Source organism: Micromonospora psammae, from assembly GCF_036902725.1.
GTDB lineage: Bacteria > Actinomycetota > Actinomycetes > Mycobacteriales > Micromonosporaceae > Micromonospora.
The window spans coordinates 1-43,409 of sequence record NZ_JBAKHM010000033.1 but is presented as its reverse complement, the minus strand read 5'-3'; the positions used below and the strand labels follow the sequence as shown (position 1 = coordinate 43,409).

Annotated in this window: 41 protein-coding genes and 1 pseudogene; 26 read left to right on the top strand and 16 right to left on the bottom strand. The window is 72.7% G+C overall.

What is annotated here, in order from left to right; all coding sequences use genetic code 11:
- The 12 genes from V6U79_RS27350 to V6U79_RS27295 form a co-directional block, all read left to right on the top strand.
- Positions 1-564, top strand: a 564-nt coding sequence (locus V6U79_RS27350) for an LLM class flavin-dependent oxidoreductase (RefSeq protein ID WP_334616387.1), incomplete at its 5' end; no start/stop codon positions are given.
- Positions 561-1,175, top strand: a complete 615-nt coding sequence (locus V6U79_RS27345; RefSeq protein ID WP_334616386.1) for an FMN reductase — start codon at positions 561-563, stop codon at positions 1,173-1,175. The genes V6U79_RS27350 and V6U79_RS27345, both read left to right, overlap by 4 nt.
- Before the next feature lie 75 nt (positions 1,176-1,250).
- Positions 1,251-2,240, top strand: a complete 990-nt coding sequence (locus V6U79_RS27340) for a D-cysteine desulfhydrase family protein (protein ID WP_334616385.1) — start codon at positions 1,251-1,253, stop codon at positions 2,238-2,240.
- Between the two features lie 160 nt (positions 2,241-2,400).
- Positions 2,401-3,405, top strand: a complete 1,005-nt coding sequence (locus V6U79_RS27335; protein WP_334525012.1) for a LacI family DNA-binding transcriptional regulator — start codon at positions 2,401-2,403, stop codon at positions 3,403-3,405.
- A gap of 210 nt (positions 3,406-3,615) precedes the next feature.
- Positions 3,616-4,995 carry an ABC transporter substrate-binding protein gene (locus V6U79_RS27330; protein ID WP_334616384.1) on the top strand — a complete coding sequence of 460 codons (1,380 nt, stop codon included), beginning with the start codon at positions 3,616-3,618 and terminating at the stop codon, positions 4,993-4,995.
- Positions 4,996-5,075: 80 nt separating this feature from the next.
- On the top strand, positions 5,076-6,032 hold the full coding sequence (locus V6U79_RS27325) for a carbohydrate ABC transporter permease (protein ID WP_334525008.1): 957 nt from the start codon (positions 5,076-5,078) through the stop codon (positions 6,030-6,032).
- 11 nt (positions 6,033-6,043) lie between these two features.
- On the top strand, positions 6,044-6,931 hold the full coding sequence (locus V6U79_RS27320; RefSeq protein ID WP_334525007.1) for a carbohydrate ABC transporter permease: 888 nt from the start codon (positions 6,044-6,046) through the stop codon (positions 6,929-6,931).
- Between the two features lie 29 nt (positions 6,932-6,960).
- The gene (locus tag V6U79_RS27315; protein WP_334616383.1) at positions 6,961-8,613 is read left to right on the top strand and encodes a glycoside hydrolase family 13 protein; all 1,653 of its coding nucleotides are present in this window, start codon (positions 6,961-6,963) and stop codon (positions 8,611-8,613) included.
- A gap of 155 nt (positions 8,614-8,768) precedes the next feature.
- Positions 8,769-11,624 carry a discoidin domain-containing protein gene (locus V6U79_RS27310; RefSeq protein WP_334616382.1) on the top strand — a complete coding sequence of 952 codons (2,856 nt, stop codon included), beginning with the start codon at positions 8,769-8,771 and terminating at the stop codon, positions 11,622-11,624.
- A 100-nt stretch (positions 11,625-11,724) separates the two neighbouring features.
- Positions 11,725-16,011, top strand: a complete 4,287-nt coding sequence (locus V6U79_RS27305; RefSeq protein WP_334616381.1) for a galactose-binding domain-containing protein — start codon at positions 11,725-11,727, stop codon at positions 16,009-16,011.
- Positions 16,012-16,230: 219 nt separating this feature from the next.
- Positions 16,231-16,617, top strand: a complete 387-nt coding sequence (locus V6U79_RS27300; protein ID WP_334525000.1) for a DUF2267 domain-containing protein — start codon at positions 16,231-16,233, stop codon at positions 16,615-16,617.
- 302 nt (positions 16,618-16,919) lie between these two features.
- Entirely contained in the window at positions 16,920-18,452 is a 1,533-nt protein-coding gene (locus V6U79_RS27295; protein ID WP_334616380.1) for a multicopper oxidase family protein, read from the top strand.
- 75 nt (positions 18,453-18,527) lie between these two features.
- Here V6U79_RS27295 and V6U79_RS27290 read toward each other — a convergent pair whose 3' ends face one another.
- Positions 18,528-19,082, bottom strand: coding sequence for a dihydrofolate reductase family protein (locus tag V6U79_RS27290; RefSeq protein WP_334616379.1), 555 nt, complete (start codon positions 19,080-19,082; stop codon positions 18,528-18,530).
- A gap of 107 nt (positions 19,083-19,189) precedes the next feature.
- Entirely contained in the window at positions 19,190-19,588 is a 399-nt protein-coding gene (locus tag V6U79_RS27285; protein ID WP_334616377.1) for a hypothetical protein, read from the bottom strand.
- Between the two features lie 297 nt (positions 19,589-19,885).
- Here V6U79_RS27285 and V6U79_RS27280 point away from each other — a divergent pair, with 297 nt between their 5' ends.
- The gene (locus tag V6U79_RS27280) at positions 19,886-20,275 is read left to right on the top strand and encodes a nuclear transport factor 2 family protein (protein WP_334524992.1); all 390 of its coding nucleotides are present in this window, start codon (positions 19,886-19,888) and stop codon (positions 20,273-20,275) included.
- A 48-nt stretch (positions 20,276-20,323) separates the two neighbouring features.
- Here V6U79_RS27280 and V6U79_RS27275 read toward each other — a convergent pair whose 3' ends face one another.
- Positions 20,324-20,953: a TetR/AcrR family transcriptional regulator gene (locus V6U79_RS27275; RefSeq protein ID WP_334616376.1), complete on the bottom strand. Its 630-nt coding sequence runs from the start codon at positions 20,951-20,953 to the stop codon at positions 20,324-20,326.
- A gap of 200 nt (positions 20,954-21,153) precedes the next feature.
- Here V6U79_RS27275 and V6U79_RS27270 point away from each other — a divergent pair, with 200 nt between their 5' ends.
- On the top strand, positions 21,154-21,840 hold the full coding sequence (locus V6U79_RS27270) for a hemerythrin domain-containing protein (RefSeq protein WP_334616375.1): 687 nt from the start codon (positions 21,154-21,156) through the stop codon (positions 21,838-21,840).
- 279 nt (positions 21,841-22,119) lie between these two features.
- Positions 22,120-22,560 (top strand): hypothetical protein, encoded by a 441-nt coding sequence (locus V6U79_RS27265; RefSeq protein ID WP_334616374.1) that lies wholly within the window; start codon positions 22,120-22,122, stop codon positions 22,558-22,560.
- Between the two features lie 40 nt (positions 22,561-22,600).
- Here the strand turns inward: V6U79_RS27265 and V6U79_RS27260 are convergent, their stop codons facing one another.
- The gene (locus V6U79_RS27260; protein WP_334524983.1) at positions 22,601-23,578 is read right to left on the bottom strand and encodes a GGDEF domain-containing protein; all 978 of its coding nucleotides are present in this window, start codon (positions 23,576-23,578) and stop codon (positions 22,601-22,603) included.
- Between the two features lie 392 nt (positions 23,579-23,970).
- Between V6U79_RS27260 and V6U79_RS27255 the strand changes: the two genes are divergently transcribed.
- On the top strand, positions 23,971-24,477 hold the full coding sequence (locus V6U79_RS27255; protein ID WP_334524980.1) for a hypothetical protein: 507 nt from the start codon (positions 23,971-23,973) through the stop codon (positions 24,475-24,477).
- Positions 24,456-25,025: a cytochrome d ubiquinol oxidase subunit II gene (locus tag V6U79_RS27250; protein ID WP_334616372.1), complete on the top strand. Its 570-nt coding sequence runs from the start codon at positions 24,456-24,458 to the stop codon at positions 25,023-25,025. Before V6U79_RS27255 ends, V6U79_RS27250 begins: the two co-directional genes overlap by 22 nt.
- 50 nt (positions 25,026-25,075) lie before the next feature.
- Here V6U79_RS27250 and V6U79_RS27245 read toward each other — a convergent pair whose 3' ends face one another.
- Positions 25,076-25,501, bottom strand: a complete 426-nt coding sequence (locus tag V6U79_RS27245) for a nuclear transport factor 2 family protein (protein WP_334524977.1) — start codon at positions 25,499-25,501, stop codon at positions 25,076-25,078.
- Positions 25,502-25,670: 169 nt separating this feature from the next.
- Between V6U79_RS27245 and V6U79_RS27240 the strand changes: the two genes are divergently transcribed.
- From V6U79_RS27240 to V6U79_RS27230, 3 genes and pseudogenes are all read left to right on the top strand, one after another.
- On the top strand, positions 25,671-25,793 hold the full coding sequence (locus V6U79_RS27240) for a ribosomal protein bL36 (protein WP_334524974.1): 123 nt from the start codon (positions 25,671-25,673) through the stop codon (positions 25,791-25,793).
- Positions 25,794-26,077: 284 nt separating this feature from the next.
- On the top strand, positions 26,078-27,643 hold the full coding sequence (locus tag V6U79_RS27235; RefSeq protein WP_334616371.1) for a right-handed parallel beta-helix repeat-containing protein: 1,566 nt from the start codon (positions 26,078-26,080) through the stop codon (positions 27,641-27,643).
- A gap of 162 nt (positions 27,644-27,805) precedes the next feature.
- A pseudogene (locus tag V6U79_RS27230) lies at positions 27,806-28,270 on the top strand (molybdenum cofactor biosysynthesis protein); the annotation flags it as partial.
- A gap of 94 nt (positions 28,271-28,364) precedes the next feature.
- Here V6U79_RS27230 and V6U79_RS27225 read toward each other — a convergent pair.
- The gene (locus V6U79_RS27225; RefSeq protein WP_334524965.1) at positions 28,365-28,790 is read right to left on the bottom strand and encodes a nuclear transport factor 2 family protein; all 426 of its coding nucleotides are present in this window, start codon (positions 28,788-28,790) and stop codon (positions 28,365-28,367) included.
- Between the two features lie 229 nt (positions 28,791-29,019).
- The gene (locus tag V6U79_RS27220; protein ID WP_334616370.1) at positions 29,020-30,597 is read right to left on the bottom strand and encodes a Na+/H+ antiporter; all 1,578 of its coding nucleotides are present in this window, start codon (positions 30,595-30,597) and stop codon (positions 29,020-29,022) included.
- 179 nt (positions 30,598-30,776) lie between these two features.
- Here V6U79_RS27220 and V6U79_RS27215 point away from each other — a divergent pair, with 179 nt between their 5' ends.
- Positions 30,777-31,853: an NYN domain-containing protein gene (locus tag V6U79_RS27215; protein ID WP_334524959.1), complete on the top strand. Its 1,077-nt coding sequence runs from the start codon at positions 30,777-30,779 to the stop codon at positions 31,851-31,853.
- 407 nt (positions 31,854-32,260) lie between these two features.
- On the opposite strand, the gene V6U79_RS27210 is transcribed toward V6U79_RS27215, so the two are convergent.
- Together V6U79_RS27210 and V6U79_RS27205 are read right to left on the bottom strand one after the other, a co-directional pair.
- Positions 32,261-32,776: a 2'-5' RNA ligase family protein gene (locus V6U79_RS27210; RefSeq protein ID WP_334616369.1), complete on the bottom strand. Its 516-nt coding sequence runs from the start codon at positions 32,774-32,776 to the stop codon at positions 32,261-32,263.
- Between the two features lie 138 nt (positions 32,777-32,914).
- Positions 32,915-33,877, bottom strand: coding sequence for a glycoside hydrolase family 88 protein (locus V6U79_RS27205; RefSeq protein WP_334616368.1), 963 nt, complete (start codon positions 33,875-33,877; stop codon positions 32,915-32,917).
- A gap of 151 nt (positions 33,878-34,028) precedes the next feature.
- Between V6U79_RS27205 and V6U79_RS27200 the strand changes: the two genes are divergently transcribed.
- Positions 34,029-34,406, top strand: coding sequence for an SCP2 sterol-binding domain-containing protein (locus V6U79_RS27200; RefSeq protein WP_334524952.1), 378 nt, complete (start codon positions 34,029-34,031; stop codon positions 34,404-34,406).
- Positions 34,403-36,466, top strand: a complete 2,064-nt coding sequence (locus V6U79_RS27195) for an amylo-alpha-1,6-glucosidase (protein ID WP_334616366.1) — start codon at positions 34,403-34,405, stop codon at positions 36,464-36,466. The genes V6U79_RS27200 and V6U79_RS27195 overlap by 4 nt, the downstream gene beginning before the upstream one ends.
- Before the next feature lie 76 nt (positions 36,467-36,542).
- On the opposite strand, the gene V6U79_RS27190 is transcribed toward V6U79_RS27195, so the two are convergent.
- From V6U79_RS27190 to V6U79_RS27180, 3 genes are all read right to left on the bottom strand, one after another.
- The gene (locus tag V6U79_RS27190) at positions 36,543-37,295 is read right to left on the bottom strand and encodes a Pr6Pr family membrane protein (RefSeq protein WP_334524946.1); all 753 of its coding nucleotides are present in this window, start codon (positions 37,293-37,295) and stop codon (positions 36,543-36,545) included.
- A 60-nt stretch (positions 37,296-37,355) separates the two neighbouring features.
- Positions 37,356-38,168, bottom strand: coding sequence for a hypothetical protein (locus tag V6U79_RS27185; RefSeq protein WP_334616363.1), 813 nt, complete (start codon positions 38,166-38,168; stop codon positions 37,356-37,358).
- Positions 38,169-38,289: 121 nt separating this feature from the next.
- Positions 38,290-38,796 (bottom strand): DinB family protein, encoded by a 507-nt coding sequence (locus tag V6U79_RS27180; RefSeq protein WP_334524941.1) that lies wholly within the window; start codon positions 38,794-38,796, stop codon positions 38,290-38,292.
- 120 nt (positions 38,797-38,916) lie between these two features.
- Here V6U79_RS27180 and V6U79_RS27175 point away from each other — a divergent pair, with 120 nt between their 5' ends.
- Positions 38,917-39,813, top strand: a complete 897-nt coding sequence (locus tag V6U79_RS27175) for a DUF72 domain-containing protein (protein ID WP_334616361.1) — start codon at positions 38,917-38,919, stop codon at positions 39,811-39,813.
- A gap of 57 nt (positions 39,814-39,870) precedes the next feature.
- Entirely contained in the window at positions 39,871-40,047 is a 177-nt protein-coding gene (locus V6U79_RS27170) for a hypothetical protein (RefSeq protein ID WP_334616358.1), read from the top strand.
- A gap of 59 nt (positions 40,048-40,106) precedes the next feature.
- Here the strand turns inward: V6U79_RS27170 and V6U79_RS27165 are convergent, their stop codons facing one another.
- Together V6U79_RS27165 and V6U79_RS27160 are read right to left on the bottom strand one after the other, a co-directional pair.
- The gene (locus V6U79_RS27165; RefSeq protein ID WP_334524934.1) at positions 40,107-40,496 is read right to left on the bottom strand and encodes a hypothetical protein; all 390 of its coding nucleotides are present in this window, start codon (positions 40,494-40,496) and stop codon (positions 40,107-40,109) included.
- 116 nt (positions 40,497-40,612) lie between these two features.
- The gene (locus V6U79_RS27160; RefSeq protein WP_334524931.1) at positions 40,613-41,239 is read right to left on the bottom strand and encodes a hypothetical protein; all 627 of its coding nucleotides are present in this window, start codon (positions 41,237-41,239) and stop codon (positions 40,613-40,615) included.
- A 190-nt stretch (positions 41,240-41,429) separates the two neighbouring features.
- Between V6U79_RS27160 and V6U79_RS27155 the strand changes: the two genes are divergently transcribed.
- Positions 41,430-41,600, top strand: a complete 171-nt coding sequence (locus V6U79_RS27155; protein ID WP_334524928.1) for a hypothetical protein — start codon at positions 41,430-41,432, stop codon at positions 41,598-41,600.
- 39 nt (positions 41,601-41,639) lie between these two features.
- Here V6U79_RS27155 and V6U79_RS27150 read toward each other — a convergent pair whose 3' ends face one another.
- Together V6U79_RS27150 and V6U79_RS27145 are read right to left on the bottom strand one after the other, a co-directional pair.
- Entirely contained in the window at positions 41,640-42,503 is an 864-nt protein-coding gene (locus V6U79_RS27150; RefSeq protein WP_334616356.1) for an alpha/beta hydrolase family protein, read from the bottom strand.
- A 9-nt stretch (positions 42,504-42,512) separates the two neighbouring features.
- Positions 42,513-43,409 (bottom strand): glycosyltransferase family 9 protein (locus tag V6U79_RS27145; protein ID WP_334616354.1); only part of this gene is annotated, 897 nt, incomplete at its 5' end.

Genomic DNA, 43,409 nt, shown 5'->3' with positions numbered 1-43,409 from the left:
ATCCGCAGCCCGGAGATCGCCGAGCAGGCCGCCTACTACGGCGACGGCTTCTTCCACAACAACCTGCTCTGGCCCAAGGAGCACGTCCAGCGGATGGTGGGCCTCTACCGCCGCCGCTTCGAGCATTACGGGCACGGCCCCGCCGACCAGGCGATCGTCGGCCTGGGCGCGCAGCTGTACGTGCGGAAGAACTCGCAGGACGCGATCCGGGAGTTCCGGCCGTACTTCGACAACGCCCCGGTCTACGGGCACGGCCCGTCGCTGGAGGAGACGATGGCGCAGACCGCCGTGGTGGTCGGCAGCCCGCAGGAGGTGATCGACCGCGTGCTGGCGTACCGCGAGGTGGCCGAAGGTGACTACCAGCGTCAACTGTTCAACGTGGACGGGATCGGCGTACCGCACCGGGCCGTGCTCGAGCAGATCGAGATGCTTGGCGAGATCGTGCCGGTGCTGCGCAGGGAGTTCGCCGTCGGTCGTCCCGCCCACGTCCCGGACGCCCCTCTGCACCCGGCCATGAAGGCGGCGCAGGCAGGGGCGACGGCCGCGGAGGAGACGGCGCGATGAAGCGGACCCTCGCGGTCGTCTCCGCCGGGCTGCGGCTGCCGTCCTCGACCCGGCTGCTGGCCGACCGGCTCGCCGACGCGGCCCGGCACGAGTTGGAGCAGCTCGGCGCGCAGGTCGACGTCGACATCATCGAGGTACGCGACCACGCGCACGATCTGGTCAACCACTCGCTGGTCGGCTATCCGTCGCCGGAACTCGGGTCGGTGTTCGAGACCGTCGCCCGGGCGGACGGCCTGATCGCGGTGACTCCCACCTTCACCGCCTCGTACAGCTGGCTGTTCAAGGCGTTCTTCGACAACCTCGACGACACGGCGCTGGTGGACAAGCCGGTGCTGATCGCCGCCACCGGCGGCACCGGGCGGCACTCGCTGATCCTGGAGCACGCGCTGCGGCCCATGTTCAGCTACCTGCGCGCGGCGACCGTGTCCACCGGGGTCTTCGCCGGGCCGGAGGACTGGGGCGGCGGCGACCCGACCCAGGGGTCGCTGGCCAGCCGGATCGCGCGGGCGGCCCGGGAACTCGCGGGTGAGGTCGACCGGCGGGACGCGCCGGCGGTCGACGACCCGTACGACAACCCGACGCCGTTCGACCGGATGCTCCGCGGCGATTGAGGCGGGCCGCGGCGGGGGTGGCCGGCGGTCATGACATGCTCGCCATCCCACCGCATGAAGGCTGCTGGAGCATCGATGTCACTGCCACCCGGATCCGCCCGCGACGTCTCACCGGTGCGGCTGGGCACCTGGCCCACGCCGGTGGAGCCGGCGCCCCGGCTCGCCGCCGCGCTCGGTCTCGGCGCCGATGACCTGCTGGTCAAGCGCGACGACCTGACCGGGCTCGGGGCCGGCGGCAACAAGCTCCGCAAGCTCGAGTGGACGGTCGCGGAGGCGCTCGCCGGCGGGGCGGACACCCTCGTCACCACCGGTGCGCCGCAGAGCAACCACGCCCGGCTGACGGCGGCGGTGGCCGCGCGCCTGGGTCTGCGGGCGGTGCTCGTGTTCCCCGGAGCGCCCGGTGCGTCGCGGACGGGAAACCTGGTCCTGGACGCCGTCCTCGGCGCGGAGATCGTCTTCACCGGCGTCACGGGTCGGCCCGCCCTGAACCAGGCAGCCGCGCAGGTGGTCGAGCGGCTGCGGGCGGCGGGCGCCCGTCCCGCGCTCCTGCCGTTCGGCGGGTCGAGTGTGCTGGCCGCACGCGGCTACGTGGCCGCGGCGGAGGAGCTGCTGGCCCAGGTGCCGGACCTGCACACGGTGGTGGTCGCGCTCGGATCGGGGGCGACCATGGCCGGACTGGTCGCCCGCCTCGGGTCCGAGCGGGTGCTCGGGGTGCACGTGGGCGCGGTGGAGGACCCCCGCGCGGTCGTCGCGTCCTTCGCCGCCGGGCTCGGGGCGTCCGCGCCGGCCGAGGGACTCCGCGTCGACGACGAGCAGGTCGGCCCTGGGTACGGGTCGCTCACCGAGCCGGTGCGGGAGGCGCTCTCGCTCGCCGCGCGTCGCGAGGGGATCATCCTCGACCCCACCTACACCGGCCGCGCGATGGCCGGGCTGATCGCCGCGGCGCGGCGAGGAGAGATCCGCCCGGGCCGGCGGACCGTCCTCCTCCACACCGGTGGGGTGCCCGGACTGTACGGGCACGCTGCGGCGCTGACGTGGGCCGACAGCATCCCGCCGGCCGGATGACCGGCCGGCCCACCCGGGTCGCCCGCGCCACCGACCCGGGTGGCGGTGGTGGCCGCGCCGCGCGTGGCACGATCGCGGTGCCGCAAACGATCTCAACTTCTTGCCGCCGCAGCGCATCTGGCGGTTCAGTTCTTGCAGGAAGCCCACGTAGAGTTGCGGCGTGACCAAGCGGTTGACGGAGGTGGCCCGCAAGGCGGGCGTCAGTGAGGCGACCGTGAGCCGGGTGCTCAACGGCCGCGGTGGCGTGTCGGAGGCGACCCGGACGGCGGTGCTGACCGCGCTCGACGTCCTCGGCTACGAGCGCCCCACCAAGCTGCGGGGCGAGCGGGCGCGGCTGGTCGGTCTGGTGCTGCCGGAGTTGCAGAACCCGATCTTCCCGGCGCTCGCCGAGGTGGTGACCGGGTCGCTGGCCCAGCGCGGCTTCACCCCCGCGCTCTGCGCCCGCACCATCGGCGGCGTCCCGGAGTCGGACTACGTGGAGATGCTGCTGGACCACCAGGTGTCCGGGGTGATCTTCGCCGGTGGGTCGTACGCGCTGGCGGACGCGTCGCACGAGCACTACCGGCGGCTCACCGACCGGGGGTTGCCGGTGGTGCTGGTCAACGCGGGCGTCGACGAGCTCGGGTTCCCCCGGGTCTCCACCGACGACGCGGTCGCGGTGGAGCAGGCGTACGGGCACCTGCGCTCGCTGGGCCACGAGCGGATCGGCATGGTGCTCGGTTCGGAGGACCACGTGCCGTCCCGGCGGAAGCTGGCCGCGATGATCCAGGTGGCCGACTGGACCGACGGCGACGAGTGTGTGGAACGCTCCAGCTTCTCCATGGAGGGGGCCCGTGTCGCCGCGACCAAGCTCGTCGAGCGGGGGGTGACCGGCGTCATCTGCGCCAGCGACGTGTTGGCCCTCGGCACCATCCGGGCGGCCCGCCGGTTGGGTCGCTCGGTGCCGGGCGACATCTCGGTGGTGGGGTTCGACGACTCCGCGTTCATGACCTGCACCGACCCGCCCCTGACCACGGTCCGGCAGCCGATCGAGACGATGGGGCAGGCCGCCGTCGACCTGCTGGTCACCCAGATCGAGGGGGCCGGCGTGCTCGCCGACGAGCTGCTCTTCGAGCCCGAGTTGGTGGTGCGTGGCTCCACCGGGCCGGTGCGCGGGACCGGCTGATCAGTTCCGGCACCCGAGGCGTAGGACAAAAAGGGCGGACCCCTGCGGGTCCGCCCTTTTTGCTGTCCCTCGACGCTGCGATCGCTGTCTTGCAGATTTTAGTCCAGTTATTGCGGACACCCGTACGGCTTTGTATCGTCATCGCCACGAAACATCCGAGCAAGAGAGCCAGATCCGCATAGCGACGCCCGTTCCCGAAGGGGTGGACAGATGTCCGTACCGAGATACCGGAAGGCTGCGGCGTTGGCGCTCGTGGCCGGCCTGGGGCTCAGCCTCACGGCTTGCTCCACGAAGGGTGACGACGCCACGACCGATGCCGGCGGCAAGGTCACCATCACCGTCGACTGCCAGCCGGTCGGCTCGCAGAAGGAGTTGCTGAAGAACTGGAACGACGACGTCGCCGAGTTCCAGCGGCAGAACCCTGACGTCGTCGTCAAGAGCGTCAGCGTCGGCGAGCAGTGCAACAACCCGCCGGACTTCGCCGCCCGCCTCGCCGGCGGCACCGTGACCGACGTGTTCTACGGGTACATGACCGATCTCCAGCAGGTGCTCGACTCCGGTCAGGCCATGGACATCACCGAGTTCGCCACCAAGGACACGATCCCGACCTGGGACAGCGTCGACCCGGCGCTCAAGGAGGTCTTCAGCGACGGCGGCAAGCTCTACGCCGTCCCGGTGAAGAACTACTCGATGGGTCTGGTCTACAACAAGGTCCTGTTCCAGCGGGCGGGGCTCGACGTGAACAACCCGCCGAAGACGTGGGCCCAGGTCCGGGACGCGGCCAAGAAGATCTCCGCGCTCGGCAACGGCATCGCCGGCTACTCGGAGTACAGCGCCGGCAACACCGGAGGCTGGCACTTCACCTCCCTGCTCTACTCCCAGGGTGGGCAGGTGCTGAGCGAGGACGGCAAGAAGGCCGACTTCAACAACGCGATGGGCCGGCAGGTCCTGCAGAACCTCAAGGACATGCGGTACGGCGACAACAGCATGGGCTCCCGCCAACTGCTGCAGTGGGGCGACCTGCTGACCAACGCGGGCGCCGGCAAGGTCGGCATGTTCATCGGCGCGCCGGACGCCACCCAGGCGATCGTCAGCCAGTTCCAGGGCAAGTTCCAGGACTGGGCGATGGGCCCGCTGCCCGGTCAGGACGGCCCGGCGAAGGCGACGCTCGGCGGTGGCGAGGGCTACTTCTTCAAGAAGGGCCTCACCCCCGAGCAGGTCAAGGCCGGTCTGAAGTGGATCGCCTACCAGAAGCTGACGCCGGGCAAGGGTCAGTTCGACTACGTCCGGGCCAAGCCGCAGAACTACCCGGTGGGCCTGCCCCAGCCGCTGCTCTTCGCGGCCGGCAGCGACGCGCAGAAGCAGGAGTTCGAGCTGCGCAAGGCGAACGCGAACCTCGACACCACGAACTTCGCGATCTTCGAGGCGAACCCGGTGCCGATCAAGGGCGAGCCCCGCAACGCGCAAGCGATCTACGCCGTACTCGACGCCGCGATGTCCGGTGTGCTGACGAACCCGAACGCGAACATCGACGCACTGCTCAAGACGGCCGAGGACAAGGTCAACCAGCTGCTGGCCGCGGAGAGCTGATGCGGTGGTGTGGGGGCCGGCACGCCGGCCCCCACACCCCGCGCCGCACCGTCCGGTCACCGACTTCCGCAGGAGTTGCCTTGGCGATCACCACCGTCCCGGGTGCCACCAGAAACCCGGGCCGCGCAGCGCCGCCGTACCCGGCCGGGCCGGAGCGCACGAGCCGCGGCCGCAAGGTACGGGACAACCTCACCGGGCACGCGTTCCTGTTCGGGGCGTTGCTCTGCTTCGCGGTCTTCTCCTGGTACCCGATGGTCCGCGGCGTCGTGATGAGCTTCCAGCGCACCCGGCGTGGCGAGACCACCTGGGTGGGCTGGGACAACTACGCCCGCATCCTCGACGACCCCAGCTTCTGGACCGCCTGGCGGAACACCCTCTTCTTCACCGTCCTCGCGCTCCTGCTCGGGTACGCGGTGCCGTTCTTCGTGGCGATCCTGCTCAACGAGTTCCGCCACGCCACGGGTTACCTGCGGATCCTGGTCTACCTGCCGGTGATGCTGCCGCCCGCCTCGGCGCTCTTCCTCTTCAAGTTCTACGCGTACGACCCCAGCGACGCCGGACTCTTCAACGCGATCCTCAAGGCACTGCACCTGCCGACGTCGCAGTGGATGCAGTCGCCCGAGATGACGATGCCGGCGATGGTGATCGCGTCGACGTGGATGAACATGGGCGGCGCGGTGCTCATCTATCTGGCGGCACTGCAGAACATCCCCGGCGAACTCTACGAAGCGGCCGAGCTCGACGGCGCGGGCATCTGGCGGCGCATCGTCCACGTGACGATCCCGCAGACCCGGTTGATCCTCGCGCTCCTGGCGATGCTGCAGATCGTCGCCACGATGCAGTTCTTCATCGAACCACTGATCCTCGCCAACGGTGCGGGTGCGGAGGATTCCGCGACCTCGGTGGCGTACCTCATCTACCAGCACGGATTCTTCCAGAACGATCTCAACGGTGCCGCGGCGCTCGGCGTGATCATGCTCGTGGTGCTGGCCGGGTTCTCCGCCGCCTACCTGCGGCTCAGCGCGAAACAGGACTAGGAGGGCGAGGAATGGCACAGGACTCCGGGACCCGGACCCTCATCTCCCATGGCCAGCTCAGGCGGGGGCGGGGCAGGATCATCTACTGGACGGTGCTGGCCGGCGTCGTCGTGGGCTTCACGCTCGTCTTTCTCGGGCCGCTCTACTGGATGGTCACCGGCGCGCTCAAGTCCGGCCAGGAGATCGCGCAGACCCCGCCCACGCTGGTCCCCCGGGATCCGCAGTGGCAGAACTACGCCGACGCGTGGAACAACCTGGACCTCGCCAAGCTGCTGTTCAACACCTTCTACTACGCGGCCGGCGCGGTGCTGTTCCAGCTCGTGCTCGACACCGCCGCGGCGTACTCCCTGTCGAAGCTCCGACCGGTCTTCGGCAACGCCATCCTCGGCCTGATGCTGGCGACGCTGATGATTCCCGCGATGGTCCTCATCGTCCCGCAGTACGTCACCGTGATCGACCTGCCGATCCTGCACGTCAACCTGCTCGACTCGCCGTTCGCGATCTGGCTGCCCCTGGTCGCGAACGCGTTCAACATCTTCCTGCTGAAACGGTTCTTCGACTCCATTCCCGAAGAGCTGATGGCGGCGGCCCTCATGGACGGGGCGACGCCGCTGCGCACGCTGTGGTCGATCATCCTGCCGATCTCCCGCCCCATCCTCGGGGTCGTCTCGATCTTCGCCGTGACGGCGGTCTGGAAGGACTTCCTCTGGCCGAAGCTGGTCATGCCGTCGCCCGAGACCCGCACGGTCAGCGTCGGCATCTACGCCTTCTCGGGTGGCACGCCCATGAACGTCGTGATCGCCGCGTCGGTCATCGCCGCGCTCCCGACCGTCGTCATCTTCCTGATCTTCCAGCGGAACATCATGTCCGGTCTGACCACAGGCAGCCTCAAGGGCTAGCCCCGAAGACCTTCAGAAAGCAGGTGCTCGTGTCCACAGCAGATGGCGGCCCGTGGTGGCGTGGAGCGGTGATCTACCAGGTGTATCCCCGTAGCTTCGCCGACGGCAACGGCGACGGCATCGGCGACATCGCCGGCATCCGGTCCCGGCTGGACCACCTGTCCGCGCTCGGTGTCGACGCGATCTGGTTCAGCCCCTGGTACCCCTCCCCGATGGCCGACGCCGGCTACGACGTGGCCGACTACCGCGACATCGACCCGGTCTTCGGCACCCTCACCGAGGCGGAGGCGCTGATCGCGGAGGCCCACGCGCGCGGCATCCGGACCATCGTCGACGTGGTGCCGAACCACTGCTCCGCCGCGCACCGGTGGTTCCAGGCCGCGCTCGCCGGTGGGCCCGGCGCGCCCGAGCGGGACCTGTTCTGGTTCCGCCCCGGCCGGGGCCCGAACGGCGATCAACCACCCACCGACTGGGTCGGCGAGTTCGGTGGGGAGACCTGGACCCGGACCACCAACCCCGACGGCACCCCCGGTGACTGGTACCTGCACCTGTTCACCCCCGAGCAGCCGGACTTCAACTGGGACCACCCCCGGGTGCGGTCGGAGTTCGAGGACATCCTGCGGTTCTGGTTCGACCGGGGAGTGGACGGCATCCGCATCGACTCGGCCGGCCTGCTGGTCAAGGACGGCACGCTGCCCGAGACCCGGCCGGACCGGCCGCACCCGTTCCGCGACCTCGACGGGGTGCACGAGATCTACCGCGACTGGCGGCGGATCGCCGACTCCTACCCCGGCGACCGGGCACTGATCGGTGAGGTGTGGATGCCGGACCGGCAGCGGTTCGCCAACTACCTGCGCCCGGACGAGCTGCACGCGGCGTTCAACTTCGACTTCCTCGGCTGCGCCTGGGACGCCGACGCGCTGCGCGAGAGCATCGACGGGACGCTGAGCGCGCACGCGCCCGTCGGCGCCCCGGCCACCTGGGTGCTCTCCAACCACGACGTCACCCGGCACGTCACCCGGTACGGCCGGGAGGACACCACCTTCAGCTTCGCCAAGAAGCGGGAAGGGATCTTCTCCGACCTCGAACTCGGCACCACCCGGGCCCGTGCGGCGGCGCTGCTCTCGCTCGCGCTCCCCGGCGCCGCCTACGTCTACCAGGGCGAGGAACTCGGGCTCGCGGAGGTCGAGGACATTCCCCCGGAGCGGCGTACGGACCCGATGTGGCCGCGCTCCGGCTACGTCGACCCGGGCCGGGACGGCTGCCGGGTGCCGTTGCCCTGGTCCGGCGAGGAACCCCCGTTCGGCTTCAGCCCGGACGGGTCCGCGTCGCCCTGGCTGCCGCAGCCGGCCGACTGGAAGGACCGGACGGTACAGGCACAGACCGGCGACGCGCACTCCATGCTCGAGCTGTACCGGGCGGCGATCGCGATCCGGCGGGTCGACCCGGCGCTCGGCGACGGCGAGCTGCACTGGCTGCCCGCCCCGGAACGGGTGCTCGCGTTCAGCCGCGGCGGGGGCTTCCGCTGCCTGGTCAACCTCTCCGACGCGCCGGTGCCGCTGCCGGCGCGGGGACAGCTGCTCCTGGCCAGCGGACCGCTCGACGACGACCTGCTGCCGCCGGACACCGCCGTCTGGCTGCGTACCCCCGAGAAGTCCGTGGTCGGGCCCGAACCGGCCTGACGTCACGCCTCGGTGCCGGCGGCCCCGTCCCTGCCGCCGGCACCGAGCCATCCTGCCGGACCGACCGGCCCGAGCCCGAGAGGAGGTGCCCACCCCACGCACAGCCGTACCGCACGGGGGGACCTGCACCAGCCACGAAAGGGAGAGCCTCGCTCATGCCCGAGCACGCCACCGCCGTCCCGCACCCACCCCGAAGAGTCCGCACCCGCGCGGGGGCCGCCGCCCTCGCCGCCGCCCTCGTCGCCGCCTCGCTCACCGTTGTCACGCTGACCAGCACCGCCACCCCGGCCCACGCCGCCGGGCTGTCCCCCTTCGACATCCCCGGCCGGGGCGCGACCGTCCCGTTCGTCGAGCACGAGGCGGAGGAGGTCGCGCACAACGGCACGAAGATCGGCCCGGACCGCCGCTACGGCACGCTGCCGTCGGAGGCGTCCGGCCGGGAGGCCGTCACCCTCGACGCCGTCGGCGAGTACGTCGAGTTCACCCTCACCGCGCCGGCCGACGCGGTGACCTTCCGCTACAGCCTGCCGGACAACGCCGCCGGCACCGGCCGGGACGCCAGCATCGATCTGCGGGCCAACGGCACCCTGGTCAAGGCCGTCCCGGTCACCTCCCGGTACGGCTGGTACTACGGCGGCTACCCGTTCAACAACAACCCCGGCGACACCAACCCGCACCACTTCTACGACGAGACCCGGACCCTGTTCGGGACCACCTACCCGGCCGGTACGAAGATCCGCCTCCAGGTCTCCTCGACCGCTCAGTCGCCGACCTTCACCATCGACCTGGCCGACTTCGAGCTGGTCGGTGCGCCGATCGCCAAGCCGGCCGGCGTCCTGGACGTGGTGACCGACTTCGGCGCCGACCCGACGGGCGCCACCGACTCCACCGCGAAGTTCCAGGCCGCCGTCGACGCCGGCCGGGCGCAGGGCAGGACGGTGTGGATCCCCACCGGCACCTTCACCCTCTGGGACCACGTCGTGGTCGACGGGGTGACCCTGCGCGGCGCCGGGCCGTGGCATTCGGTGCTCGGCGGCCGGCACCCCACCGACCGCAAGCGGGCGGCCGGCATCTACGGCAAGTACGTTCCCGGCGGCGGCTACTCCGGTGAGATCCGGCCGCACGAGGCGGGCGGGCCCAGCCGCAACGTCACCCTGCGGGACTTCGCGATCATCGGCGACATCCGCGAGCGGGTCGACGAGGACCAGGTCAACGCGATCGGTGGGGCCATGACGAACTCGGTCGTGGACAACGTCTGGATGCAGCACACCAAGGTCGGCGCGTGGATGGACGGGCCGATGGACAACTTCACCATCCGCAACAGCCGGATCCTCGACCAGACCGCCGACGGGGTGAACTTCCACTGGGGCGTCACCAACTCCACGGTGACCAACACCTTCGTCCGCAACACCGGCGACGACGCGCTCGCCATGTGGGCGCAGACCGTGCCGAACGTCGGCAACTCGTTCACCTTCAACACCATCGGCGTGACGATCCTGGCGAACCACCTGGTCACCTACGGCGGGCGGGACATCCGGATCACCGACAACGTCACCGCCGACTCGGTCACCAACGGCGGCGGCATCCACGTCGCCAACCGCTATCCCGGGGTCCAGGGACCGACCGCCGTCTCCGGCACGATCACCGTCGCCCGCAACACCCTGATCCGCAACGGCAACTCCGACTACAACTGGCGGTTCGGCGTCGGCGCGATCTGGTTCTCCGCGCTCAACGAACCGATCCAGGGCGCGGCGATCAACGTCACCGACACCGACATCCTGGACAGCTCGTACGCCGCGCTGCACTGGATTGAGGGCGCCACCAGCGGAATCAGCTTCACCAACGTGCGCATCGACGGCGCCGGCACGTACGCCCTCCAAGTGCAGGCGCCCAGCCAGGTGTCCTTCACCAACGTGCGCGCCACCGGGATCGCCCAGGCCAACCCGATCCACAACTGCGTCGGCAGCGGCTTCCAGATCACCCAGGGCGCCGGCAACTCCGGCTGGTACACCGCGAACCCGTACTGCGGGCCGTGGCCGGAACCGCAGTGGGGCGGCGGCCCGACCAGCCCGCCCCCGACCAGCCCACCGCCCACCACCCCACCGCCGACCACTCCGCCGCCGACCGGCGGGAACCTGGCACTCGGCCGGCCGGTGGTCGCTTCCAGCGCCACGCAGAACTACGCCGCGACCAACGCGGTGGACGGCAACGCCGCCAGCTACTGGGAGAGCGCCAACAACGCCTTCCCGCAGTCGCTGACCGTCGATCTCGGCGCGGCGCGCTCCGTCGACCGGGTGGTGCTGAAGCTCCCGACCGGCTGGGAGCGGCGTACCCAGACGCTGTCGGTGCTCGGCTCCACCGACGGATCGTCGTTCGCCACGGTGAAGGCCTCGGCCGGCTACCTGTTCGACCCGGCCGGCGGCAACACCGTGTCGATCCCGCTGCCGGCGGGTGACCGCCGGTTCGTCCGGGTCACCGTAACCGGCAACACCGGCTGGCCCGCCGGCCAGGTCGCCGAGTTCGAGGTGTACGGCGGCACGACCACCACGCCGCCGCCCACCACCACGCCCCCGCCCACGACCCCGCCGCCGAGCGGCAACCTGGCGGCCGGGCGACCGGTCACCGCGACCAGCCACGCCGACGTGTACGTCGCGACCAACGCGGTCGACGGCAACGCCGGCACCTACTGGGAGAGCGCCAACAACGCGTTCCCCCAGTCGCTCACCGTCGACCTGGGCACCGCCCGACCGGTGTCCCGGGTGGTGCTGAAGCTGCCACCCTCGTCGGCCTGGCAGACCCGCACCCAGACCCTGGCCGTGCTCGGCTCGACCGACGGCACGACCTGGACCACCCTGAAGCCCTCGGCCGGCCACACCTTCGACCCGGCCGGCGGCAACACCGTGTCCATCGCGCTGCCGGCCGGTGACCGCCGGTTCGTCCGGCTGACCTTCACCGGCAACACCGGCTGGCCCGCCGGCCAGCTCTCCGAGTTCGAGGTCCACGCCACCTGACCGGTGCGGCGGGGCCCCGTCCACCGGCCGGAGCCCCGCCGCCCCCTCGCCCCACCGCACACGCCTCTCCACATCCCCCGGAAGAAGGTGTACCCCCACCATGTCCAGATTCCGTACCCGAATGGTCGCGGTGCTCGCCGCGGTCGGCCTGGCCGTCACCGCGGCCCCCGCGCCCCCGGCCGTCGCCGCCGGCGGCCCGAACCTCGCCGCCGGCCACGCCGCCACCGCCAGCAGCACCAACGGTCCGTACGTCACCGCCAACCTGACCGACGGCAACCAGGGCAGCTACTGGGAGAGCAGCGGTGCCCTCCCGCAGTGGGCCCAGGTCGACCTCGGCGCCAGCCGGTCCATCGACCAGGTGGTCCTGAAGCTGCCCGCAGCGTGGGAGGCGCGTACCCAGACGCTCTCCGTGCAGGGCAGCCCGGACGGCAACGGCTTCGCCACCATCGTCACCTCCGCCGGCCGCTCCTTCAGCCCGGCCAACGGCAACACCGTGACCATCGGCTTCCCCGCCACCAGCACCCGGTTCGTCCGCATCGCGATCACCGCGAACACCGGTTGGTCCGCCGCCCAGCTCGCCGAGGTGGAGGTGTACGGGGCCGCCACCTCGTCGACCAACCTGGCGCTCGGCAGGGCGATGGCGGAGAGCAGCCACGCCGACGTGTACGGCGCCGGCAACGCCAACGACGGCAACGCCGCCAGCTACTGGGAGAGCGCCAACAACGCCTTCCCGCAGTGGATCCAGGCCGACCTGGCGGCCACGGTGAACGTCAACCGGCTGGTGCTCAAGTTGCCGGCCGGCTGGCAGGCGCGTACCCAGACGCTGACCGTGCAGGGCAGCACCAACGGGTCGACCTTCAGCACCCTGGTCGCCTCGGCGGCGTACGCCTTCGACCCGGCCGCCGGCAACACGGTCACCGTCACCGTGCCCACCGCGGCCACCCGTTACGTCCGGCTGCTCATCACCGCCAACACCGGCTGGTCCGCCGGGCAGCTCTCCGAACTGGAGGTCTACGGCCCGGCGGCCGGGGACACCCAGCCGCCCTCGGCGCCGGGGAACCTGGCCTTCACCGAACCGGCCACCGACCAGGTCCGGCTGACCTGGACCGCGTCCACCGACAACGTCGGCGTCACCGGCTACGACGTGTACGCCAACGGCGTGCTCCGGACCAGCGTCAACGGCTCCACGCTGACCTTCACCGACACCCAGCCGGCCGGCGCGACCGTCGCGTACCACGTCCGGGCCCGGGACGCCGCGGGCAACCAGTCGGCGAACAGCAACACGGTGACCCGCACCGGCAACACCGGCGACACGGTGGCGCCGACCGCGCCGGGCAACCTGTCCCACACCCAGCCGGCCGCCGGTCAGATCCGCCTGACCTGGACCGCGGCCACCGACAACGTCGGGGTCACCGGCTACGACGTGTACGCCAACGGCACGCTCCGCGGCAGCGTCAACGGCTCGACCCTCGCCTGGACCGACAACCAACCGGACACCGCCACCGTCTCCTACTTCGTCCGGGCCCGGGACGCGGCGGGGAACGTGTCGGCGAACAGCAACACGGTCACCCGCGAGGGCACCACCCCGGGCGGCGGCAACCTCGCCGTCGGCAAGCCGATCACCGCCTCCTCGACGGTGCACGTCTTCACCGCGGCGAAGGCCAACGACGACGACGTCAGCACCTACTGGGAGGGTGCGCCCGGGGCGTACCCGAGCACGCTGACCGTGGCGCTGGGCGCGAACGCGCGGATCAGTTCGCTGGTGGTGAAACTCAACCCCGACCCGGCCTGGGGTCCGCGTACCCAGACCTTCCAGGTGCTCGGCCGCGACCAGTCCGCGTCCGGGTTCAGCACGCTGGTCGGCGCGGCGACGTATTCGTTCGCTCCGACCAGCGGCAACACGGTGACCATCCCGGTCTCGGCGACGGCCGCCGATGTCCGGCTCCAGTTCACCGCGAACTCCGGCTCCACCAACGGGCAGGTGGCCGAGCTCCAGGTGATCGGCGTCGCGGCGCCGAACCCGGACCTGACCGTCACCGGCCTCACCGCGTCGCCCGCCGCGCCGGTCGAGACCGACACGATCACCCTGTCGGCCACCGTCCGCAACGCCGGCACCTCGGCCTCCGCCGCCACCGCCGTCGGCCTCTACCTGGGTACGACGAAGGTCGGCACGGCCGCCGTCGGCGCCCTGGCCGCCGGCGCGTCGACCACCGTCTCGGCGAGCATCGGCTCGCGCAACGCCGGCCGGTACGAGTTGGTCGGCAAGGTCGACGAGGCGAACACGGTGATCGAGCAGGACGAGGCGAACAACAGCTACACCAGCCCGACCGCGCTGACCGTCAGCCCGGTGTCCAGCTCCGACCTGGTCGCCTCGGCGGTGACCTGGTCGCCCGGCACGCCGAGCGCCGGCACCCCGGTCAACTTCGCGGTGACCCTGCGCAACCAGGGCACGGTCGCCTCGGCGAGCGGCGCCCACGGCATCACGCTGACCGTGCTCAACGACGCGGGCACCGTGGTCCGCACGCTGACCGGTTCGTACGGCGGCACCATCGCCGCCGGGGCGACCGCCGGCCCGGTCGACCTCGGCACCTGGACGGCGGCCAACGGTCGGTACACCGTCCGGGTCGTGCTGGCCGACGACGCCAACGAACTGCCGGTGAAGCGGCAGAACAACACCAGTGAACGGTCGCTCTTCGTCGGCCGCGGGGCGAACCTGCCGTACGACATGTACGAGGCCGAGGAGGGCTCGGTCGGCGGCGGGGCGCGGGTGCTCGCGCCGAACCGGACCATCGGCGACCTGGCCGGCGAGGCGTCCGGCCGGCGGGCGGTGACCCTCGACAGCACCGGCGCGTACGTCGAGTGGACCACCAAGGCGCCGGCCAACGCCCTGGTCACCCGCTTCTCCATCCCGGACGCGCCGGGCGGCGGCGGGATCGACTCGACGCTGAACATCTACGTCAACGGGGTGCTGCACAAGCCGATCAGCCTCACCTCGAAGCACATCTGGCTCTACGGCGCGGAGGCCAGCCCCAGCGACTCGCCCAGCGCGGGCCCGCCGCGGCACCTCTACGACGAGGCGAACGTGCTGCTGAACTCGACGGTCCCGGCGGGCAGCCGGATCCGGTTGCAGAAGGACCCGGCGAACGGCACCACGTACGCCATCGACTTCATCAACCTGGAGCAGGTCGCGCCGCGGGCCAACCCGGACCCGGCCCGGTACGCGGTGCCGAACGGGTTCGGCCACTCCGACGTGCAGAACGCCCTGGACCGGGTCCGGATGGACAGCACCGGCAACCTGGTCGGGGTCTACCTGCCGGCCGGCACCTACGAGACCGCCCAGAAGTTCCAGGTCTACGGCAGGGCGGTCAAGGTGGTCGGCGCGGGCATGTGGTTCACCCGCTTCCAGACGCCCACCGCACAGCAGAACACCGACGCCGGCTTCCGGGTGGAGTCCTCGGCGAGCGGGTCCTCCTTCGAGCACCTCGCGTTCTTCGGCAACTACACCGTCCGGCAGGACGGGCCGGGGAAGGTCTGGGGCGAGCTGAAGGACGTCGACAACATGACGCTGGACAACGTCTGGGTCGAGCACGTCGTCTGCGCGTACTGGGGGGTGGGCGTCAGCGGCCTCAAGATCACCAACAGCCGGTTCCGGGACACCTTCGCCGACGCGGTGAACATGACCAACGGCAGCACGAACAACCTGGTCGCGAACTCGGAGGGCCGGTCCAACGGGGACGACGCCTTCGCGCTCTTCTCGGCCACCGACCAGGGGGCGTCCGAGGCCAACCACGGCAACGTGTTCGAGAACCTGACCGCCACGCTGACCTGGCGGGCGGCGGGTGTCGCGGTGTACGGGGGCTACGACAACGTGTTCCGCAACCTCTACATCGCGGACATGCTGACGTACTCCGGCATCACGATCAGCTCGTTGGACTTCGGCTATCCGTTCATCGGGTTCGGGGCCAGCCCGCCCACCCGGTTCGAGAACATCTCACTGATCCGGGCCGGTGGCCACTTCTGGGGCGCGCAGACCTTCCCGGCGATCTGGGTCTTCTCGGCGTCGAAGGAGTTCCGCGGCATCCGGGTGTCGGACGTCGACATCGTCGACCCGACGTACTCCGGAATCATGTTCCAGACGAAGTACACGGGCGGCCAGCCGGAGAACCCGATCACCGACACGGTCTTCACCAACGTGTCGATCTCCGGGGCGCGGCGCAGCGGTGACGCCTTCGACGCCAAGTCCGGCTACGGGATCTGGGTCAACGAGATGCCGGAGGCCGGACAGGGCCCGGCGGTCGGCTCCGCCACCTTCGTCAACCTCCGGCTGAGCGACAACTACCAGGACATCCGGAACACCACCAGCACGTTCACGATCAACCGAAGCTGAGCGACGGGGAGCGGGGTGGTCCCGGCCGGCGCCGCACAGCGCCGGCCGGGACCGTCATAGAAGGGATTATTCGGGCAAATAAGACAAGGGATCCGAACAGGTTGTCGTTCGGACCTCTCAGCCAGAGAGCCCGATCCGCCTGCCCGCCTGCTCCATCACGTCACGTTTGTGGCCGGTGACCGAGGGTAGCCAGCTGCCTCCGGCACGGAAGGACATGGCATGGTCGAGCTGAAGTTCTTCGACAAGGTCGCCGCACGGGCGGGCGTACCGCCGGAGACGGCGCAGTCGCTGACCGAGGCCACCCTGAGCACCCTGTCCCAGCGGATCAGCGGCGGCGAAGCGGCGGCCGTGGCCGACCACCTCGCGGACCCGCTGCGTTCGCTGCTGGTCAAGGGCACAGAGGACCCCGAGCCGTTCGGGTACGACGAGTTCCTGCGCCGGGTGGCCGACCGCTCCGGAGTGGAACGAGCCGTGGCGGAGCGGGGCGTGCGTGCCGTCCTCCAGACCATGCACCGGGTGGTCGGGCACCGGGAGTTCCAGAAGGCCATGGCGCAGCTTCCGGCGGATCTGCGGGCGCTGGCCGAACCCCTGCCGCGCGGCCCCTGACCGGCGCGACGCCGCACCACCGCGAAACTCGCCACCACCAGCGGAACGGCCTGGCACCGACCGGTAACTTCGGTCGCCGGGCCGTTCGCGTCGGGCTGACCCCTCCCTGACCCGGCGGCGCGGTGCTCCGGGCGCTGCGCGACTGCGTCCGGCGACGGCGGAACGGCCCCCGGCTGCGCGGGTGATCCCGGAGCTGCCCGATCAGGGGTATCCCGGAGCGGTCCCGGAACTCGGTCCCAGCCGCTGGCAACGCCGCCGATATGAAGTCACGCTACTGGTACCGACCCACCGGAGGTGCCACCGTGACCACACGACGACCCCTGGCCCGCGTGCTCGTCGGCGTGCTCGCCGTCGTCCTCGTCCTCTGCTGCGGCGGCGTCGCCGTCGGCGGCTGGGCGTTCGCCCGCGCCGGCACCGACACGGTGGGCGAGGTCGACTTCGTCCGGCCGCTCGCCGTACCCCCGTTGGCGGCCTCCCGGGTCGACGGGCAGGGGCGGCGGGTGTTCGACCTGCTGGCGCGCGAGGGCAGTCGCGACTTCCGCGGCGACGGCCGGCGCACCCGCACCGCCGGTTTCGACGGCGACTTCCTCGGCCCGACCCTGCGCGCGAAGCGGGGGGAGCGGGTGGTGGTGAACGTGGTCAACCGGCTCCCCGAGGAGACCAGCGTGCACTGGCACGGGATGCACCTGCCGGCCCGGATGGACGGCGGCCCGCACCAGACGATCCGCCCGGGCGCCACCTGGTCACCCAGCTGGAGGGTGGACCAGCCGGCGGCGACCCTCTGGTACCACCCGCACCCGCACGGCGCGACCGAGGAGCACGTCTACCGGGGCCTGGCCGGCTTGTTCCTGCTCGACGACGACCGCGAGGCGGCCCTGCCGCTGCCCCGCCACTACGGCGTGGACGACATACCGGTGATCGTGCAGGACCGGAGCTTCTCGGGCAGCGGCCAGTTCCGCAGGACCCGCAACACCATCTCCAGCATCGGCGTGCTCGGTGACACCCTGCTGGTCAACGGAACCGTCGGGCCGTACCTGGACGTGACCACCGAGCGGGTCCGGCTGCGGCTGGTCAACGCCTCCACCGCGCGCCTCTACGATTTCGGCTTCGCCGACGGCCGCCGATTCGACCTGATCGCCAGCGACGGCGGGCTGCTGCCGCGTACCGCCCGACTGGACCGGGTGCGACTCTCCCCGGGAGAGCGCGCCGAGATCGTGGTGACCGTACGCCCGGGGGAACGGATCACGCTGCGCAGCACCGGTCCCGACCTGGGCGCCGGGGCGCTCGCCGACCGGTTCGCCGGCGGCCGGGACCGCTTCGACGTGCTGGAGCTGCGCGCGGCGGACCGGCTCGTCGCGTCGCCGGCGGTGCCCGACGCGCTGGCGCCGATGGACCGACTCGACCCCGCGTCGGCCACGACCACCCGGACGTTGGAGTTCCTGGGGCGCGGCATCAACGGCCGTTCGATGGAGCTGGACCGGATCGACTTCGCCGCCACCCGCGACACCACCGAGGTGTGGGAGGTGGTCAACCGGGACGGCACGCCGCACAACTTCCACGTGCACGACGTGCAGTTCCAGGTGCTCACGGACGGCGGCGAGGCGCCGCCGCCGGCGCTGGGCGGATGGAAGGACACCGTCTACCTCCCACCCCACCGGCCGATCCGGATCGCCCTGCGCTTCACCGACCACAGTGACCCGGACGTGCCGTACATGTACCACTGCCACCTGCTGTACCACGAGGACGCCGGGATGATGGGCCAGTTCGTGGTGGTCGCACCGGGCCAGTCCGTGGGCCGCCCGCCCCGGCACGGCGCCCACGCACCGCACCGCTGAGCGGCGACCGACGAGGACGGGGGTCGCCGACCGCCGCCGTGGCCCGGGTGCGCCCGGGCCACGGCCGGCCGGTCGTCACTGCCCGACGACCGGCCGGTAGGAGGCGATGATCACGCCACTCTTCATGACCCGGGTGTCGGCCAGGGCGAGCGTGGTCGGCACTTCACCCAGCGGGGAGCTGATCGACGGGCCGCCCTGGAGCACCGGGTGGATCCAGAACCGGACCTCGTCCACCAGCCCCGCGTTGACCAGGGCGTGGGTGACCACGCCGTAGCCGTACATCAGGATGTTCTTGCCGTCGCCGGCCTTGAGCTTGGTGACCTCCTCGATCAGGTCCCCCCGCAGCACCTCGGTGTTGTTCCACTCCGGGTCGGTCAGGGTGGTCGAGGCGACGTACTTCTTGACGTTGTTGAAGTAGGCCGCGCCGGTGGTCGGGTCGCTCTCGTCCATGTTCGGCCAGGCGGCGGCGAAGCCGTCGTACGTGCGGCGGCCCATCAGCAGCGCGTCGGCCGCGTCCGTCTGCTCGCCCGCGAAGGCGGCGGCCTCGTCGTCAAAGTACGGCATGGTCCACGCGGGGTTCTCGATGACGCCGTCGAGGGTGAGGTAGGTCGAGTTGATGATCCTGCGCATCGTGATCTCCTGGGATGTCCGGTCCGTGTCTCGCTGACACCCGGAACACTGCCAGAGCCCGCTTACGATTCGCTTCAGGTGCGCTTGCGACCGGCCGCCGGCCCGGCTCAGCCGGCTGCCAGGACCGCGTCCACGCCGGCGCCGTCGGCCACGACCACCGCCTCGGCACGCAGCTCCTGGGGGAGGTCGTCCCGCTGGTCCTCGACGGTCAACATCGTGGGGCAGTCGGGCGGAATCACCACCGCGTCGGCCCGCCGGGCGAACTCGACCAGCAGGTCCAGCACCTGGCCGGGGGAAAAGTGGCTGATCATCAGGCTGTCGAACTCCACGTCGGACAGGGCGCCGTAGAAGGTCGCGTCACCCCCGTCGGGGACCGTGACGTGCGCGCAACCGAACTCCGGCTCCAGCCGGTCGACGTACGGCCCGAAGACGGCTTCGAAAGCCGCCCCGAGCATCGGAGCCGGCCCGCCCCCGACGAACCGCTGCACCCACATCTGGTAGCTCACCACGCGACGGTAATCCATGGCCACGGCCGGGTGGTGCCGGCAGAAGTCGCCCGAGCGGTGCCCGGTCGAGCCGCCGACACAGCCTCGGCCCGACGTCGGCCGGTTCGAGGGTCGGCGGATGGCGCAGGAATCCTGGACGATCTCGCATGGCCGGTCGCGCGGCCCCCGTCTAGCGTTGCGGACCGGTGCCAGGCGCAGTCTGCCGACTGACCCGTCAACGCCACCCGGAGCTGGGCGTCTCTTCCTCGGCGACGGGCGGTGGCCGCCAATGGTGAGTCGATCCGGAAGGGATCAGCAATGTCGTCCGATGATGTCGTCGCTCGGGCCGAGCGGGCGTACGAGTGTTTCTGCCAGGGCCTGTCGACCGGTCGGTGGCAGGAGTTCTTCGGTCTCCTGGCCGACGAGGTCGAGGTGCTGTGGCCGTATCCCCCCACCCCCGGGCGGTACGTGGGCCGGGACGGGCGGGACAAGCTCGTCCAGTTCTGCGGCCAGCTCGGCGGCGAGGGAAACCGGATCACCGAGATCCTGTCCGTGCGGGGGACGGCCACCGAGGACGGCATGGTCTTCGAGGACCACAGCCGCGGGGAGTTCTTCGCTCAGCCGTACGAGGGACGGCACAGCATCCGCCTCGTCATGCGCGGTGGGCAGGTGGTGGGATTCCACGAGTACCTCGCACCGGTCTCCTGACCCTCCGGGGCGGGCTCGGCGGGCCGGCGGCCGGGCGCCCGGCGGGTGTCAGCCCGCCGGGGTCGGTAGCGGCCGCTCGATCCTGGCCGCCGCGGTGAAGGCGTGCAGGGCGATCTCGGCGGACTGCTCCAGCTGGGCCCGCGACACCCCGGCGGCGGCATGGATGGCGTGGCCCTCGGAGACGACCATGACGAAGCGGGCCAGCGCCTCGGGGTCGCTCCCCTCGGGCAGGTCACCCTCCTCGACGGCCCGGACGAAGCGGTCGGCGAGCTGCCGTTCACCGGCCAGCCGACTGGCGGCGAGGAACTCCGCGACGTTGGTGTTGTCGGTGCCGCAGGCGGTGCCACCCTGGATGGACAGGCAGCCCGCGGGGCGGTCCAGGCGGGTCAGGGCCGCCACGTTGGCCCGCAGGAAGGCGGCGACCACCTCGTAGGCGGTGGGCTGGTCCAGGGCGTCGCGGGCGTAGGCCATCTCGGTCTCCGCGTAGCGGCCGACCGCCTTGCGGAAGAGCTCCTCCTTGTTGCCGTACGCCGCGTACAGGCTGGGCTTGTTGATGCCCATCGCGGCGGTCAGCTCCGCCAGCGAGGCGCCCTCGTAGCCGTGGCGCCAGAACACCTCCATCGCCCGGTCGAGCGCCTGCTCGTCGTCGAATGCGCGCGGTCTGCCCCGCTGGGTCACGGTGCCACCTCCATCTCGATGTCAGCGTAGCTCGGCACAACCGGCCGGTACAAAAATTTGTCGGCGGCTGTCCCGCCCCGCTAGTGTCCAATTCCTTACCTATTGGTACATAAGGGGGTCCGGCGGGCGCTCCGCGACCCGCCCCACCGCCAGCCGCTCGGCCACCCCGGCCGGGCGCCACCCTGACCAGGGAGCACCACATGACCGCACCGGAACCGCGCGCCGACGTGCGCGAGATGTACATGGCCCACACGATGATGCGCCGCGAGTTCACCCTGCTGCCGGAACTCGTCCGCGGCGCCGCCGTCGGCGACCGGCAGCGCGCGGAGGTCCTCGTCCGGCACATCGAACTCATCGAGGGGGTGCTCTCCCACCATCACCACAGCGAGGACACCCACCTCTGGCCGAGGCTGCTGGAGCGCGGCGCGGCGGAGATCGCCCCGGTGGTGCACCTCATGGAGCAGCAGCACCGCACCATCGATGAGCTGACCGTCGAGCTGCGCGCGGCCACGGCGGCGTGGCGCGACACCGCCACCCGCGAGGCGGCCGAGGCCGTCGCCGCCGTCCTCGACCGGATGTGCCCCGCCCTGGACGAGCATCTCCGGGTCGAGGAGGAGCAGGTTCTCCCGCTCATCGAGAAGCACGTCACCGCGAGCGAGTGGGACCGGATGGTCGCCGAAGGGGCGGGCGACACCCCGGTCGAGCTGCTGCCGCTGATGTTCGGGCTGATGACGTACGAGGGCGACCCGGAGGTGGTCCAGAAGGCGATCTCCCAGATGCCCGAGGAGGCGCGTCCGGTCATCGCCGGCGTGGCGGCCCAGGCGTTCGCGGCGCACTCCCAGATCATCCACGGCACCCCGACCCCGCCGCGCGTCGGCGCCGCGTAGGGCGGGATCCCGCCGGATCTCGTAGCGTCGGCCCGCCGGCGTACCGCCGCTGTCGCCCGCAGCGGCGGTACGTCCTGCCGGTGCCCGCCGGCCCGGCCACCTCGGCCGCCGGCGCGGCCGTGCGTGCGCCGCGGGCCGGCCGGCCGCGGCCCGAAGTTTGGCCGACAGGGGCGGGGGAAGACACCCGGCGCCGGTCGGCCCGACCCGGCCGGACAGGGCCTGTCCCGTCGGCAGCACCGTCGGTGCGGGCCTCGGCAACCCACCCGAGGAGGAGCGACGATGGCCGATGCCCGACGGAGCGAGACCGGGGCCACCACCAGGCCCACCTCCGCCCGGAAGGGCATCGGGGCCAGCAAGGCCCCGATGAACCGGAAGGCGGCGGCGAAGAAGGTCGCGACCGCCACGAAACGGGCCACCGGGGCGAGCGCGGCCAAGTCGCCGGGGGAGAAGCCCACCCCGACCACGGCCCGGGTGGCCCGGAAGAAGCACACCTCCGCGACGGCGGTCCCGGCCCGCAAGCCGACCGCGAAGGCGACGGCCGCCAAGAAGGCGACCGCCGCGAAGGCGCCCGCGACGAGAGCGCCCGCGAAGAAGGCGCCGGCGAAGAAGGCCACGCCCACGCGGGCGCGTACGACCACGGCGACCCGGGCACCGGCGAAGAAGGCCACCACCATGGAGTCCTTCGGCAACCGGCGGACCGCCCGCAAGACGAACCGCTGACCCGGCTCCAGCAGGGCGCCGCCCCCGGGGGGCGGGAACGTCACCCGCGTGGAGCGGCCCGGTGCCGGTCGTGCTTGACCCGGTAGAGGCGCTGGTCGGCCACCTGCATCAGGGCCTCGAGCGTGTTCCCGTCCTGAGGGGCGGTGGCCGCGCCGATGCTGACGCCCGTGTGGTGGCGCACCGCCGCGCCGATCCGCGTCCGCACCGTCTCCGTGGTGGCCGCGTCGGCGTCCACCAGGACGACGACGAACTCGTCGCCGCCGACCCGGGCGACCGCGTCCCCGTCGCGGAGTGCTCCTCGCACCGCCGCCACGGTCCGCTGGAGCAGCTCGTCGCCGGCGGCGTGCCCGAGCCGGTCGTTGACGAGCTTGAAGTCGTCGAGGTCCAGGCAGAGCAGGGACGGGCCGGGCCGGCCGCCGCCGGGCAGCTCCCGGGCGAAGTCGGCCAGGCCGCGCCGGTTCAGGGCGCCGGTGAGCGGGTCCAGCGCCGCGAGGGTACGCAGCTGGCAACGTTGCCGCGCCAGCATCCGCGCCTGTGTGGAACAGACCGAGACCAGGACCAGCATGCCCGCGACGTAGAGGAAGACGTGACCGGGCCGGGTCGGCTGGCCGGTGACGGCGACAGCGAGGTACGCCCCGATGATCACCGCTTCGAGCGCCATCGTCAGCGGCAGGCGTGGCGTGTAGTTGGCGACGAAGACGGTCGTGGTCACGAAGCCCAGGGCGGCCGGTGACGCGGCGCCACCGTCCCAGTAGGCGCCCAGCGTCACCGCGACCAGCGCGATCAGGAGGATCGTGAACGAGACGCGGTATCCGGAGGCCTTCGTGGTCACCGTCCGCGCGGCCCAGATGCCCGCGAGGCCGGACGCCATCCCACAGCCGTAGGCGGTGAGCATGAGGGCCCGGTTCGGCTCGTGAAGGGTGGTCAGGCAGTAGCCGATGGCCATGGCGTGCGACACGACGTGCAACGCCGCGCTGAGCAGCATCCTCCGGCGGCGCCGGTGCACCCGATCGTCCACCGCGGCGACGGCCCCGGGTCGCCGTCTCCAGGTGGCGTGGCGGCGCGGCCGGTCGAGGTGAGTCGTGTCGGTGGTGCGTGTCGAGGCCGCTCCGAAGGCGGATGTCACCACCCCGACATTCAAGGGTGTGCCGCAGCTCACCGTCAATACCGGTGCCGTCGCCCGTCGGCCGGGGGGCGGTTCCACCCGTCGCGTGTCCCCTCCCGGTGGCGGCGTGGCTACCCGCTGCCACCGACGGCGCCCCGGAGGGCCGGGGTGTAGGGCCACGGCCTCGGGGTACGTCCGTGGCCCGGCCGGCGACGGCCGGTGTCCGACGCCGAGAGGATCTCGCCTTGGGGGTACGCAGGACGGGGTGGAGGGCCGGCGATACGGCCCGGCCCGGCCGCCGGCCGATGACGAGGCTCGCCACCGCGGGAGTGGCGGCCCATGTCTTCTTCGAGCTCGGGGCCGGGGTCGGCATGCCGGCCGCGTCGATCCTGGGTCCGCTGCCCGCCGCCGGGGTGTGGGCCCTGGGCACCGGGGCGGTGTGGCGGGCGGCCGGGACCCGCCCGGCGTCCGGCGACGCCGCCTTCGCCGCCTGCAACGCCGTCGGCCTGGCCGCGGTGCTCGCCCACCTCCGTGGTTGGCCGCGTCGGCGCACCCGCCTCGGCCTGCCCTGGTTGCAGGAGTGCGAGGGGCTCGGGCCTGAGCTCATGCCGTTCTACAACCCGATCCTGTACGTCTCCGGTGCCGCTGCCCTCGTCGCGCTGGCCCGGGAGAACCGGACGGCGCCGCGCTGGTTGGCGCTGCTGACGCTCGGGCTGGTGCCGGTGCTCATCGCGACGCAGCACATCGAGCACTGGCGACTCAGGGAGCGGGCCGAGCGGCGGCCGGGCTGGTGGAACCGCCGACTCCGGTGACGGGGCCGACCCGCAGCGGGCGGCGTCGCGCGCGGCGAAGCGTACGTTATCTGGTTGTTTGCCGGATTTCCCGCGCCCCCGCCCCGCGACTGGTTACCGTGAGTCCGCGGTGCGGGTCCCCGCGCGACTCGCGGCCCTCACCCGGTGGCCGCCCAGGAGGTCACGGCCATGGATGTGATCGAGATTTCGCGATTCCCTGCCGTGGCTCTTCCCCATCGCGCGCGTTCGCCACCCTGGCCAGCATCTGGCTCGCCCTGTCCCTGCGTCGCGACACGCTCGCGTTCGCCATGAGCGGTCTCACCATCGTCTTCGCCACCGTCACCGTCTTCATCGCCCTCTTCACCCGGGGCGAGGTGCTGCCGTCCACCATCGACCCCGCCTACAGCCTGACCCTGGACGAGACGGCCAGCCGCCACTACACCCTCGTGCTGATGACCTGGGTGGGCGCCATCTTCCTACCCCTGGTCATCGGCTACCAGGCCTGGAACTACCACGTGTTCCGCGAACGCGTCCGCCCCCACCAGGGCGGTCTGGACCAGGGCTACTGACCCGCGGCGCGGCACCGCCGCTGAGAGTGCGATCGGCGGTGGCGGCGAGGTCACGCGGTGCTCGGTGGCTCCGGCTCCATCCGCTCCACCCAGCGGGCCCGCCAGGCCGGCGGCTCCCACGGCTCCCCGAAGTAGATCCGCTCGTGGACGACCTTGCCGTCGCGGAACTCCATGATCCCGACCGCCCAGACGAGCCGGTCGTCGTACCGGATGGTGTATTCGTTCACCCACAGGTCGTCGCGGCCGGTCGTCCGGTGCAACCGGAACTCCTGCCGGGTCGGGTAGCTGGACCTGAACCCGACGATGTTGGCCTTGCCGCGGATGCGTTCGCCGCCCTGGGGCCACTCCAGCACCGCGTCGTCGGCGTAGATCTCGGAGGCCTGGGCGATGGTGTCGCCCGGCCCGCCACCGGCCTGGCTGATGTTGGAGGAGGCGAAGTGCGCCTTGATCATCGCCCGTGCCACGGCCTCGTCCATAGCTGAACCCACCGTTTCGGCGAAGGTCTGTGCGGTGGCCTGCGCGCCCCGACGCTATCACCGGCCGACGCCGCCCGGCCCGACGAATGGCCGGATTCCCGGCGGGTACGCGGACTTCGGTACGTGACGGAGGCAGGCCCTGACACGCAGCCGGAATGAGGTGTTCGCGATGAAGGTGAGGAACTCCCTGCGGGGGCTGAAGAACAAGGCGAACTCGATCGTGGTACGCCGCAGAGGCAGGACGTACGTGATCAACAAGTCCGACCCCCGGCAGAAGACCCGCCAGGGCTGACGACGCCCGGCACCGTCGGGGTGGATCATGCAGTTGTGGTGGGCGTTATGCCCAGCTTCGCGACGATCGCGGGGCACCACAACTGCATGGTCCACGCAGGCGCCGGCCATTGGTGGCGGTCATGTTGATTGCGTTATCAATTGCTGCGAGGAATGCGGGGCTGGTCTTAAAACTGTCATAAGTGGTGGGTTCCGGCGGCTTTCGATGCCGTTACGGAACCCGTTCTTCGCTATCGTCCCCGGCGTTCAGTCATTTCGCTGAAACAGTTCCGGGAGGATATGACGATGTCGGTTCGTGCACGCGGTGCGCGGTGGCGTTCCTGGTCGGCTCGGGGGCCCGCCTCGGGCGCGGTCGTGGCCCTGGCCGTGGCGGTGGCCCTGACCGGCTGCAAGGACGCGAAGGTGGAGTCGGTGGGCCAGAGCTCGCCGTCGGCGGAGGCGACCCGCACCGACGCCGCGCCCGGTCCCTCGCCCGATGCGGCGACCTCCGCGCCGAGCGCGCCGACGTCGGCCGGCGCCCCGACGCCGCGGCCGGCGGGTGCGTCGGCCGGCGCCGGCATCGGCGGACCGAACTGGTCGGCCACCCAGTTGCCGCCCACCCAGGGTGGCCGTCACCTGTACGTTTCCGGCCGGGGGCGGGACAGCAACAACGGGCTCTCCCGGGCCACGCCGGTGCGGACCCTGCAACGGGCCGCGGACATGACGCGGCCCGGTGACACGGTGCTCGTCGGCGACGGGGAGTACACCTCGCCGGAGAACTGGAACGTCCTCAACATCACCCGCCCCGGCACGCCGGACAGGTGGATCACGTACGCCGCCTACCCGGGTGAGCGGCCGGTGGTGCGGCCGATGCGGAAGAACTGGCAGGGCATCCACGTCGGCGCCGGTGCGGCGTACATCCGGGTGGTCGGCTTCACCGTGAAGGGCCAGCGCGCCAACCTCACCCCGGAGCAGATCCGGAAGGCGCAGCGGGGCGACGGCTCGGATCCGGCGATCTCCGCGAACTGCATCGCCGTGGACGTGCAGAAGAACCAGCGGCCGATGGTCCGGCCGCACCACGTGGTGATCTGGGGGAACACCGCGACCGACTGCCCGCTGGTCGGCATCTCCGCCCAGTTCGCCGACCACGTGACCGTGGAGAACAACGTCACCGCCTTCAACGGCTTCTATTCCCCCTACGGCGGCAGTGGCATCTCGTTCCACGGCAGTTGGAACTCCGACGCCGGCACCGGCCACAAAATGATCATCCGAGGCAACGTCTCGTACGGCAACAAGATGCTGGTGAAGTGCATCTGCGTCGACCTGAAGGCGGTGACCGACGGCAACGGCATCATCGTCGACTCGACGAACAACAAGAGCTTCGCCGCGCCGCCGCTGAGCCAGGCCCCCTACGCGGGCCGGACGCTGGTCGAGAACAACATCACCTACGACAACGGCGGCCGGGGCATCAACGTCTTCCAGAGCCTGCACGTCGACGTCGTCAACAACACCCTGTACCGCAACGCTACCCACCCCGCGATCGACTCCGACCTCGGCGTGGTCCGCGCCGAGGACGTCACCGTCGCCAACAACATCGTCGTGGCGGGCCGGGGCGAGAAGGCCGTCGGCACCGGCGACAGCCGGAACGTCCGGTTCGACAGCAACCTCGTCGTCGGGCCGTACCAGGGGCCCAGGGACGCCCGGTTGCTGACCGGTGACCCCGGTTTCCGCGACCCCGCCGCCGGCGACTTCCGCCTGACCAGCGGTAGCCCCGCCATCGACAGCGGCACCGGCGCGCTGGCCCCGAAGATCGACGCCACCCGTTCGGCGCGGGCCGGGAAGGTCGACCGGGGCGCGCTCGACCACCGCTGACCGCATCCGCCGCACCGGCGTCCCCGCTCCCGCCGCCCGGGAGTGGGGACGCCGGTCGGTCGGCCGACGACGGCCGGACCGGGCGGGCCCGCCGGCCGTGGCCCGGCGGCGGGGTCGCGTGATCGAGCTCGGCGGCGCGGCGTGCTTCGTAGAATCGCTGCCATGCCGCGCATCGTCCAGTTGCTGGCCTCGCCCGTGCACCGCTACGTGGGCCGGCCCGCGGACGGTCCGGCGCCGGCCCCGCCCGGCGAACTGGTCGACCAGGTGCGGCTCCGGGCCGGCCTCGGCATCGTCGGTGACCGGTACTTCGGCAAGGCGGCGCACCGCGAGGCGAGCGTGACCCTGATCGCTCAGGAGTCGTTGCCACCCGGCGTCGACCTGGCGCAGGTCCGGCGCAACGTCCTCACCACCGGCATCGCCGTGGACGAGCTGGTGGGGTCCGTGCTGACCCTCGACTCGGGAGACGGCCCGGTCAGCCTGCGGGTCCACGGTCCGGCGCGACCGTGCGCCTGGATGGACGTCAGCGTCGGCCCGGGCACGTGGAAGGCGCTGCGCGGCCGGGGCGGCATCCGCTGCTCACCCGTGAACGACGGCATCCTGCGGGTCGGTCCGGTCGAGGTCCGCGTCGGCGGTGACCGGTCACCACCGGGGCGCCGCACGCACAACCGGAACGGGCTGGGTGTGGCGCCCCTCGGGGGCCGGGCCCGGCGATGGGCGGTCGTCAGCCGGTGACGTCCATCGCCCGGGACACGGCGTAGGTGTCCTCGTACAGGTGCAGGCGCACGAGCTTGCCGTCGGCCACGGTGAAGTGGAAGGCGACGGGGGTGCTGAACCGGCGGCCGGTCGCCTTCGCCGTGTGGGTGAAGTGGCCCAGTGCCACGGCGTCGGCGCCGTCGACGAGAACCTTGTCGAAGGTGATCTCACTGGCGCCGGCGACGAGGGCGGGCCACAGCAGCTTGAAGTACTCGGGCACCTCCTCGCGGCGGGAGCGACGGCCGACCCAGGGCAGCCGCTCGTCGCCCGGCACGAGCCAGTCGATCTCCTCGGCGAAGACGTCGGCGACGCGGTCGGCGTCCCCCTCGCCGAGCAGGCGGAAGAACGTCCCGACGGTCTCGCGGACGCTTTCCTCCTGGGTGTGCTGCGACATTGCTACCTCCGGGGTGTCGGGAGGGATCCGCGCCGGGTGTCTGCCGGGCACGGTCGCCTCCGGTGCTGCGAACGGGTCGCCGGCCGAGGGGGCGCTCGCCCGACCTGCGCCGACGTCTCCCCGCAGTTCGTGGACCTATTCAGTACCGCTCGGTACGGCAGCCCGACGCTAGCAGCCCTGCCGCCCGCCGCCAAATTTCCGTACCGCTCGGTAGGAGCCGGTCGCCCGCTCAGTCGACGGCCTCCGGCCCCAGCAGCCGGATCTCCTCGATGTCCAGCGCGGCCTGCACCTCCCGCAGCACCGCGTCGTCGATCTCGTTGTCGTCGCGCAGCCGGGTGACCTCGCGGCGCTTGTGCTCCAGCACGCTGAGTCGCAGGCGGCGGTCCAGCTCTCCGACCCGGGCCGCCTCCTCGTCCGCGCCGGCGGCGAGGGTGTCCTCCAGGTGGCGCTGGTAGTCGGAGCGGAGCCGCTCGACGGTGTCCGCCCCGACGCCCAGCCCGGCGGCGACCTCCGGCAACGCCGCCAGGCCCGCCCGGGTGGCGGCCGCTCTGGCCCGCCGGACCTCGTGCTCCCGCTCCAGGTCGCCCGTCAGGCCCGCCCAGGTGACCACCGCCGGCAGGGTGATCCCCTGGACCAGCATCGTCAGCACGATGACCACCGCCGTGCAGAAGACGATCAGGTCGCGCTCCTCGACCGGCGCCCCCGACGTGGTCGTCATCGGCACGGCCAGCGCGGCCGCCAGGGAGACCGCGCCCCGGAAGCCCGCCCACCCGGACGCCGTCCGGACCCGCCACCCGTCGCGGCGGCCCCGCTGCGTCGCCCGCCGGTCGAGCAACCGGACGGGGTACGCGGTCAGGTGCACCCAGATCATCCGGGTGGCCATGATGACGCCGGTCACCACCACCGCGATGATCAGCGCCTGCGCCGTCGACGTGCTGGTGATCGATTCCACCGCTCGGGGGATCTGCAGGCCGACCAGGACGAAGAGAGCGCCGTTGATCAGGAACGTGGTGAGGTCCCAGAAGGTGTACGCCAGCACCCGGGAGCGGGCCCGGATGATCCGGGGCTGCACGTAGGAGATGATCAGGCCCGCCACCACCACCGCCAGGACTCCGCTGGCGTGGACGAGCTCCGCGAGGAGGAACGCGGCGAATGGCGTCATGACGCTCAGCGCGCCCTCGCGCAGCGGGTCGTCGAGGCGGCGACGGATCAGGACCACCACCCCGGCGGTCAGCAGGCCGGCGGCGACGCCCAGGAGCGCCGACCCGGCGAACCGGCCGAGCAGCTGGGGGGCGTCCGGCCAGGTGCCCCCGGCGATCAGGCCGACCGCGACGGAGAAGAGCACCAGCGCGGTCCCGTCGTTGATCAGGCTCTCCGCGCGCAGGGTGGTCAGGACCCGCCGGGGCATCCGCTTCGCCAGGCCGGCGACCGCCGCGGCGTCGGTCGGCGCCAGCACCGCGCCCAGCACCCAGGCCGCGGCCGGCGTGACGCCGAGCCGCTGCGCGACCAGCGACACCACGACCATCGTCACCCCCACCAGCGCCACCGCGAGCAACGCGATCACCGGGAGGTTGGCGCGGATCTCCCGCAGGCTGACGACGAGGCTCTCCCGGTAGAGGATCGCCGGCAGGAACAGCAGCAGCACCACCTCCGGGTCCAGCACCACGTGCGACAGCGGCGGAAGGAGCGCCAGCAGCGCGCCCATGGTGATGAGCAGGACCGGCGGGGCCACGCTGTACCGACCGCCGAGGGTGGTGCCGACCAGCACCGTGGCGCCCAGCACCACGATCAACAGGAGCGGGCTCACCTCGTACTCCCGTCCCCCGGCCGTGCGCGGCCCCGCCGGTCGTGTGCCACTTCGACATCGTGGTACGCCGGCCGGACACGGCAGAGGCGAACCGTCGATTTCCCGGTGAGTGGCCGACGATCGGGCCGCGCCCGGTTGACCGACCGGGCCGCGGGCCCGCGACCGCGTACCCTGGCCACGTGGATCAAGAAGACCGCATCGCCCTGTTCCTCGACTACGAGAACCTCGCGCTGGGTGCCCGTGAGCACCTCGGCGGCATGGTCTTCGACCTGCGCCCCATCGCCGACGCGCTGGCCGAGCGGGGCCGGGTGGTGGTCCGTCGGGCGTACGCGGACTGGTCGTACTTCGACGAGGACCGCCGGATGCTCACCCGGTCGCACGTCGAGCTGATCGAGATGCCGCAGCGGATGGGCGCGTCGCGCAAGAACGCCGCCGACATCAAGATGGCCGTGGACGCCGTCGAGCTGGCGTTCGAGCGCCAGTACATCTCCACGTTCGTCATCTGCACCGGCGACAGCGACTTCACGCCTCTGGTGCACAAGCTCCGCGAGCTGAACAAGCGGGTGATCGGCGTCGGGGTCGAGAAGTCCACCTCGGCGCTGCTCCCGCCCGCCTGCGACGAGTTCCTCTACTACGACCGGCTGGAGGGTGTCGACGTCCCGCCGGCGCGCAGCCGCCGGGCCCGTCCGGCGCGGGTGCCCAGCCCGGAGATGCCGCAGGTGGAGCAGGAGCCCGAGCTGACGCCGGCCGTCGAGGAACCGGTACGCGACGTCGACACGCTGTCCGTCTTCGTGGCGCAGACGGTGGCCGGTCTCCAGGGCAGCTCCAGCGGTGAGGTGACCGCCTCCACGTTGAAGCGCACGCTGCTGAGGAAGGATCCGACCTTCAGCGAGTCCGACTACGGGTTCCGCACCTTCGGAGAACTGCTGCGGCACCTGGCCGAGCGCAACCTGGTCGAGTTGGCGGAGGGCCCGGCCAAGGGCGACCCCGAGGTCTCCCTGCCGGAGCACGGCGACCGGGAGGTGGCCTTCGGGCTGCTGGGCTCCGTGGTCCGGGACCTGGCCGGCGACGACGGCGCGGTGGCGCTCTCCGGTCTGAAGAACCAGCTGCGCCGGGCGCGGCCCGACTTCAGCGAGAAGAAGCTCGGCTACCGCAGCTTCCTCCAGTTCTGCAAGGCCGCGGCGACCAGCGGCATCGTCGACCTGCGGTGGAGCCCCGACGCCGACGACTACCTGCTGACCACACCGACTCCGTGACGCCGGCGGCCCCCCGCGGGCCGCGAGCTGCCCTCCGCCCGCAGGATCGCGCTCGATCCAGGAAGTAGTGGCCTCCCCGAGCCTGGCAGGCCACTACTTCCATGTTCGAGCGTGATCTTCTGCGTCGCTTCGGCAACGGGGCGGGATCGGACAGCCGTGAGCGGCGGGGGCTGGCCGCCCCGCCTCAGGGCAGGTCGGCGCGGTAGGCGGCGGCGAGGCGTTTCGGCGCGCGGGCGTACCAGGCCTCCAGCACGAGCTCGGTCAGCTCCGGCACGGCGATCCGGTCCAGCCAGACCAGGACCGCCGGGTAGTCGTCGAAGTGCGGGGTGGTGAAGTAGACCGCCGGATCGTCGGCGTCGCCGGGGCGGCCATCGATGCCGGGGGCCGGGGCCCCTGGGGTGGCGGGGTCAGGGCAGTGGGCGGGTGATGTCCCGTGCGTGGTCGGCGAGCGCCGCGCCGACCACCGTCGCGTCCAGCGGCAGCACCTCCAGGCAGCGGCGTACGGCCGCGGCCATCAGCGTGTTCGGGACCCGCATGGAGAGCGTGCAGTGCGGCACCCAGCGCCCCGGCCGGTACTGCTCGGCCAGCTCGATCCCGGCCCCGGCCAGCCGCTCGTGCACCAGGGCGTGGTGGGCCAGCAGCTCGGCGGTCGGCGTGACACCCAACCAGAGCACCCGGCCGACGAACTGCCCGGCGTGCTCGAAGCGCAACCGCAGCGGGGCGGCCACCACCGTTCCGAGCAGCGCCTCGGCGACCCGGTCCGGGTCGAAGTGCGGCGCCACCGCGAGCGAGACGTGCGGCCGGTGCCGCTGCGCCAGCAGCGACCGCATGCTCTGCACTCCCTCGGCCTCCAGGGCGTCCCAGAGCACCCGGACGCGCCGGGTGGCGTCGGTGTCCAGATAGAGCTCCAGCGCCGCGACCACGTGATCACCCTAGAGCCCGGCGTCCACCGCCCCGCGCCGGCGGTACCGGGCGGGAAACCGAAGCGGTGACCGGCCAGCGTGGACGACCGGCCGCCCGGATCCGTGCGCGGACCAGGACCGGCCCGCCCGGCGTGACCGTCACCCGTCGGCGCGGCGCCGGGCGGCCCGGGCGAGCAGGTGGAACGCCTGCGCCTCGGGCGACGTGCCGGGGCGCGCGAAGTCCGGCGCGCCGCTGACCGGGGTCACCATCCCGTGCGCGTCGACCTGCCGTTCGGCGGCGGCGAGCAGGTCCCGCCCGGTGTCGGCGTACGACGGCGGCAGCCAGCCGTCGGTGGCGCCGGTCAACGCCGCGTACGCCAGCATCTGCGCCGCGTTGGTCTCGACGAAGGTGGCCGGGTCGTCGAGCACGTCGTGGAAGAGCCCGTCGGCGCGGCGGTGGGCCAGGGCGGCGTCGAGTACCTGCCGGGCGTGTCCGGCCAGCTCCGCCCGGATCCCCGCCGGCCAGTCCACCGGCGGGCGCAGTGCGCGGGCGATGCCGGCGACGACCCACCCGTTGCCGGTGCCCCAGTGCTCCGGACGCACCCGTACGCCGCGGTCCTCGTCCCACCGCGCGGCGTAGAGGCCGCTGCGGTCGCCGTGCAGCCGGCGGCGATGGCCGCGCACCTGGGCGGTCGCCCGCGCGGGGTGGCCGCAGCGGGCCAGCGCCGGCACCACCATGTACACCGTGTCCGCCCAGACCTGCCGGTTGTCGAGCAGGTGGAACAGGGTGCCGTCGGCGGCCCGGGGCGCCCGGGTGAGCAGCCAGTCGAGCTGCCGGTCCAGCGCTTGTGACCAGCGACCGCCCGGATCGGCGAGCGCGGCGTGCCGGACCGCCTCGACGCAGGCCGCGCCGTTGACCGCGCCGCTCTCGCCCGCGACGTCACCGAGCCGGCCGTCCGGGTGCTGCCGGGTGACCGCGGCGTGGGCCAGCAGCACCGCCTCGTCGTCCAGACCGAGGTCGAGCAGCGCGTGCGCCGCCACCCCCTGCTCCCAGGACTGCCGCTGCATCGCCAGCAGCGCCGCCAGCACCCGTGCGCTCCGTCGGTCGTCCAGTGCGCCCATCTCGCCCTCCCGTCCCTGCGGGTACCCCGTTCCGCCGGCTGCCGCGCCTTCGACGAGCAGGGGGTTTCACCCGCAGCGGGTGAGCCCCGGTCACCCCCTCGCCTGCGATCGTCCTCAAGCGTGCACCGTACGGACCGGGGGAGGGGCAGCGATGGCGTCGCCGGTGACGGAGCAGCTCGAACGGCTCGACCCCGCGCGGCGGCCCGACCTGCCGGAGACCACCGCCGGCACGCTGCGCCTCGACCTGCGCGACGACGGCCACACGGAGCACTGGTACCTCACCATCCACGACCAGCGCGTGACCGTCAGCCGGTCGGCCGAGGAGGCGGAGCTGGTGGTCAGCGCGGACCGGTCGGCCTTCGACCGGCTGGCCACCGGGCAGACCCACGTGGCGGCGGCGCTGGTGCGCAACGAGATCAGCGTGCGGGGCGACATGCGGCTGCTGATGGCGCTCCGACGGATCTTCCCCGGCCCCGCCGGCGCGCGGCATCCGCGGGAGCTCGGCCGGCGACGGGACGGGCACCGGTGAGGCAGGAGCGGGTCTGCGTCATCGCCGGCAACGTCTTCGCGGTCAGCGACTCCCACGGCGACATCGAGGTGGATCCCCGCGTCCCGGTGGGGCTCTTCTCCTTCGACACCCGCTTCCTGTCGCGCTGGGTGCTCACCGTCGACGGGGAGCGACTGAACACCCTCACCCGTGACGAGACGGCCTACTTCGAGACCCGGTTCCTCCTGGTTCCCGGTGCCGCCAGCCACTACGTCGACGCCGACCTGTCGGTGATCCGGCACCGTTCGATCGACGACAGCTTCAACGAGCGGATCACGGTGCTCAACCACGGCGCCGAGCCGGCCCACCTGGTCGTGCGGATGGAGGTCGGTGCCGACTTCGCCGACACCGCCGAGATCAGTGGCCCACTGCCCCGACACATCACGGTGAGCGCCCGCTCCGACGACGGGGTGCTGCGACTGCGCTACGAGCGGGAGCGGTTCAGCCGGGAGACGATCGTCTCCAGCACCGCCCCCGCCGAGGTGGACCCGGCTGGCCTGACGTACCGGATCACCGTCCCGCCGCACGGCCAGTGGATCACCGACCTGCACGTCGGGATGGCCATCCGCGGCGAGGGCGGCCGGGACATGCGGGCGAGCCTGGAGTCGCACCGCCAGCGGGTCCGTCAGGACATGCGCGAGGAGCTGCGCGCCTGGCTGGACCGCGCGCCACAGCTGGTCGCCCAACGCACCGCGCTGCCGGCGGCGTACGAGGACGCGCTGACCGACCTGGCCGCGCTCTGCTACGAGCCGCTGTCGATCGCCGGGCGGGTGCCGGTCGGCGGGCTGCCCTGGGGAATGGCCCTGTACGGCCGGGACGCCCTGGTGACCTGCCTGCAGACCCTGCCGTTCGCCCCCGAGCTGACCTCGACCACGCTGCGGCTGCTCGCCCTGCTGCAGGGCGGACAGCTCGACGACTACCACGACGAGGAGCCAGGCAAGATCATCGCCGAGCTGCGCTACGGCGAGTCCGCCGGCTTCGACGACCAGCCGACCGCGCTCTACTACGGCGCCGCCGACACCACCCCGCTCTTCGTGATCCTGCTCGACGAGTACGAGCGCTGGTCCGGCGACACCGCGCTGGTCCGGCAACTGCGCCACCCGGCCCGGATGGCGCTGGACTGGATCGACGAGTACGGCGACATGACCGGTGACGGCTACCTGCGCTACCAGCGCCGCAACCTGCGCAACGGACTCGTCAACCAGGCCTGGAAGAACTCGCCCGACGCGATCGTGCACGCCGACGGACGGGAGCCGGAGTTTCCCCGGGCGACGTGTGAACTCCAGGGGTACGCCTACGACGCGAAGATCCGCGGCGCCCGGCTGGCCCGGGAGTTCTGGCACGACCCGGCGTACGCCGACCGGCTGGAGCGGGAGGCCGCCGCGCTCAAGGAGCGCTTCAACCGGGACTTCTGGCTGCCCGACCTGGAGTACTACGCGCTGGCCCTGGAGCCGGAAGGGACCCCGGTGCGGGTGCTCTCGTCCAACCTCGGGCACCTGTTGTGGAGCGGGATCGTCGCCGAGGAGCGGTCCGCCGCGCTCGCCGGCCACCTGCTCGGGCCGCGGCTCTTCTCCGGCTGGGGGGTGCGCACCCTCGCCGAGGGCGAGCGCCCGTACAACCCGGTCGGCGTGCACCTGGGTGCGGTGTGGCCCTCGGACAACTCGCTGGTCGCCGCCGGGCTGCGCCGGTACCACCACGACGAGGAGGCGGCCCGGGTCGCGGCCGGCATCTTCGCCGTGGCCGAGGTGCTCGGCGGGCCGCTGCCGGAGGCGATCGCCGGCTACCCGCGCGCGGTCACCAAGTACCCGGTGCAGCTGCCGTTCGCCGGCCGACCGCAGTCCTGGTCCTCCGGTGCGCTGCTGATGCTGCTCGGCACGGTGCTCGGCCTGCGGCCGTGCGGGGACAACCTGCTGGTCAACCCGGCCCTGCCGGAGGGCTTCGGTCGGGTCGAGCTGCTGGACGTGCCGGGCCGGTGGGGGCATGCCGACGCGTACGGCCGGGACCGCTCCGAAGCCCGGGGCCGCCGGCCCCGCCTGCGCTGACCGGCCCGCTTCCCGCGCCCCGGAATGCCATCGCGCCGCGCGACCGCCGCCGTCGGGCGACCGGACCGGCGGCGGTTCAGCGCCGGCCGGCGGACGCCTCGGGCGTGACGCCCCCGACCGGCTCCGGTGCGGCGTCGCCGACCGGCTCCGGTGCGGCGACGTCGGGGGCCGGGAGCACCGTTGCGCCCGTGGGTCGCGCGGCGGCCCGGCGGGACAACCCGCGGTCGACGCCGACGAAGAGCAGGCCGAGCAGCCAGAACGTGACGGCGAAGAAGACCGTGCTGACCGAGACGCCGTCGTAGCCGAGCCGCCCGGCGTCGAGGAACGGGTACGGGTACCGGTGCACGATCAGCCCGCGCACCAGCGCGAAACCCAGGTACGCCAGTGGAAAGGCCAGCCACCAGGCGGCGTACCGAGGGCGCAGCCGGCCGCGTTGGTCGAACAGCGTCCAGTCGGCGATCGCCAGCAGCGGCACGATCGTGTGCAGGAACTGGTTGCCCAGCGCCTCGCCGAGCGCCCGGTCGGGCTGCGCCATCGCGAACGGGCTGGCGGGGTTGGCCAGCACCAGGTGGTAGACCACCCCGGTGATGGTGATGTAGAGGGTGACCGCGCCCTTGAGTGCCGAGGATGGTTCGGGTCGGTCCCGGGCGGCCCGCCAGGCGGCGTAGCCGGCGAGGAGTCCCACCGCCACGTTGCTCTGGATGGTGAAGTACGGCAACAGGCCGGTGACCGTGGCGGGGCCGAGCGCGGTGAGCACGACCCCCGCCAGCACGCCGAGGACGATCGTGATGCGGAGGGCCGTCGCCGCCCGTCGCCGCCGCAGACTCATCGGGGCACGTTACCAGCCGGTACGGTCACCAGCCGACCGGCGACGTCGTCGGGCGGGTGGTCAGCGGGGACCCGGGCCCGGCGGCGTGCGCCGGCCCGCCGGGGTGTCGTCCGGGCCCGGCGGGGTGCTCGGCGCCGGGGCGGGGACGCTCGGCTTGCCGGCCCCGGTGGGTCTCGCCGGTTCGTGTGACGCCCTGCCGCTCGGCCGGGTCTTGGGTGCCGAGCCCGGGCGGTCGGTCGTCGGGTCCGGCGGCGCGTCGGGGCCGCCCCGGTCCGCCACGGCCTGCTCGCAGTAGTCGGCCACCTTGTCGCGGCCTCCGGCGCTGGTGATCAGGTCGGTGAAGACCGGGTTCTCCAGGGTCCGGCCCGGGTTGTCGCCGGCGTCCGCGCGGTAGGCGCGGCAGAGCCCGAGTATCGCGGCGGCCGGCGTCGGGCGCGGCGACTCCACGGTGGACGGCGGGGTCGACCGTCCGGGGCGGGAGCTGGTCGGGGAGACGGGGCCCGGGGCGGCCGACGGGACGGAGGGCCGGTCGTCGCTGCGGTCCAGCGGACCCGGCAGCGTGTCGGTGGCGGCGGCCAGCGCGACCCCGCCCGTGGCGGTCACGGCGAGCGCGGCCAGCGCGACCTTCAGCCCGGCCAACCCGGCCAGCGCACGCGGGCGGGCGGGACGGCTCGGCACGGTCGGCGACAACCCGGCGCGCGCCGCCCGGAACGCCTGCACGGCGTCGCTCTCGCCGCGCAGCTCGTCGGGGTGGGGCGCGGCGCGAACCGCGGTCAGGAGCGCCACGAGGGGCCCCGGGCCGTCCTGCGGGTCCACGACCGGCCCGCCGAGCAGCCGCTCGACGGTTTCCTGGTCGATGCGATGTGCGTTCATCTCGTGTCCCTCAGCGCCCGCAGGCCGTGGGACGTCACACCACAGGCTCCCGGGTGGCGATGATCACGCCAGGCCAGGGGCGGGCCGCCTCCCGTGCCCCCGGCAGCCGGGTCGCCCCCGCTCAGCCCATCGTCTTGGCCCCGTCGATCGCCTCGCGCAGGATGTCAGCATGCCCGGCGTGCTGCGAGGTCTCCGCGATGAGGTGCAGCACCACGCGCCGCGCCGACCAGCGCGCGCCCGGCTCGAACCAGGGCGCGGTCGGCAGCGGGTGCGACGCGTCGAGGTCGAGGGTGGCGATCAGCTCGTCGGTGCGGGCCGCGACCTCGGCGTAGCGGTCGAGCAGACCGGCCAGCGTCTCGCCCTCGGTCATCCGGAACGCGGCCGCCCAGTCGACCGGCTGTTTCTGCATCGCCTCGGCGCCGCCGACCATGAACCACGCCCACCGCTCCTCGGTGATGGCCACGTGCTTGATCAGGCCGCCCAGGCACAACTCGCTGACCGTCGTCCGGGCCGCCGCCTGCTCGTCGGTGAGGCCCCGCACGGTCTGCCGCAGAAAGCCCCGGTGCCGGCCCAGGGTCTGGGTCAGATCCGCCCGCTCGTCGGTGAGAACCCGCTCCGAAGTGGTCATCGGTCCGCCTTCCGTCGATGTCGTCGGTGCCCACCCTAGAGCCGCCCACCGACGATTCCGGGTACGTCACGCGGTCGCCAGCGGTTGCCGATCCGGCCGGGTGGCGGTGCACTGAACTACATGGCGGTAATCAAGGTCGGCACGTCGTCCTGGGCGGATGCGTCCCTGCTGCGCTCGGGCTGGTACCCCCGCACCGCGAGGACCCCCGCCGACCGGCTCGGCTTCTACGCCGGACGGTTCGGGCTGGTCGAGGTGGACACCTCCTACTACGCCGTACCGGCGCCGGAGACCACCGCCGGCTGGGTCGAGGCCACCCCGGACGGGTTCACCTTCGACGTCAAGGCGTTCAGCCTCTTCACCGGCCACCCGACCCCGGTGTCCATGCTGCCCAGGGACCTGCGACCCGACTCCGGTCCGGCCCGCGTCCGCTGGCGGGACCTGCCCGAGTCGTCGTACGAGGAGCTGTGGGCCCGGTTCCGCGCGGCGCTGGACCCGCTCGCGGCGGCCGACCGGCTCGGCGTGGTGCTGCTGCAGTTCCCACCGTGGCTGGTGCGCGGCGAGCGCGCCCGACGGCGGATCGTGGAGCTGGCGCGGCGGTGCCGGCCCTGGCGGGTCGCGGTGGAGCTGCGGCACGGCTCCTGGTTCGACGGTGCGGCCGCGGCCGAGACGGTGACCTTCCTGCGCGACCACGACCTCACCATGGTCTGCGTCGACATGCCGCAGGGCCACCCCTCGTCGGTGCCGCCCATCATGACGGCGACCGCCGAGCCGGCGATGGTCCGCTTCCACGGGCACAGCGCCGAGTGGGTGGGCGGCAGCAAGGAGGACCGGTTCCGGTACGCCTACTCCGACGACGAGCTGGGCCGGTGGGCCGAGCTGCTGACCGACCTGGCGCGGGACGCGGGGGAGCTGCACGTGCTGTTCAACAACTGTTGCGAGGGACAGGCCCAGCGGGACGCGGGGCGGCTCTGCGCGCTGCTCGGCCTGGCCCCGGCCGCGGAGCGCGCTGCCGTCTGACCGGTTTGTCGCTTCGCCGGCCGGGTACCGCCGTCTCCGACGACAGGAGGTGCGGCGATGAGCGAGGAGCCACGGCGGCCGGGCGTACCGGACGACGCGCGGGCCCGGCAGGTGCGCGAGGCCGAGGAGGCACACGGCGGCAGCATGGCGCCCGGACTGGTGGACGAGGCCGGCCGCCCGGTCGCCGAGCCGCCGCCGGGGCCGGGCGGTGACGAGGACGGCACCGGCTCCTGACCGGTCCTCGCCCGGGGTGCCGCCGCGACGGCGGCACCCCGGGCGTCGCGCTGTCGGGGTCAGTCCCGGATGACACCCTCCGGGCGCATCGCGGTCTCCTCCTCCAGGGCGTTGTCGGGCAGGTCCCCGCCCACCGAGTCGTCGGGGAAGGTACGGCGGGAGGGGGCCGGATCGGGCGGAGCGCCCGGCCCCGCCTCGATGAAGCGGGTCGGCTCGACCGGGCCGAAGCCGTGCCGACCGGCCGGGCCGGTCGGCGCCGCGGCCGCACCGGCCCGGCGGTCCCCCCGCCGCCCCTCGGGCACGGCGGTCTCCTCGCTGCCCTCGTCCATCGGGTCGTGCTCGCCGGCGCCCCAGGGCGGGTCGGCGTCGAAACCGTCGGTGGTGCCCCAGGGAGCGGCGGACTGCGGTCCGCGTCCGGCGCCGCCCCTCGGTGCCTCGTTCGCCGTCATGGCCACCTCACTGGTCGTCGTGTCCCGACTGTCCGTCCAGGCCGCCCGACCGGCCGGCGGGGCCGCCGTCGGCGTGCGACGGCCCGCCCCCGCGCCGGCCGGGTCGGGTAGGGCGGTCAGCCCGCCATGGCCATCCGGCGCTTCCCCGCGCCCATCGTCGCCAGCTTCCCGATCGTCGCGGGCGCGCTCAGCATCCCGCCCGCGCGGCCGAAGACCCCGCGGAACACCTGGCCGGGCTTCTGCTGCTCGCCCATGTACGAGGTGACCACGATCAACGCCCCGGTCAGCGCCGGGATCGTCCACTGCAGCAGCTTCATCTGCCGCTGGCAGGAGGCCACGTCGGCCGGGGTCTGGTGGTTCGGCTCGGTGGTCCCCCCGACCGGCGAGGCGCCGGCCTTCTCCAACTTCATGCCGAGCAACCGGCTGTACCCGGTGACCGCGAGCGCGCCGACGGTGAGCGCCGTCTTGAGCGCGCTCACCTTCCCCACCCCGGCCTGGGAGAAGACCCGCGGGCTCTCCGCGGCCAGTTCCCCCACGGCGCCGGCCAGATGGGCGCCGATCGCCGCCGCGTTGACCGGGGTCCAGCGGGCCCACCCCGCCGAGGCCACCGGGAGCCGCTGGGTCGAATCGCTGATCCGCGAGGCCGCGCCGTTGACGCCGAAGGCTCCCATCAGGGAGCCACCGAACCAGGCCGCCAGACCCAGATCGTGCATGGAGCGCAGTGCGGTGTGCCGTTCGGACATCTGATCCCCCTCCACCGTATTCGGGCGCAGCGGCATACCCGCCGTTCACCCTCCTACTCATCCGATCCGGACCGGTCGACCGGGAGGGCGTCCCGTTCGCGACGTCCGTCCGGGTCCGCCCGGCCCGGACAGGAGTCGACCGCCGGCCTGCGGGTAGGCAACCGCACGGAACGAGAGGGAGGAGATCGGGATGACGCAGCCGGACGAGAGCCGCGAGAAGACCGCCTCGACCGACGCGGTGCTGATGCACCCGGGCAGCGACCCGCGTCGCAAGACCAAGCAGGAGCCCCCGCCGCCCGAGCGGGGCGAGGTGCGGGTGGAGCGGGACGGGAAGCTGGTCCCCCTCGACCAGCTCGACTGATCCCACCGGGCGGGCGACCAGCTGTCGCCCGCCCGCAGGTCAGCCGGGAGGCAGGGAGGCGGCGAAATCGGCCACCCGGCGGGCCAGCGGCCCGCCGGCGCGGACCCAGGTGAAGTGGTCCAGGGGTACGCCGGCCTCGGCGACCGTGTAGCGGTGCCGGGTGACCGGTGCCGCGGTGAGCTTCGCGCAGAGCAGATCCAGCGTGCCGTGCGGGGTGTACTGGTCGTCGTCCACGCTGACCGCCAGCACCGGAGTGGCGACCCGGCGCACCGCGGCATCGGCGTCGACCCCGTCCAGCACCGGGAACCGCCCGGTCCGCGCGGTGTGCGCCCAGTCCCGGATCACCCCACGGGCCTGCCGTCCGCCGAACCCCCATCCCGGCCAGACGCCGAGCACGCGGGTGACCGCCGCGATGCCCTGGGTGTACGGCAGCACCCCGTACCGCCGGGCGCCGGGGTAGCCGCGCCAGTAGGGCACGCCCACCGCGAGCAGGGCCAGCCCGTCCACGGCGGCCGAGCCGTGCAGGGCGAGGTGCAGCAGCGCCGCCTGCCCGCCGAGGGAGTGCCCGAGCAGCAGCCGGGTCCGGCCGTCCAGCCGGGGCTTGAGCGCCTCCAGGACCGCGCCCACGTCGCCGGCCAGCTCCGCGTAGCCGTACCGGCTGGCCCGGCCGGGCGGGGGAGTGCTCGCGCCGGTGCCCCGCAGGTCGGCCACGACCACGGCCAGCCCGGCGGCGCGCAGCGCGGCGGCGAACGGCCGGTAGTACCGGGCCCGGACGCCCATCGCCGGCCAGAGCACCACCACCGGCGCCCCGGGCGGCCCGTCCGGTTCCGGGTGGACCTGAATGCCGATCCGTGCCCCGTCGACGTCCACGAACTCCTGGCTGTACTCCGGTTCGCCGCTCACCGGTGCAGCCTACCGACGGGTAGCCAAGGGCGTGCCGCGCCCGACCCGCCGCGCCGCGACCCGTTCGACCCGGTCCACCGCGGCCAGCACGGCCGGTACGTCCAGCGCCGCCAGCGCCGGGTGCACGGCCACCTCCTCGACCGGCTCGCGCGGTCCCACCCAGAGCGCCTGGTGCCACGGCCGGTCCGGGGGTGGGCCCCACTGGGCGGGTGGGACGGGGCCGAAGAGCAGTACGGAGGGGGTGGCGTAGCCGGTGGCGAGGTGTCCGATGCCGGTGTCGCCGCTGATGACCAGGCGGGCGTGGGCGACCAGTGCGGCCAGCTCGCCGATCCCGGTCTCCCCGGCCAGCACCGCGTCGGCGGGCAACCCGGCCAGGGCGCACACCTGCTCGGCGATGCTCCGCTCGCCGGGCGTCCCGGTCACCACCACCCGGTGCCCCCGGGCGGTGAGGGCGCGGGCCACCTCGGCGAAGCGGGCCGGCGGCCAGCGCCGCTGCGCCGCCTTCGCTCCCGGGTGGACGATGCTCACCCCGGTCGGCATCCCGCCCGGCGGTGGTCTGCGCAGGGTGAGGTCGGTGCGGTCGGCGGGGATGCCGTACCAGGCGAGGAGGCGGCACCAGCGGTCGACCTCGTGTTCCTCGGGGTGCCAGTCGGGGCCGTCGTGGTGGCCGGCCGCCGGGCAGCGGAAGGCCAGCAGCCGGCGCGGACGGGCGGCGGCGAGCATGCGGTGTGATTGTGGGCCGCTCCCGTGGAGGTTGACGGCGAGTTGTGGTGCGGGTCCGGTCCAGGGCAGGTGCTCCAGCCCGTCGGTGGGCAGCAGTCGGTCGATGCCGCCGATGAGGTGGATCAGGGGTGTCAGCCAGGTGGGTGCGGCGAGGGTGAGTTGCTGGTCGGGGTGGGCGGTGCG

What these genes read in the sequence shown, in the direction of transcription:
- V6U79_RS27160 (WP_334524931.1), bottom strand. Translation starts at nt 41,239, where the DNA reads ATGTCCGAACGGCACACCGCACTGCGCTCCATGCACGATCTGGGTCTG.
- V6U79_RS27290 (WP_334616379.1), bottom strand. Translation starts at nt 19,082, where the DNA reads ATGCGCAGGATCATCAACTCGACCTACCTCACCCTCGACGGCGTCATC.
- V6U79_RS27255 (WP_334524980.1), top strand. Translation starts at nt 23,971, where the DNA reads ATGACGAGGCTCGCCACCGCGGGAGTGGCGGCCCATGTCTTCTTCGAG.
- V6U79_RS27245 (WP_334524977.1), bottom strand. Translation starts at nt 25,501, where the DNA reads ATGGACGAGGCCGTGGCACGGGCGATGATCAAGGCGCACTTCGCCTCC.
- V6U79_RS27300 (WP_334525000.1), top strand. Translation starts at nt 16,231, where the DNA reads ATGGTCGAGCTGAAGTTCTTCGACAAGGTCGCCGCACGGGCGGGCGTA.
- V6U79_RS27320 (WP_334525007.1), top strand. Translation starts at nt 6,044, where the DNA reads ATGGCACAGGACTCCGGGACCCGGACCCTCATCTCCCATGGCCAGCTC.
- V6U79_RS27180 (WP_334524941.1), bottom strand. Translation starts at nt 38,796, where the DNA reads ATGACCACTTCGGAGCGGGTTCTCACCGACGAGCGGGCGGATCTGACC.
- V6U79_RS27280 (WP_334524992.1), top strand. Translation starts at nt 19,886, where the DNA reads ATGTCGTCCGATGATGTCGTCGCTCGGGCCGAGCGGGCGTACGAGTGT.
- V6U79_RS27270 (WP_334616375.1), top strand. Translation starts at nt 21,154, where the DNA reads ATGACCGCACCGGAACCGCGCGCCGACGTGCGCGAGATGTACATGGCC.
- V6U79_RS27155 (WP_334524928.1), top strand. Translation starts at nt 41,430, where the DNA reads ATGACGCAGCCGGACGAGAGCCGCGAGAAGACCGCCTCGACCGACGCG.
- V6U79_RS27225 (WP_334524965.1), bottom strand. Translation starts at nt 28,790, where the DNA reads ATGTCGCAGCACACCCAGGAGGAAAGCGTCCGCGAGACCGTCGGGACG.
- V6U79_RS27205 (WP_334616368.1), bottom strand. Translation starts at nt 33,877, where the DNA reads ATGGGCGCACTGGACGACCGACGGAGCGCACGGGTGCTGGCGGCGCTG.
- V6U79_RS27265 (WP_334616374.1), top strand. Translation starts at nt 22,120, where the DNA reads ATGGCCGATGCCCGACGGAGCGAGACCGGGGCCACCACCAGGCCCACC.
- V6U79_RS27330 (WP_334616384.1), top strand. Translation starts at nt 3,616, where the DNA reads ATGTCCGTACCGAGATACCGGAAGGCTGCGGCGTTGGCGCTCGTGGCC.
- V6U79_RS27200 (WP_334524952.1), top strand. Translation starts at nt 34,029, where the DNA reads ATGGCGTCGCCGGTGACGGAGCAGCTCGAACGGCTCGACCCCGCGCGG.
- V6U79_RS27235 (WP_334616371.1), top strand. Translation starts at nt 26,078, where the DNA reads ATGTCGGTTCGTGCACGCGGTGCGCGGTGGCGTTCCTGGTCGGCTCGG.
- V6U79_RS27240 (WP_334524974.1), top strand. Translation starts at nt 25,671, where the DNA reads ATGAAGGTGAGGAACTCCCTGCGGGGGCTGAAGAACAAGGCGAACTCG.
- V6U79_RS27175 (WP_334616361.1), top strand. Translation starts at nt 38,917, where the DNA reads ATGGCGGTAATCAAGGTCGGCACGTCGTCCTGGGCGGATGCGTCCCTG.
- V6U79_RS27190 (WP_334524946.1), bottom strand. Translation starts at nt 37,295, where the DNA reads ATGAGTCTGCGGCGGCGACGGGCGGCGACGGCCCTCCGCATCACGATC.
- V6U79_RS27305 (WP_334616381.1), top strand. Translation starts at nt 11,725, where the DNA reads ATGTCCAGATTCCGTACCCGAATGGTCGCGGTGCTCGCCGCGGTCGGC.
- V6U79_RS27310 (WP_334616382.1), top strand. Translation starts at nt 8,769, where the DNA reads ATGCCCGAGCACGCCACCGCCGTCCCGCACCCACCCCGAAGAGTCCGC.
- V6U79_RS27185 (WP_334616363.1), bottom strand. Translation starts at nt 38,168, where the DNA reads ATGAACGCACATCGCATCGACCAGGAAACCGTCGAGCGGCTGCTCGGC.
- V6U79_RS27340 (WP_334616385.1), top strand. Translation starts at nt 1,251, where the DNA reads ATGTCACTGCCACCCGGATCCGCCCGCGACGTCTCACCGGTGCGGCTG.
- V6U79_RS27165 (WP_334524934.1), bottom strand. Translation starts at nt 40,496, where the DNA reads ATGACGGCGAACGAGGCACCGAGGGGCGGCGCCGGACGCGGACCGCAG.
- V6U79_RS27345 (WP_334616386.1), top strand. Translation starts at nt 561, where the DNA reads ATGAAGCGGACCCTCGCGGTCGTCTCCGCCGGGCTGCGGCTGCCGTCC.
- V6U79_RS27170 (WP_334616358.1), top strand. Translation starts at nt 39,871, where the DNA reads ATGAGCGAGGAGCCACGGCGGCCGGGCGTACCGGACGACGCGCGGGCC.